The organism is Occultella gossypii (genome assembly GCF_019947135.1).
Taxonomy (GTDB): Bacteria; Actinomycetota; Actinomycetes; order Actinomycetales; family Beutenbergiaceae; genus Occultella; species Occultella gossypii.
Genome location: NZ_JAGSHT010000021.1, coordinates 1 through 57,094 on the forward strand (window position 1 = coordinate 1; position 57,094 = coordinate 57,094).

The window sequence follows — 57,094 nt, forward strand, 5'->3', positions numbered from 1 at the left end:
TGGAGGCCCCAGCAGCCAACGTCGCCGCCTCGCAGGTCATCTCACCAACATTTGACTGGGCCACGAGAGTCGTGATCGTGGTGTCACCACTGTTGGTCACCGGGATGGTCATCGTGATCTGCTCCCCAACACCTTCCGGGGTATCGGCAGCCGGGATGATCTCCGTGATGGCCTGGTCCACGGTGAAGGTCACCATGCCCGATCCGCCGTCGGTTCCATCGCTCCCGTCGGATCCATCGGTCGAGCCACCACCGAGCAGCGGCAGATCACCTAGCAGCGGCAGATCGCCGAGCAGCCCGTCGGTCGGCAGGCCACCGCCCAGCAGGTCGTCGGTCGGCAGGCCACCGCCCAGCAGGTCGTCGGTCGGCAGGCCACCGCTGGAGAGCGACTCAAGGGTGTTGATGTTGTCCGTCACCTGCAGGACGTCCAAGACATCCGTCGGGTTGCCGCTGGTCACGCTCTCCAGCGCTGTCTCCCACAGCAGTCGCCACGTGTCGAGGTGGTCGCCGGCGAAACTCACGTAATCATCCACGTTGGTCAGCGTCTCGGGAGAGAGCCGCTGCAGGATGTCAGAGGCGTCGGTCGTCTGCCAGATGTAGTTGGGATCCGTGAGCATTTCTGGACTCGGCAGGCCCGGAATGATCAGGTCTGAGAGGTTTGTCAGTTCCTCAACTGACGGGACATTCAGGGTTGTCAGATCGTTGCTGTCCAGAGGGATGCCGATCCCGCCACACGAGGTGAGCAGGGTGACGTAATCGGTGCCGTGTCCCCTCACGTGTGAGGGGTTGAAGACCGGAATCCAACCAAGCGGGCCGCCGTAGATGTCGATGACCGGCATATCGGAATTGCCGATGGCGCCGCTGGCCAACGAGAGGACCAGGTTTGCGTACTCGTCATCGGTATGGAACTCGTTGAAGTGGGAAAAGGTCCCGATCAGGGGAATCCCGTCTTCGTTGGCCCACATGTGATCCAAGAAGAACGTGCAGGCGTCGCCGCCGGCCTCGTGTCCTCCTCCGTGGTCTTCAGACTGCGTGCCGTCCTGAGCCGTCCCGGTGGTACTCACCAGCTGCGCATCAGCGGGAGCGCCATCCTGCGCGGCACCCTCGTCCGAACCAAGTGGCGCTGCCATCGCCGACGACATCAGACCGACACTCGCGGTCGCGGCAATCACTACCGATGCCACGGTGCGACCCGTGCGGCGTGCGAAAGCCGGAGCCAAGTTCCTCTCGGGCTTCACGTGTTCGGAGTCACCTTGGCGGCGACCCCACATAGTGAACGACATGATACTTCTCCATTCTCATCAATCGCGGTTTCATGGGTCCATGAGACAGATGGATCGCATCGGTCTCAAGATCAAGTGGCCCTCAATGGTGAAAGCAGTATTGAGGGGTTCTCATCTGTTTTGATCGACACACCAGGTAAGGAACAGCGCATCGGCCGTCCGATAGGACCTGGTGTTCTGCCGAGCCCGCCTGCTGCCCGTCGGGCGGAAAGGCGAGCTCTAGAATCCGTGGATCAGTTCGCCACGGTTCGACGACGACGCATCATCACCAGGCCGGCAAGGACCAACAGGACCGAGATCCCGGCAAGCTGAGAATTGTCGACGCCGGTCGCTGGGAGCTCACCAGCCGGCCCCATCCCAAGCAGGCTGAGGGTAGAGCCGGTGTTACGCGGGGAGATCACCGCAGCGAAGCCAGCACTCACGGACGAACCGCGATCAATGGAAGTCACACCCCTACCGGTCACGAACGAACCACCACCGATGGAAGTAACACCCCCACCAGTCACGTCCGAGACGCCTATGACACCTACGGTCCCGTTGGTTCCACTGGTCCCGTCAGTTCCGTTGGCGCCGTTGGTTCCACTGGTGCCGTTGGTGCCATCGGTGCCGTTGGTTCCACTGGTCCCGTCAGTTCCATTGGTGCCGTCAGTCCCATCGGTCCCGTCAGCGTCAGTTCCGCCGTTCCCATCAGTGCCGTCAGTCCCATCAGTCCCGTCCGGGCCTTCGGTGCCGCCCAGCAGACCGTCGGTCGGCAGCCCGGCAAGCAGGCTGTTGGTCGGCACCATGGCAAGCAGGGTGTTGGTCGGCAGCATGGCGAGCAGGCTGTCGGTCGGCAGTCCGGCGAGGAGGCCGCCGGTTGCGTCAGCGTCGGTTCCGTCGGTTCCATCGGTTCCGTCGGGGCCCTCGGTGCCGCCGAGCAGACCATCGGTCGGCAGCGTGGCGAGCAGGCTGTCGGTCGGCAGTCCGGCGAGGAGGCCGTCGGTTGCGTCCGGGTCGGTTCCGTCGGTCCCATCGGTTCCGTCGGTTCCGTCGGTGCCGCCGAGCAGACCATCGGTCGGCAGCGTGGCGAGCAGGCTGTCGGTCGGCAGTCCGGCGAGGAGGCCGTCGGTTGCGTCCGGGTCGGTTCCGTCAGTTCCATCGGTTCCGTCGGGGCCCTCGGTGCCGCCCAGGAGACCATCGGTCGGCAGCGTGGCGAGCAGGCTGTCGGTCGGCAGTCCGGCGAGCAGGCCATCGAGCAACCCGCTGCCGTCGGTCCCGTCGGCGCCGTCAGGTTCGTCACCGGTCACGTCCTCGATGGTGCAGCACCCGTTGGGGCCGTCGGCGCCGTCAGGTTCGTCACCGGTCACGTCCTCGATGGTGCAGCACCCGTTGGGGCCGTCGGCGCCATCAGGTTCGTCACCGGTCACGTCCTCGATGGTGCAGCACCCGCTGGGGCCGTCGGCGCCGTCGGGTTCGTCACCGGTCACGTCCTCGACGGTGCAGCACCCGTTGGTGCTCTCAGTGCTGGTCGAGGTAGCGACCGACTGGTCATTGTCGCCGTGCGCCTCTGCTGTGGTTCCGGAGTCTCCGGCGGTGTTCACCACGGCAATCTCGCCCTGGACCTGCTCCGCGTTCTCTCCGGGGTCCGTCGCCCCGTTGAGATCGTGGCCGTCGCTGGTGTTGTCACTGTCGATCACGACGGCGGTTGATGCGTCGCTGGTCGACTCAGCGGAGGTGTCACCGACCTGCGTGGCGGAACCGCCCGATGCGTCGATCTGAGCCGCGTTGCCTCGGTCGTTGTCACTGTCTTGGGTGATGGTGTGCTCACCTTGAACGGACATCTCTGCGTCGAGGCTGCTGCCATCCGCTGTCTCGGGTTCCGACTGTGCGGCACTGGTCTCTGACGACACAGCAGGTTCGACCGTGGCCGTGACCACCGGCTGGTCACTATTGCCCTCTGGTTGGTCACCGCCCGCGCACTCGTCCTCTGGGGTAGCGAGCGGTGTCCCGTCGAGGATGTTGAGGAGGTCGTTCGTGGATTCGCAGGTGGCGTCATCACTCGCGTCCGCATTGCCGTTCTCGGCAGTCCCCTCAACGGTTTCTACCACCAACGGCGTCGCGGTGCTTTCAAGGATGTCGTCAACCACGGCGCCACCTGTGTCGGCTTGAGCTACTACCGGGCCGATGGCTATGAGCCCCCCGGCGAGCAGCGACGTATACAGCGCGCGCTTCACATAGGTATGCATGGAAGTACTCCTGACTGACTGGGTGGAATGCGCCCATCGGCGCATGTGAACGTGCCGGGAGGATTCCCCGGCCGTCTACCCGTCAGTCAGGAGCGATGGCGACCTCGAGGAGAACCTCGAGAACGGTCGACGGCGACGCCGCGACCGCGAGAGCACTTGAAGAGTTCGCGGGCACCCAAAGCCCACTAACGATGTCTGCGTATCCAGTGCCGAACGTCGGACCGGCCGCACGCGCGGTACCGGTCGGCGCCGAAGCAGGGGCCGTGGCGGGCACCGGTGCGCTACCGGACCCCGGCCCGCCCTGGCCGATCTCTCCAGGGGCAACAGCGCCGCTGGCTACGGCCGCCATGCTGCTTTCTTCCTGCCCGAACCCGTCCACATCAAGAACGGAGCCCTGAACGAATGAAGAAGGATCGGCCGCTTGTGTAGCCGCCTCGACGCTCACCTGGTCCGGCGCGGGCGTCCGAGCACCGACCGGCTCCACCGGGACGTCCTGTGCTGCAGAAGCGGAGAGGTGGACGAAGCGCAACGCTGGATAGTCGTCGAGACCTTCCCCGACTGCCGCCATGAGAGCCAGCCCTGCGACCGAACCGACCATCGGGCCCACGACGCCGGCGACAACCGGCTGGGCAAGCCCTTCAACAGCGATGGCTACGACATCGGCGACGACCGGATCAACGGCTTCCACGATCGGCGTGACGACCTCACGAAGCACCGGAGCGATCACATCGCCCACCAACGGGTCGAAGATGCGCTCGACGGGCAGGTCGATCTCTTCGCTGACCGGTCCGGCAACGTCGGCAACCAGCGCAGTCACCGAAGGGATGCGCCCGGCGAGGTCACGGACCGCAGTGCTGATCCCCGGCTCGTCCTCAACCGCCCGTCGGGCGAATACCTCCGCCGTCTGGTCGGTGAGCTCGGTGGCGGCTTCCGGCTGGGACAGGGTCTGGGGTCCCGCCGCGCTGGCGTCAGTGCCACCTTCGGCAGCGACAGTCGTCGTAGGCGCCGTACTCGGCGCGGGCACTACCTCGCGCTCGTTCTCATCGGCGCGGGGTTCACCGCTTGCCGCCTGCGCGTCTGCGGCGACGTCCGCCACGGGCTCAGTGACGGCGACGGCTGCTCCGTTGACGGCGTCCACGATCGCAGGCACGTCGTCGACCGTCAGCTCAACGGTCTCCGCCACTGGCTCAGCCAATCGTTCGACGACGTCGACGGCACCGTCGGTCACCTCCGTCACGGCATCGGTCGCCGCGAATGTCGACCGGTCGGACGACTCTTCGCCCTCGACCGGATCGGCCATCTCGAACGGGACCGCTTCCTCGCCGGCCGCACTCGCCTCAGCCTCGCCGTCACCGGTCTCGACGGAGTCCGGGGCGCTCTCTCCTTCTTCGGAGCCACCCACAACCTCGTCGACCATGACGGTCGCTTCATCCGCGACGACGGTCGCGTCCTCGAGCAGTCCACCGACGAGTGAGTCGTCGGCTGATGCGGCAGCGGTGAACGTCGCGCCCAGGAACAAGGAGCCGAGGAGGGTCAGGAGGCCACGCAGGGCCCACCGCAGCGAACGGCGCCGGCCGTCCGGCTGCTGGCCGTCCGCATGGTCAACCATGCCCCCGCTACCCATTGGGATCGTCCCCCGCTTCCCCCGTTTGGCCGCAATGTTACCCACATCACACAGATGCGCAAGGCATCGCGTTGACCATGCGCCGCCTTGGTCGCCGTCCGGAACGGACCACAGCGCGGGAACACAACGCCATCGGCGACGCTGAACAGGGCCCCGACCATGAACGGGTCCGCGTCCACCGCTACCGGGTGGTGATGTCACCCTCGACGTAGACCCATCGGCCGGCCCGTCGTGTGAATGCGCTCCGCTCGTGCAGCTCGCCCGGGCCCGCGGCGGTCCGGTACCTCGCCCGGAACTCGACCACGCCGTCGGTGTCGTCAGGCCCGCCGGCCTCGGTGCTCAGGATCGTCAGGCCGAGCCAGGTCAGCCCGGGCGTGGGTTCGATCTCGTCGGGCCTGGTGCGCGGGTGCCAGGTCCGGAACACGTGGTCCAAGGCCCCGACGGCGTAGCCGCAGTACCTGGACCGCATCAGTTCCGCCGCGGTACTCGCGTACCGCTCCTGCCGGTGCAGTGGTCCGCAACAGGCGTCGTAGGCAGCGCCACTGTCGCAGGGGCAGGCACGTTCGAGGCTCACCCGTACACGCCCTTGCCGCGTGGGGCGGGGTCGCCAGTCCTGGCGCCGTCGGGACCACCCGCGCCGTCGCCCCGCTCGCCGTCGAACCCCCTGAGCAGGAACGCGACGACGGCATCCGGTAGCCCGGCCAGGGCCTTCGCCGCGGAGTCGACATGCACGGAGGTGGCGCCGTTCCAGTCGCTCATCTCGACCCGTCGGTCCACCACCCAGTGCGTGCCGATCTGCTCGCGATCGACCACCACGCCATAACGCCTCGCCTCGAACGGGGTGCCGCCGGGTGGGGTGACGGTCTCGGTGCCCTGCCGCTCGAGCGTCGCCCGATCGGCGCCGCCGACCGGGTCGGAGTCATCCAGGCGGATGTACCGCACGGCCGGCTCGCCGGAGGAGATGAGGTCCGCGAGCAGCACGAACTCCCCGTAGCTCGGCATCGTGTCCGCGTCGAGGCCCGAACTCACCCGGTCCACGTGGGAGCGCTGCCCGTCCGGCTCGGACCGGTACGTCGCGGACTGCCACGTGCGCGCGCCATGGGTGAACCGGATCACGGACTCGGCGCGGTAGTAGGCGCCGCCGGCGAGCGGGAACGCGACCCGGGTTCGCAGGACCAGGTCGTCGAATCGCCGGTGCAGGGCGCCGTCGTGCGCGTCCCGTGAACTCGAGTTCGCCGAGTGGAAGGTCTCCCAACGGTCCATGCACCCAACTTGCCAGACCCCTACGCCTCCAGCCACCCGCCGTCGTGCACGAGCAGTGCGATCTGGGTGCGGTTGCCCACCTCGAGCTTGGTCAGCACCGTCGAGACGTACGCCTTCACGGTGGCCACGGACAGGAACAGCGCGCTCGCGATCTGCGCATTCGTGGCGCCGCGGGCGATCTCGCGGGCCACCTCCGCCTCCCGCTCGCTGAGCCGGTCCAGTCGCTTGCGGGCGGTCTCGCGGGGGCCGGCCTCGCCGACGGTGCGGGAGATGAGGTGGCGGGTGACCTCCGGGGAGAGCACCGCGTCGCCGTCGGCCACCCGGGCGAGCGCGGCCACGATGTCGGCGGGCGGCGTGTCCTTGAGCAGGTACCCGCTCGCACCGGCCCGCAGCGCGCCGACGATCTCGGCATCGGTGTGGAACGTCGTCAGCACCACGACCTCCGGCGCGCCGGCGACCGTGCGCAGCCGCTCGGTCGCCGTGATCCCGTCCACCCGGGGCATCCGCAGGTCCATCAGCACCACGTCGCAGGGATGCGCCGCGAGGGCATCGGGGACCTCGTCGCCGTCGCCGGCCTCGCCGACCACCCGCACCGTGGTCCCGGCCGCGGTCGTGCCGTCGAGCATCATGGTCAGTCCGGCTCGCACAAGCGCGTCGTCGTCGACCAGCAGGACCCGGAGCGTGCGCTCCGGCCCCGATCCCGGTGTTTGTGCCTGCGAGCTCTGGGTCACCGTGGCCATGGTAGCCAGGCGACGACCCGGAAGCCTTGGGCGTGCGGTCCGTGGGTGAGCCGGCCGTGCGCGAGGTCGACCCGCTCGGCCAGGCCGATCAGGCCGGCCGAGGATCCCACGAGCGTCGCGTCGGCGGGGCGGGTCGGGGCGTCGTTGCTGACCTCGATGTTCAGGCCCTCGCCCGGCTCGCCGTCGACGCGCACCCGCACCGGTGCGCCCGGCGCGTGCTTGCGGGCGTTCGTCAGGGCCTCCTGCACGATCCGGTAGCCGGTCCGGGCGCTCGCACCGGGCAGGGTCGTCGGGTCCGCGTAGCCGGCGGAGTAGGCGATCTCCATGCCCGAGGCGCGGGCCGTGGCGATCAGTCGCCCGATCTCGGGCACGTCGGGCTGCGGGCGCGGCCGGTCGGGTCCGTCACCGTCGGGCAGGCGGAGCACACCGATCACCTCACGGAGGTCCTCGAGGGCCTCGTGGGTGCCGGTGCGCAGCACCCCGGCGGCCCGGGCCACCTGCTCGGGCGGTGCGTCCGGCCGGTACTCCAGCGCACCGGCGTAGGTGGCCAGCAGCGACAGGCGGTGGGCCAGCACGTCGTGCATCTCCCGGGCGATCCGGGCCCGCTCGGCGAGCCGGGCCTCGTCCGCGTGCCGGTCCCGGTCCGCCTCGGCGCGTGCCGCCCGCTCGTGCAGCGATCTGATCACCTCGGCGCGGGAGCGGAACAGGGCGCCGACGCCGAGCAGGGCAGCGTGCGCGGCGGCGTCCAGCAGTACGAACCAGAGTGTGTCGATGCCCGGCATCGGCCGCCACAGGAACTGCACCAGGTGGGCGCCGAACCCGATCACGGCGATCCCGACGGCGTCCGGCAGTGGGGCGTTCCGGGCCACGTAGTACGTGCCCATCGTGGACCCGGTGGTCGCGACCGGGGACAGCGTCGCCAACAGGGCGAGCGCGGCGGCGCCCGGCACCGGTCGGCACGCCAGCAGCGGCACGCACAGCACCGACGCGACGGCGACGCCGACGTCCAGGACCACGAACGCCGTCGACGGTGCGTTCGAGATCATGCTCACCAGGGTCAAACCGGCCAGCGCCGCCAGCCCGAGCATCGTCACGGCCGTGACCTGCGGTGGCGGACGCCGCGGATCGGTGGCGCAGACATCCTGGAGGGTCCTCATGGCCTTCAGCGTAGGAACCGGTGGGCCGCACCGGATACGGCCGAAGGTCGGTACCGGTCCCGCCCGACGGCCGGGCCTGGCTGGCCCCACGGCCGGTACCAGCGGCGCCGCGATCCGGCGACGGTGGAACCGGTGGCCGCACCGTGCGGCACCGACCTCACCGAAGGAGTGATTCGAGATGACCACCACGACCCCGACCCCAGCCACCACCGCCTCGACCAGGTCAACGATGTCGGCATCGGCCCGCCGCCTGCGCCGGAGCCTCGCGGTTGGCGTGGGCACCGCCGTCGGCGTGGGCATCTGGCTGATCGCGGTGCCCGGCGTCGGCGCGGATCTGGCGGTGACCATGGCCGAAGGCACCGCGCGGATCGGGCTCGGCTCCGTCATCGTCGCGTGCGTGGTCGCCGGCCTGGCCGGGTGGGGCTCCCTTGCCCTGCTCGAGCGGCTGACGACCGGCGCCGCGAAGATCTGGGCCTTCCTCGCCATCGCGGTCACGGTGATCTCCCTGCTCGGCCCGGTCGGGCAGGCGCAGTCGCTGGAGGCGGCACTCACCCTCGGCGCCATGCACCTGGGTGTCGGCGCCGCGCTGATCGGGCTGCTGCCGATGCGCGGAGCGGGCCGCACGAACGCCCCGGCAGGTGACCGGTGATGACCGCGAGCACGGACGTTGATCTGTGCGGTACCGCGCGTCAGGGCGCGGTTCTGCGGCCCCCGACAGCCACAAGCCGCGGAAGGACGCCCCGGCCGGACGCTGCCGTGTAGACGCACATTGAATGCGCGTGTAGCATCCTGAACATGCGTTCAATCTCGACCGGTTCAGACCGGTCCGCAGACGACCTGACCGCCCGCGCTCGCATCCGCGATGCGGCGGTCAGGCGTTTCGCGACCGACGGACTCGCCGCACCACTGCGGACCATCGCGGCCGACGCCGGGGTCAGCCCGGGCCTGATCCTGCACCACTTCGGCTCCCGGGACGGGCTGCGCGAGGAGTGCGACCAGTACGTGCTGGACGAGATGTTCCGCGCCGATGACGAGCTGCTGCGCGACGGCGGCGCGAGCACGGCAGCGGCTTGGCTGTCCGGTCTCGGCCAACACAGTGCGATGGTCGGTTACATGCTGCGCCTCCTGCAGCACGGCGGACCGGTGCTGACCGCGTTCGTGGACCGCATGGTCGCTGCCACCGAGGACTACCTCGAGGCCGGGGTCGCGGACGGTTCGATCCGACCGAGCCTGGCGCCGAAGGCCCGGGCGCGGTACATCGTCGAATCCAGTCTCGGCGCCCTGCTGTTACGGATGCCGGCGGCCCGGGACCGGCTCGACCTGGACGCGCTCGCGGGCCTCCTGCAGGCCTACACCGAGGAGGTCGCGGTGCCCAGCCTCGAGCTCTACACCGAGGGCCTGCTCGTCGACCGCAGCCTGCTCGAGGCGTTCGCCGCCAACCTGCCGGGCGAGCCCCCGGCCACCGAACCAAAAGAAGAAGGGTGAGACAGATGACCGCGATCCGCACCGAGAACCTCGTCAAGACGTTCGGCACCACCCGCGCGCTCGACGGGTTCGATCTGACGGTCGAGACCGGGCAGGTGGCCGGCTTCCTCGGCCCGAACGGCGCCGGGAAGTCGACCACGATCCGTGTCCTGCTCGGCATGCTGCGCGCGGACTCGGGGACCGCGACCGTGTTGGGCATGGACCCCTTCCGCGACGCCGTCGCCGTGCACCGCCGCCTCGCCTACGTGGCCGGCGACGTGAGCCTGTGGCCGAACCTGACCGGAGGCGAGATCGTCGACCTGCTCACCCGCGTCCACTCCGGGCAGGCGAGGCGGGATGCCCGCCGGGCCGACCTCCTCGAGCGGTTCGAGCTGGACCCCACGAAGAAGGCGCGCACGTACTCCAAGGGGAACCGGCAGAAGGTCGCGCTCGTGGCCGCCCTGTGCACGGACGCCGAGCTGTACCTGTTCGACGAGCCCACCTCCGGGCTGGACCCGCTGATGGAGGCCGTGTTCACCGACGAGGTCCGCGCCCTGCGCGAGGCGGGGCGCACCGTGCTGCTGTCCAGCCACATCCTGGCGGAGGTCGAGAAGCTCTGTGACACCGTCACGATCATCCGGTCCGGCCGGGCGGTCGAGACCGGCACACTCGCCGACCTGCGTCACCTGACCCGTTCATCGGTGACCGCGTCGACGGTAGCCGATCCGGCCCGCCTCGCTGCCATGCCCGGGGTGCACGACCTCGTCGCCGAGGACTCACGGCTGCGGTTCGACGTCGACGACGCCCGGATCGGCGCCGTGCTGGCCGCGTTGACCGAGGCGGGCGTGTCCCACCTGACCGTGACACCGCCGTCGCTCGAGGAACTGTTCATGCGCCACTACGGCGACGAGACCGTCGAAGCGGGGGTCTGAGCCATGACCGCGACCACCGTCACCGACCACCGCCACGCCGCGCCCCGCGGGGGCCGGTTGCGCGACGGCACCTCGGTTCGGGAACCGTGGGCCGGGACCGGGCACCTGCTGCGGCTGGCGCTGCGGCGCGACCGGATCCGGATCCTCATCTGGTTCGTCGCGATCGTCGGGACCGTCGCGGCCACCGTGCCCGCGCTCGAGGTCGCGTATCCGGACGCGGCGGCCCGGCAGGCGCGCGCCGCGCTGATGACGAACCCGTCCGCGGTCATGATGACCGGGCCCGCGTTCGGCCTCGACGACTACACGCTCGGCGCGATGGTCGCCAACGAGCTGAGCCTGAGCCTGTTCGTGACCGTCGCGGTGATGAGTGTCCTGCTCACCGTCCGGCACACCCGGTCCGAGGAGGAGTCGGGCCGCACCGAGCTTCTGCGTGGGCTGCCCGTGGGTCACTACGCGCCGGCGACGGCGGCGCTCGTCCATGTCGCAGCGGTGAACGCCGCGATCGGGGCCGGGACGGCGCTCGCGCTGCTCGGCAGCGGCCTGGCGGCCGCGAGCAGCCTCGCCATGGGACTGGCGACGGCGGTCACCGGACTCGTGTTCGGCGCCGTCGCCTCGGTCATGACTCAGGTGACCGCGCACGCCCGGGCCGCCACCGGGATGGCGATGGTGGTCCTCGCGGCCGCCTTCCTGGCCCGCGGCGTCGGCGACGTCATCGACGCGCAGGGGTCCTGGCTGTCCTGGCTCTCGCCGCTCGCGTGGGCGCAGCAGACGCGACTCTTCGTGGACCTGCGCTGGTGGCCGCTGGGCTTGTCCCTCGCGCTGACAGTCGTCCTGCTCGCGGTGTCGGTGCGGCTGGCGCGGCACCGCGACCTCGGCGCCGGGTTGCGCCCGGAGCGTGGCGGGCACGCGATCGCGACTCGAGGGCTCCTGAGCGGACCCGGCCTGGCCGTGCGGCTGCTGCGCGGGACGATCATCGGCTGGGCGATCGGCCTGGTGCTGATGGGGATCACGTTCGGCAGCCTCGCGAACTCTCTGGAGGACATGCTCGCGGAGGTCCCGGACCTCGGTGCCTGGATCGGGATGGGCAGCGGCGACCTGATCGACGCGTTCGCGGCCGCGATGCTGTCCTACCTCGTCTTCGGGGTCGGGGCGTTCGCCGTCGGGGCGGTGCTGCGGCTGAAGACGGAGGAGGAGGCCGGGCGCGGCGAGGCCGTGCTGGCCACCGGCGCCTCCCGGCTCGGCTGGGTCGCGAGCTGGTTCGGTGTCGTCGTGGCGGCGGCCGTCGTGATGCTGGTGCTGTCCGGGCTCGGCCTGGGCCTGGGTGTGCAGGCCGCGACCGGATCCGCCGATGCGACGGCGCGTCTCGTCGGGGCGGCGCTGGTGTACCTGCCAGCGGTGCTGGTGATGGCCGGCCTGGCGCTCGCGCTGTTCGGTCTGGTGCCGGCGTTCGCGGGGCTGGCCTGGGTGCTGGTGGCGTGGGTCGTCTTCGTGGGCTGGGTGGGGGCCCTGCTGGACCTGCCCGAGGTGCTCGTCGGCCTCTCGCCGGTGGACCGCACACCCACCGTGCCGGTCGAGGCCGCCGACGGCGGCCCGCTCCTCGTACTCACGGCGATCGCCGCGGTACTGGCCGTCGCCGGTCTGCTCGGGATCCGCCGTCGGGACATCCGCTCGAACTAGTGCCCGACGGCGGTCGCGGTGCTCGGCGGTCTGGCTGCGGTTCGGACGTGCCCGGCCAGTGACAGCAGCACGCCGACGCCGGCCCACAGGCCGAGCGCGAGCCAGGCCGCCGTGGCGTCCGCCGCCGGGAAGTACGACACATCCCGTAGCAGGGTGCCGCTCGCGCCCGGCGGAAACCACTGGCCGATCGCGCCCCAGTGCCACGGGAGGAACTCCGGCGGGACGGCCACGCCGGAGATCGGGTTCGCGACGAGCATCATGAGCACGGCTCCGAGGGCGACACCCGCCCGACCGAGGACCGCGACGAGCCCGGTGATCGGGGCCGCGATCGCGCCGAGCGCGAGGGCGATCACGCCGGCGTTGACCCACCAGTCGCCCTGGAGTGAACCGAACCAGCTCTGCAGGATGCCGGCGAGCAGGAGGCCGCCAGCGCCGGCGTAGGCGACGACCGCGACGACACGGCGCAGCGCGCCGACGACGCCGAGCGAGATCGCGATGCCCCCGGCCAGGCCGCCGAGCACGAGCGGGAACATTGCTGCGGCGAGCCCGGAGCCACGCGGGTCCTCGGCAGAGAGGGGGACGACGTCGGTCACGGTGACGGTGGGCAGCGTCGCGTCCGCGGCCGGCGCGCCCGCGGCCGCGGCCTCCTGGAGCGCGGCGACGGCTCCGGCGGTGAGTTGGTCCTGGATCTGCCCCGCGATCCCGGTGAGCAGTTGGTGGGTGGCTTGGCTGGCGGCCGAGGACGTGAGGACCTCGGGCTGCTCGCCGAGCACCACGGCGCCGTAGACCTCGCGGGCCTCGATGGCCGCCACGGCGGCGTCCCGGTCGGTCGCGGCGATCAGCTCGACGGCGCCGGGCTGGGCCTCGTCGGCGGTGGCACGAAGCGCGACGACCGCGGGAGCGGGTCCCACCGCAGCGATCGGGACGTCGCGCGGCGCAGCGGTCACCGCCGGCCAGGAGAAGGCGAGGACGAGAACGCCGACGACAGCCGCGACGGCGAAGGCAAGGGCGAGGACGCGGCGCAGCGGGGTGGGCGGGGCGGGCAGCCGGGGTGCGTCGACGTCCGGCGCGGGGGCCAGGGTGGTCATGGAGAGCTCCAGGGTAGGTTCCGAATCTGAGCCATAAAAAACGGAGGTTCGTTTTGTATGGCCTAGAGTGAACCTCGCATCTAGACTTGTCAACCGGGCGCCGGAGGCGCCCGAGGAGACCACAGCCGCGACCAGGAATGAGGCCCGATGCCGCGCATCACCGAGGCGCGCCGGGAGGCTCGCCGGGACCAGATCCGTGCTGCGGCACTGCGGTCGTTCGCGGCGAAGGGATACCAGCGCACCTCGATCGCGGACGTCGTCACCGAGTCCGGGCTCTCCGCGGGGGCCATCTACGGGCACTACGCCGACAAGGGCGAGTTGTTCGCCGCCGTCGCCCAGCACGTGCTGTCCCGCCGGGACGACGAGATCGCCGCCGCCTCCCACGAGGGCGTGCCGCCGTCCCCGTACGAGATCCTCGTCCTCCTGACGGGCGGCATGGCCCGCGACCTCGCCGACGGTCGCGTGCTGGTCCAGCTCTGGTCCGAGTCGACGGTCGATCCGGCGCTCCGCGCGGTGGTACAGAGGGTCGTGGGCTCCGTGCGCGGGGTGCTCGGGGACGCGCTGCGGAACTGGTTCGCCACCCGTCCCGACCTGGCGCCCGACGGCCCGGACGCCGCCGCACAGCTGCTGCTGCCGGTCGTGATGGGCCTCGGACAGGCGTTCATCATGCAGCGTGCGCTGCTGGAGGACTTCGACCCGGACGCCTACCTCGCCGCGGCGGAGGCGGTCCTGCCCCGCTGATCCGCGGCACCGGCCGTTGCTTGCCTGCACGGGTTCGGCCGTCGGGAGATTCGCTCCAGCCGGCGCTCGTGAGTGCTCGCGCCCGGGCGCGCCCGCCCTCTACGGTGGGATCGGGCGCCGCCGACTCCGGTGCTGCGAGACCGGCACCGAGGCCGGTCCCGATGTTCGAGAGCGAGGGCGCGCCGGCCATGAGGCAGGAGGAGCAGGCCTTCCGACCGCGGCTGCGCGGGGCGGCGGTGACGGCGTTCGTCTGCGCCGTGGTCCTGACCCTCGCCTGCGTGGTGGAGGCCGGCCTCTCGAACTGGCTGACCGGGCAACCGATCCCGCGGCCCCGCTCGGACGACGCGCTGGAGTTCCTGCGTGCCCACGACGAGCTCCTGCTGGCCATCGGCGGCCTGTACCTGATCGCGGCCGGCGCCCTGCTGGTGTTCGGTCTCGTGGTGCCGCGCGCGGTGCCCTCCGAGAGGCGGCTCGGACTGGCCCACGTCGCCGCCGTGGCGGCCCTGACGATCGCGGCCGGCGCGGGCCTCGCCCTGGCGTTCTCCGGCGCGATGGGCAGCGAGCGTGCGGTGCACCTGCTGCACTCGACGCTCACCGTGGTCGGGGGCCCGGTTCACGTGGCGACGCTCGGCCTCTTCGTGCTGGCGCTGTCCCGGTCCCAGGCCTACGCCCCGCCCGAGCGGGTCTTCGGTGTGGTCGCGGCGGTGGTAGCGGTGATGGGGCTGCTCTCGCTCCCGATCGTGCCGTGGGGTCCGGTGGCCACCGCAGGGCGCATCCTGTGCCTGGTGTGGCTGTTGGTCACCACGAACCGGCTGGCCTTGCGAAGCCCCTATTGAGCGGGACGGTCGAGCTCACTGGCTTCGGCTCGCGAACTACAGCGCCTTCGCGAAGCAGCGCGAGTCCTCGGAGTCCTCGTACGGCTCGTAGTTGTCGATGATCCGGTAGCCCTCGGAGGAGTAGAGCCCGATAGCCTCCTCGAGCAGGACGCCGGTCTCCAGGACCAGCTGGGTGACCTTGCGCTGGACGGCGATCGCCTCGAGCTCACGCAGGATCACCTTGGCCAGGCCCTTGCGGCGTTGCTCGGGTACCACGTACATCCGGTTCAGTTCCGCGGTGCCCGCCTGGAACGCGGGCGCCGGATCGCGCAGGACGCCGCAGCCCACGGCCACGCCGGCGTCGTCCCGGACCAGCAGGCCGACGGACACCGTTCCCGGTTCGAGGGGCTGCGCGGCCATCTCGTCGCCGTACCGCTCGATCACCTCGGCCTCCTGCGCGGCCACGAGCCGCTGCAGGTCGGGATCGGTCCATTCGACGCGTACCAACGTGGTGGTCATGTCCTACCTCCGCGGGGAATCGGGGTCACCGAGCGACCGGATGCCTTGAACGTTACCCCGAGCCCGTGCCCGAGGGCACGGATCCTCCTGTCGTCGACCACCTAGCGGAAGGCTGCAGCCGAACTCGGTCCCGGGCCTGGAGTCAGCCGCCGGCCAGCGTGAGCACGATCAGACCCAGGTTGAGGGCCACGACGGCGACGACGATGCCGGTCAGCACCCACCGGATGACCGGGCCGTTCGCCGACTCGCCCATGAGGGTGCGGTCCGACGTCAGGCGCAGGAGCGGCACCAGCGCGAACGGGATCCCGAAGCTCAGCACCACCTGGGAGACCACCAGTGCCCAGGTCGGGTCCACCCCGGCGGCGAGCAGGATCAGGGCCGGCACCAGCGTCACGGCCCGGCGGGCCAGTACCGGGATCCGGCGGTGCAGCAGGCCGGCCATGATGGTGGCTCCCGCGTAGCTGCCGACCGACGTGGACGCGAGCCCGGATGCCAGCAGCCCGATCGCGAACACCATGCCGATCGCCGGCCCGAGCGCGTCGGTGACGGCGACGTGGGCGCCCTCGATCGTGTCCGTGCCGGGTACCCCCTGCAGGCTGGACGCGGCCAGGAGCAGCATCGCGATGTTCACGCACCCGGCCACGCCGAGCGCGGCCACGACGTCCCAGCGGGTCGCCCGGAGCAGCGTCGGGAGCCTGCCCTCGGCCTTGCCGTGCCGGTCCCGGGCCAGTGCCGAGTGCACGTAGATCGCGTGCGGCATCACGGTCGCGCCCAGCATCGACGTCGCCAGCAGCACGCTGTCCGCGCCGGCGAAGCGGGGCACCAGGCCGCTCGCCATCTCGCCGGCGTCGGGCGGGTTGACGAACAGGCCGGCCACGAACCCGACCGTGATGACGGCGAGCAGCGCGACGATGACCGACTCGAACCGGCGCTGGCCGTGCCGGTCGGCGACCAGGAGCATCAGCATCGAGATCACGCCGACGATGAGCCCACCCAATGGCAGCGGCAGCCCGAACAGCAGGTTCAGCGCGATCGCCCCACCGATGACCTCGGCCAGATCCGTGGCCGCGGCGACGAGTTCGGCCTGGGCCCAGTACGCGAGGCGCGGCGTGCGGCGCAGCCGGCGGCCGAGCAACTCGGGCATCGTGGCGCCGGTGACCAGGCCGAGCTTCGCGGACTGGTACTGGACCAGAACGGCCATCAGGTTCGCCGCGACCAGCACCCAGAGCAGCAGGTACCCGTACCGGGCGCCGGCGGTGAGGTTCGCGGCCACGTTCCCCGGGTCGACGTACGCGACCGCGGCTACGAAGGCGGGGCCGAGCAGCGGAAGCAAGCGCCGCCGTCGGGCATTGACCTGCTTGTCTGTGGTCGCGGTCGCCACCAGCACCTCCAGTGAAAAGTTCGGGTGTCCGAACTTTAGCCCACAACAGGGTCGCTGGGTGTGACCAACGGCTCACTCCAGCTGCGCCGTGTCCGGCTAGGGTTGGGAGGGTGACTGGACACTATGACGTTGTTGTTCTCGGCGCCGGACCCGGCGGATACGTGGCTGCGATTCGCGCGGCCCAGCTCGGGCAGAGCGTGGCGATCGTGGAGAAGCAGTACTGGGGCGGTGTCTGCCTGAACGTGGGCTGCATCCCGTCCAAGGCCCTGCTGCGGAACGCGGAACTGGCCCACATCTTCAACCACCAGGCTTCCACGTTCGGCATCACCGGTGAGGTGAGCTTCGACTTCGGGGCGGCGTTCGACAGGAGCCGCGACGTCGCCGACGGCCGCGTCAAGGGCGTCCACTTCCTGATGAAGAAGAACAAGATCACCGAGTACGACGGGCTCGGCTCCTTCGCGGACAGCAAGACCCTGAACGTCGAGCTCAGCTCCGGCGGGACCGAGCAGATCACGTTCGACAACGTCATCATCGCCACCGGCTCGACCGTGCGGCTGCTTCCCGGTGTCGAGCTGAGCAAGAACGTGGTCACCTACGAGGAGCAGATCCTCACCCGTGACCTGCCGTCCTCGATCGTGATCGTCGGTGCCGGCGCCATCGGCATGGAGTTCGCCTACGTGCTGAAGAACTACGGCGTGGACGTCACCATCGTCGAGTTCCTCGACCGGGCGCTGCCGAACGAGGACGTCGAGGTCTCCAAGGAGATCGCGAAGAGCTACAAGAAGCTCGGCGTGAACATCCTCACCTCCACCAAGGTCGAGACCGTCACCGACGACGGCTCCTCGGTGAAGGTCACCTACACCGACGCCAAGGGCAACGCCGGCGAGATCGTCGCGGACAAGGTCCTCATGTCGATCGGGTTCGCCCCGCGCGTGGACGGCTACGGGCTGGAGCAGGCCGGCGTGCAGCTCACCGAGCGCGGCGCCATCGCGATCGACGAGCGGATGCGCACCAACGTGCCCGGCATCTACGCGATCGGTGACGTCACCGCGAAGCTGCAGCTCGCGCACGTCGCCGAGGCGCAGGGCGTGGTGGCCGCCGAGACCATCGCCGGCGCCGAGACCCTCGAGCTGGGCGACTACCGGATGATGCCGCGCGCCACGTTCTGCCAGCCGCAGGTGGCCAGCTTCGGCCTCACCGAGGCCCAGGCCCGCGACGAAGGCTACGACGTCAAGGTCGTGAAGTTCCCCTTCACCGCCAACGGCAAGGCGCACGGCCTCGGCGACCCGACCGGGTTCGTCAAGCTCGTCGCCGACGCGAAGTACAACGAGCTGCTCGGCGGGCACCTCATCGGCCCGGACGTGTCCGAACTGCTGCCCGAGCTGACGCTCGCGCAGAAGTGGGACCTCACCGCGAACGAGCTGGCCCGGAACGTGCACACGCACCCGACGCTGAGCGAGGCGCTGCAGGAGGGCTTCCACGGGCTGACCGGGCACATGATCAACTTCTGATCGGTTCGCAGGCACTGCCCGACGGCGTCGCTCCCCTTTGCGGGGAGCGGCGCCGTTTGGATTCAGGTCGCTCCGAGCGTGGGGTGTGGTCTGCCGGATCCTGGGGGCTGGGCCAGACGTCGGACGAGCTGCGAGCGCGGGGGCTAGCGGGTCGATCCGAGACTCTGGCGTGGATGGTCCCGTTGGGGGCATCATTGACCCACGGCTCCGGCAGCCGGCCGCCTGCCTCGCACCGACCGGTGCGGGATGGTGAATGCCGATCACGCACGGCCACCGTCAACGCACCCGACGAGAACCCGCGCGGAGGACGTCGGCAACGCAGGCACCGAGTGACCGGCTCCGCCGTGAGGAATCGTCATGAACACCGTGCCCACCGCCGATGAGGCCAAGGCGCAGGCCAAGCGCTTGCGTATCGCGCTCGCTGCCGCAGGGATCGACGTCGGCCACTCGGCCGCGCTCGAGTTGCTCGCGAAGTCACACGGGCTCGCGGACTGGAACACCCTGACCGGCACCGCCGGACCTGCCGGTGCAGCCGGCTCCCGCTCGGGGGACCTGAGCGGAACGGGAGGCGACGAAGCGACCACGACCTCCGCCGTCGTCCCAATCCTGCGGATGTTCGACTGGGACAAGGCGCAGGAGTTCTACGTGGGCTACCTCGGCTGGACGGTGGACTGGGGGCACCGGTTCTCCGACCACTCGCCGCTGTACGTGCAGGTGTCGTCCCCGGACGGCGCCCGGCTGCACCTGTCGGAACACCACGGCGACGGCACGCCTGGGACGGCGGTACTCATCGAGGTCGCGGATGCCGCCGGGCTCCACGCCGCACTCTCGGCGAAGGACTACTCCTTCGCCGCGCCGGGCCTGGAGGATGTGCCCTGGGGGCGGACCGTCACGGTCCACGACCCGTCCGGCAACCGGCTCACCTTCCTGCAGGCCGACGGCGACCGGGCCCGCGCCGACCGGGAACTCCCGCCGATCGTCGCCGAGGTCACGGTCCCGCTCGAGCCCGGGGCCGCATACGACCTGTTCACGTCGTTCACGTGGTGGGTCGAGTACGGCCGGGAGGTCGACGCCCCGGTCACGGTCTCGGATGAGGTGGTGTTCGAGAACGGCCAGGGCCGGCTGTCGATCGGGCGCGTGCTGCACCGGCACCGGCCCACGCACTGCGCGATGACGTTCACGCTCGCCCAGGACCCCGCGACGCCGACCCGGCTGGATGTGCACTTCCGGCCCGTCGACGGCGGCACCCGGGTTCGGCTGGAACACGGCGGATGGGACGCGCGCAACGGCGAGCGGCGCGGAAAGTTCACCGACTGGCCGGTGATCCTGGGGTACTTCGAGGCCGCGGCGCGGGCCGTCTGAGCGCGACGAGATCGCACCCGGCGCCTCGGCGGGAGCGCGCCAACACGCGGGTCATCGCTGGAGCTCGAGAACCGTGGGCAGCAACTCTGCCTCACCGCTCTCAGGATACGGCCGGGGCGGGGGCTTGCCGCAAGCCCCCCGCTCCGTCCTACGCTGCTTGGCCGTGCCCATCAGCGGGTGCGGCGAGGGGGTTGTGATGGCAGACGTGATCGTGGTGGGGAGCGGGCCGACCGGGATGATGCTGGCCGGTGAGCTCGCCCTGGCAGGGGTCGACGTGTCGATCGTGGAGCAGCGCCGAACGTCCGAGCTGGAGGGCTCGCGGGCGGGCGGGATCCACTCACGAACGATCGAGATCCTCGACCAGCGCGGGATCGCCGACCGGTTCCTGGCGGAGGGCCAGACCGTGCAGGCGGCGACGTTCGGCACGACGGTGCTGGATATCAGCGACCTTCCGACGCGACATCCCTACGGGCTGGCTCTGTGGCAGAACCGCATGGAGCCGATCCTGGCCGGCTGGATCGAGGAGCTCGGGGTGCCGGTCCACCGTGGACGGGAGGTGGTCGGCCTCGTCCAGGATGACGCCGGCGTCAGCGCCCAGTTCGCGGATGGTCCGCCGGCACGTGCGAAGTACCTTGTCGGCGCCGACGGTGGGCGCAGCGTGATCCGCAAGGCCGCCGGTATCGACTTCCCCGGGTCGGAAGCGACCCGCAGCAACCTGATCGCCGAGGTCGAGGTTGCCGAGGAGCCGCCGAGCGGCATGCGTCAGGACGAGTCGGGGGTCCACGGCCTCAGCCGGCTGGCGGACGGGCGCACCTACCGGGTGGTGACGACGGAGCAGCAACTCGGGTCGGGCGCAGAACCGAGCCTGGCCGACCTCGGCCACGCCCTCACGGCGGTCTACGGAACCGACTTCGGCGTGCACAGCCCGACCTGGATCTCCCGGTTCACCGACGCCACCAGGCAGGCCGCGGACTACCGTGCCGGGCGGGTGCTGCTCGCCGGGGACGCCGCGCACATCCACTATCCCGCCGGCGGGCAGGGGATCGGTCTCGGGATCCAGGACGCGGTGAACCTGGGCTGGAAGCTCGCACAGGCGGTCAAGGGTGTTTCGCCGGAGTCGCTCCTGGACACCTACCGCGCCGAGCGGCACCCGGCCACGGCCCGGGCGCTCAAGTACTCGATGGCGCAGTCGGTCCTGCAGCGCTCCGACCCGCGAACGGCGGCACTCACCGAGACCGTCGACGAGCTGATGGCGATGGACCAGCCCCGAACGCAACTGGCAGCCCTCATCCATGGTCTTGATATCGCCTATGACCTCGGCGAGGGGCATCCGCTGCTCGGGCGTCGCATGCCGGACCTCGACCTCGATACGACAGACGGTCCGACCCGCGTCTACTCGTTGCTCCACGAGGCCAAGCCACTCCTGCTCAACCTCGGTGCACCGACCCGGATCGAAATCACACCCTGGGCCGACCGGGTTCGGCTCGTCGAGGCCCGGTTCGCCGGCACCTGGGAACTGCCCGTGCTCGGCGAGGTGCGCGCACCCTCGGCGGCACTGGTTCGCCCGGACGGGCACGTCGCCTGGGTTGGACAGGGCACCGAGCTCGGCCTGACCGACGCACTCGCGCTCTGGTTCGGCCCCGCATCACCCACCGGCTGACGATTGCGCTGAGCTCGTACTGACGCCGTGACTTCGTACGCCGGCGGCCATGAGGTCGATGATGCGGGTGCTGCCTCAGCGCGCTTGCGCGGAAGCGCGATCACCCCGTCGCGCCCGTAAGGTCGAGCCATGAGGCAGACGTGAAGCGGGCCATCGCCCGGCTGTACTGGTCGTTGAGCCGGTGGACCCAGCGCTCGGAGCCGGTGGACCCGCGCGGCGCGGGGATCCTCCTCGGCGCGCCGCACACGTCCAACTGGGACTTCGTGTTCATGCTCGCGATCGCCTGGCAGGGCGGCTACCGGCTGAGGTTCCTCGGCAAGCACCAACTGTTCAAGAAGCCGTTCGGCACGATCATGCGTGCGCTCGGCGGGATCCCGGTGGACCGCCGCGACCCATCGACCGTCGTCGACGAAGTGGTCGGACGGGTCCGCGCCGGCGAGCGGTTCCACCTCGTGATCACGCCGGAGGGCACCCGCAACGGTGCGCAGTACTGGCGGTCCGGGTTCTATCGGATCGCCCAGGAGACCGGGCTGCCGGTCACGCTCGGCTATGTGGACCGGAGCACGATGACCAACGGTCTCGGTCCCACGATCGAGCTCACCGGGGACGTGGTCGCGGACATGGACGTCATCCGCGCCTTCTACAAGGGCAAGACCGGGGTGCGCCGGACGGAGACGATCGAGCCCCGCCTGCGTGACGAGGAGGGCTGAGCGGGCCCGGCCGGGTCTGCAGCCCCGGCCGGTACCTCGGCCGCCCAGCGGCTACTCGCCGCTGAACGTCGCGCCCTCGGCATACGCGCGCATCGCGTCCCGCACGAACGTGGCGCCCTCGGTCCCGCCGTAGTTCGCCGCGAACCGGTCGTCCGCGACGTACATGTCGGCCAGCCCGAGGAAGTAGCCGCGGGACACCTCGCTCGAGGCCACACCGAGCCATTCGTGGTGCCGGGCGCTGATCGCCCGCACCCGCTCGTCGCCGGGGTCGAGGCCCTCGGCCGCGGCCCGGGCGTAGTCGGCCACGATGTCGGTCTGGCGCTCCTTGAACGCCTTCCTCTCGGAGTCGGTGAGCGAGCGCCACCAGGCGTCGCCCTTCGCGTATGCGTCACGACCCCAACGCTGCTCGACCTCATCCTTGTACTGGGTGTGGTCGAATCCGTCGAACATCTCCTCTGCCATGAGTTCTTCACCTCCTTCTCTCTTCATCACCGTGGTCCGAACGGACTCGATCTGTCGATCGAGCCGGTCGCGCTCCTGGTGGAGCAGTTCCAGGTGGGTCCGCAGCGCCGTGGCTTCGTCCTGCGAGCGGTCGAGCACCTCGGCAATGGTGCCGAGGCCGAGCCCGACGTCGCGCAGCAAGAGGATGCGTTGCAGCCGGACGAGGGCCTCGCCGTCGTAGTAGCGGTAGCCGTTCGAGCCGATCCGGGACGGCTCCAGCAGCCCGATCTGGTCGTAGTGACGCAGAGTGCGACTGGTCGTCCCGGTGAGCCGGGTGATCTCGTGCATGGACCACTGCGCGTCGGTCGACGCGGGCTGGTCGAGCACTGCTTCGCTCCGGTTCATCGGTCCCTCCTGGGATGTCGGTGAGACCAGTCTGAACCTTGACGTCGCGTCAAAGTCAAGATCTGTTTCTGAACCCGTTCGGGGGCGTCGGAATGCCCGCACGGACCAGAGGGTTGCCAGGACATGAGACTCGAGCTCGGCAGGTACGGCGTGTGGCTACGAGCGCGGGCGGTCGACGCCGATCTCGCTCGAGCGGTGGAACGTCTCGGCTACGGCACCTTGTGGCTCGGTGGCGTGAACGGCGCGGACCTTGAGGACCCGGAGTCGGCCCTCGCGGCGACCGACTCCCTTGTGGTCGCCACCGGGATCGTGAACATCTGGTCGGCGGACGCGGCGCGGACGGCGCGTTCCTACCAGCGGCTGGCGGAGCGGTTCCCGAACCGGTTCCAGCTCGGTGTGGGTATCGGACACCCCGAACGGACCGACGTCTATGCGTCCCCGTACGACACCACCGTCGCCTACTTGGACGCGCTCGCCGAGCACGGCGTGCCGACGAACAGGACCGTACTGGCCGCGCTCGGACCGCGGGTGCTGCGCCTGGCCGGCACCCGCACCGCCGGCGCGCACCCCTACCTGACCACCCCGGCGCACACGGCCGGCGCCCGGGAGGTCCTCGGTGCAGCCCCGCTGCTCGCCCCCGAGCAGAAGGTCGTCGTCGACACCGACCCCGAGCGCGCCCGAGCGATCGGCCGGGACTACCTCGCCCCCTACCTGGCGCTCTCGAACTACACCCGGATGCTGCGCACGCTGGGCTTCACCGACGCCGACTTCGCCGACGGCGGCAGCGATGCTCTCGTGGACCAGCTCGTACTGCACGGGGACGCGGCCACCGTGGCCGCGGGCCTGGCTGCCCACCTGGAGGCCGGCGCCGATCACGTCGCGATCCAGCCGCTCACCGAGCCGGCGCGATCCCTCGCCGCGCTCGCGCCGCTGCTCGGGCTCTGATCACTCAGGCGGCGGCGACCGGCTCCCGCGCCCGCAGCAGGTGCCGCGCGACGTAGCCCGCGTCCCGGCCCGCGCCGCCGATCAGCATCGACGCGAACGCGTACTGGAACGGCACCCCCAGGAAGTACAGACCCGGGAACGAGGTGACGCCCCGGTCGCTGATCGGGAATCCCGCCTCGTCGGTGACCGGTAGGTCGATCCAGGAGTAGTTCTGGCGGTACCCGGTGCACCAGATGACGCTAGCGACGTCCAGCGGCGTCCCGTCCGCAACCGGCAGCCCGTCGGTGACGCCGGTGACGCGTCCGGTCCGCCGCACCCCGGCGGCGGCCAGATCCGCCGTGCGCACGCGCACCAGAGGCGCGCCGTGGGTGCGCACCTCCACGCGCAGGCGCCTGCCGACGGGCGTGCGCATGGTGAGCAGGTGCCGGGTGGCGAAGAACCAGATCGGCAGGATCACCCGCGCCTCGGGGCCCTCGATCCGGAACGGCATCTGCCCGTTCACGGCGCCGGCGAGGGTGGTGGCGTGGGTGGCGGCGGTCTCATACGCGATGTCCGCGCCGGAGTGGGAGGCACCCACCACCAGGACGTCCCCGGCCGGCAGGTCCGACGGGCCCCGGTAGCCGGTCGAGTGCCACTGCCGGATGCCCGGGTCCAGCTCGGCGGCGAAGTCCGGCACGTACGGCTCCTGGTGCGGCCCGGTCGCGACGACGACGTTCGGAGCTTCGAACCGCTGGTCGCCCGCCTCGGCGACGTATGTCTCCCCGACGCGGCGCAGCGAGTCCACCCGCACACCGGAGCGCACCGGCAGAGCGAAGTGCTCGGCGTAGGTCCGCAGGTACCCGGCGATCTCGTCGCGGTCGGGGAAGTGCCTGGGGTCGCCCGGGACGTCGAGCCCCGGCAGCGAACTGTACCGCGCGGGGGAGAACAGGCGCAGGGAGTCCCAATGCCCCTCCCAGTGCGCGCCGACGTGGTCCTCGGCGTCGAGGATCACGAAGTCCACGCCGGCCTGCGCCAGGTGGTATCCGGCGGACAGGCCGGACTGGCCGCCGCCGATGACGATGGTGTGGTGCGTGCTCATGGTCGTTCCTCTCGTTGAGTCGTGTCTCGACGCTAGGAAGGCGGCGCGGCGCGCACATCGACAGTTCTGAGCAATGCCCGACGGTGGGGCGTGGGTAGTTCTGCCGCCGCACCGCGTGGGGTGGGTGGGCCGGGCGAGCCCAGGGGGCACGCGAGGGACGTCGGCTCGCTACCTCGGCGTCGCGCCGTGGACCCGGATCACACCGTGCTCGTACGCCCACGCCGTCGCGGCGGACCGGGACGGAAGGTCCAGCTTGGTGAGGATGTTCCCGACGTGCCGGGCCACTGTCTTCTCGCTCAGGTGCAGCGCCGTCGCGATCGCCCGGTTCGTGTGCCCGGCACTGATCAGCCTGAGCACCTCGGTCTCGCGCACGGAGAGCGGATGGCTGGCGGGTTCGACGGGTTCGGGTCGCAACAGTGCCCCGATCCGCGCGGCGTCCGGGACGGCACCGAGCCGGACGTAGGTCTCCGCGGCGCTGCCGAGCTCCAGTGCGGCCCCGGCGTCGTCGGCGAGTTCGCGGCAGGCCAGTCCGATGAGCTCGCGGGTGCCGGCCTGCTCGTACGGGGCGTCCAGGCTCGCCCACACGCTCAATGCGGCCCGTAGCGGCGCGAGTGCCCCGGCGGCATCGTTCCCGGCGAGCGCGGCCGCACCGACCGCATGGCCGGCGAGCGCGGCGAGGTACTGGCACGGTCGCTCCGCGGACAGGAACACCAGCTCGTCGGCGGCCGCGCGCACCGCGTCGGTGTCCCGCAGTTGCAGGGCGATGGTGACCCGGGCGCCGAGCAGCATCGGTCGGGCGAACGGGTCGATGGTCTCGTCGAGGATCCGGGCGATGGTGGCGGCGGCTGCGGGTCCTTCCCCGCGGGCCAGGAGCAGCAGGGCGTGCCCAGGCTGAGGTTGGTGCCCGAACGCATTGGCCCGTTGGTAGGCCTCCTCGGCGCTCGCCCACTCGCCGCGCAACCGGTGCAGCTCACCCTCCTGGTACCAGGCCGCGCCCGCCGCGGCCTGGCCGGGCGGGTCGGAGAGGCGCTCCCGGGCGAGCCGGGCCTGCGCGGCGGCGTCGGCCCAGGCGCCGTGCAGCTGGAGCACCTGCGCGCGGTGCACCAGGCACTGGCCGCGGTACGGGACCAGTTCGGGCTGGTCCTCACACCACCGGGTCAGGGCGGCCGTCCACTCCTGTGCCCGGCGCACGTCGAGCAGGATCCGGCAGGCATCGATCACGGCGCAGTAAGCCAGGCCCGCGATCATCTCGGTGACCTCGCCGGCGGTGACGGCGAGCATCACCTCGTCCAGGTGCCCGACCGCCACGACGGCCTCACCGGTCGTGGCCATCCCGGGCATCAGCGCCGCTCGACCGGTGCCGAGTCTGGCGAGGGCCAGCAGGTCCGGGTCGCGGTGCTCACGGCCGAGGTCCAGGGCGCGGGCGAACAGGCGCGCGGAGCCCTCACCATCGCCGGCGAACGCGCGCTGCAGACCGAGCGGCACGAGCAACAGGCCACGCTCGGGGCCGTCCAGGCCGGCTCGGTCCAGGACGGCCGTCCCCCGTTCGAGCCACGCGCCCGCCTCCGACCACCGGCCCGCCTGGGTCAGGACGAACCCGAGCCAGAACGCGGTCCGGGCCGCTGCCCGCGGGTCGGTGTCGACGTCGAGCTGGAACGCGCTCGTGAACGCGGCGATGCTCTCCGGTTCGTGGCCGCTGAGGTAGGCGGACTTCGCGAGCAGGTCCAGGTCCGCGGACCCGAGCGGGGCGAGGTCATCGGCCGCCCGTAGGGACCGGAGCGCGCCCGCCCAGGCCCGGCGCTGGAACAGCGTCCGGCCGGTCTCGAGCGGTTCGGTGGTCGGCGCGGGCACCGGGACGTCACCGGCCCGGTCGTCGCGTCGAGCCGAACCCGACGGCGTCGCTCACCTCATCGATGCTACGCGCGGTCGGGCGTCGTGCGCGGGCGATCGCGGGACGTCCGCCCGTCCGCGGTCGGCGGTCTCCTCAGTGCCGAGCGGTGACCGAGTGCGCGCCGTCGGGCACCACGGACCGGGCCGCCCGGACCGACCGACGCAAGCGCCGCCGTCGGGCTTCGACGGCGGCGCCTGCGCGACGACTACGGACGCGCCACGGAAGACCCGTCGAACGCAGTCACTCCGGTCCGGCCGAGGTCACCTGGGGTCGGCCGCGGCCGCAGCTGCTGCACGCGGGCCGGGTGCGGAAGTAGTACCCGAGGGTGGCGGCGCCGAGCGCGACCGACCACAGCGGCCACAGGGTCATCGGATTGCTCATCCAGTCGTCCGGGTTGCTCCAGTCGATGATCCGCATCACGACCGCGCTCGCCGAGGCGAGACTGACGGCGACGACCGAGGCGAACACGATCGGGAACGCCGGTGGCACCCGCTTGCCGGCGAGGCCCAGCACCCAGCGCGGCCAGATGACGCCCCAGCGCTGCACCAGCCCCAGCGTCAGGAGGCCACCGAGGGCACCGAAGGTCGCCAGATAGACCCCGCCCCAGATCAGGCCGCTGGCATGGAGCTCGACGAGGAACTCCTCCGACACGCCCACCGGGATGTTGAACGCCCACGCCCACCGGACGACGGAGTACGCCAGCGGGACGACGGCCCCGGTGTAGGCGGCCCACCGCCCCCACCGGGCGGCCGAGGCGCGCGAGGTCCACCCGGTGTCCGCGCCGTCGCGCCGACCACACCGCCGGCAGGCCGACGCGGTGCGGCGCCCGAAGGCCACCGTCGCTGCGGCGAACAGCACACCACCGATGGCGCAGACGGCCAGGTTGACGGTCGTCCACGGGGCGACCTTGGCGAAGAACTCGCCGTAGGTCATGGGCGGGAACCCGAACGGGATGCCGACCAGGCCGACGGGCAGGTAGGCGATCGAGGTGAGCAGGCGCTGGTCGGGAACGAGGACGGCGAGGCCGAACGCCACCACCCAGCCGGCGCCGGCGGTGGCTACGCGCAGCCACCCGCGCAGGCGCCCCCGGGTGAGCAGTACCGCGAGCGCGGCGCAGATCAGGCCGATCCCGGCGATCCAGGGGGCGGTGTGCTCCGCCGTGGCCGCGCCCAGGATCGACTCCGCGCGGGCATCGGGGAGGTCGCCTGCGCCGAACGGGAAGCCGGGCACCCCGAGGGTCCAGAGCAGGCCGAGCAGGCCGTACCCGAGCGACCAGACCGCGGCGGCCCAGCCCACCCAGCTCGGCCATCGGCGCAGAGTGCGCCGGATCGGCCCGCGGGGCAGGGTCGCACCGCTCCCTTCGGTCGCAACGATGTCAGTGGTCATGGTGATCCTCGCTGGGTGTGATGCGGGCGGCTCTCGCCCGCACTTCGAGCCTGCGACGTCGCGCGCCAGTTGGGCAGATGCCGTTCGGGAGGTCTCCGGCGCGGATCCGGGCACACCCGTGCCGATCGGCACGGGCGGCGCGGGCCCCCGTGTTCCTAGACTCGTGGGCATGCCGGAGTCCCGTGGTCGTGGTGCTCGCGTCGGCGTGACGATCGCCGCGGCCGTGCTGGCGGTTGTCGCGGCTGCGTTCAGCCCGGCGGCGATCCCGCTCGTGGTGGCCGTCGGCGTCGTCGTGGTGACCCTGGTGTGGTGGCCGACCGGACGGCGCCGGCTGACCTGGGCGGCCGCGGTCCCGGCCGTGGTGTCCCTGGCCGCGACGGGTGGGCACCTGGCGTTCGGCTGGCCGGGGCTGCCGCCGTGGGGGATGGTCGAGACGGTCGCGTTGTGCCTGCTCGTCGGGATGATCGCCAGGTGGTCATCGGGGCGGGCGGCGGCGGTCGTCGCCGTGGCCGCGGGCATCGCGGCGGCGACCACGTTGCTCCGGGCCGTGCCGGCGACCGGCTCGACGGAGCTGGACGGGGTTCAGCTGCTGTACGCGGTCGCGTTCTGGGGGCTCGGCCCGATCGCGTCGGCGGCGGTCGGGCTGCACTTGCGCCACCAGCACGAGCGCCGCGAACGCGAGATCACCGGCGCCCGGCGCGAGCAGCGACTCGACCTGGCGCGCGACCTGCACGACTATGTGGCCCACGACGTCAGCGCGATGATCGCGCAGGCACAGGCCGCCCAGCTCGTCGCGGGGGAGGGCTCTCGGGTCGTCGACGCGCTGCGGTCGATCGAGCAGTCCGGGCTCGCGGCGATGGCATCGATGGACCGGACGATCGGCGTCCTGGGTGAGACGACATCCGCGGCGGGTCCGGTCACCGGCGCGGCGCCGGTCCGGCCCACCCCCGGCCTCGGTGACCTCCGCGAGCTCGTGGAGCGTTTCGCGTCGACGTCGGGTTCGAGGGCGGGCGACGTGAGGCTCGACGTCGATCCCGCGGTCGAGGCCGGCGGGCGGATCCCCCGCGAGGTGGGCGGCACCGTGCACCGCATCGTCGTGGAGGCGCTCACCAACGTCCGGCGCCACGCACCGGGTGCGTCGAGCGTCGAGGTGCGGGTCCGCCGGGTCGGGAGCGCGCTGGAGGTGTCGGTGGTCAACGGCGCGGGCGGCCCGCCTGCGGATCCGGGCCGGCGAGGCGGGCTGGGGCTGCCCGGGTTGACCGAGCGGGTGGTCGCGCTGTCCGGGACGCTCCGGGCGGGTCCACACGACGACGGATGGCGGGTGCTGGCGCGCATGCCCCTGACCGATGGCCTCGGAGCGGGCCGGTCATGACTCGGATCCTCGTCGCCGACGACCAGGAGGCGATCCGCAGCGCCTTCCGGATGGTGCTCGACGCCCAGCCCGACATGCAGGTCGTGGGCGAGGCGGCCGATGGCGTCACCGCCCTCGACCTGGCCCGGCGGCTGCGTCCCGATGTCGTCCTCGCCGACATCCGGATGCCGCGGATGGACGGTCTCGAACTGACCCGTGCGCTGGCCGGACCGTCCGTGGCCGACCCGATCCGGGTCGTCGTCGTCACCACCTTCGACCTCGACTCCTACGTCCACACCGCCCTGCGCAGCGGGGCCTGCGGGTTCCTCCTCAAGCGGTCGGGCCCGACCCTGCTGGTCGAGGCGGTCCGTGCCGCGATGGCGGGGGACACTCTGATCAGCCCGCAGATCACCGTCCGGCTGCTCCGGCACCTCCATGACGACGCGGCCGCGGACGGACAGTACGCGGCGCCGACGGAACCGCTGACCGGACGTGAGCTCGACGTCGTCGCGCTGACCGCACGCGGCGACAGCAACGCCGAGATCGGCGCGGAGCTGTTCATCTCCGCCGGGACGGTGAAGAACCACCTCGCGAACGTGCAGCGCAAGCTCGGCGCCCGCAACCGGGTGGAGATCGCCGGCTGGGCCTGGGCGAGCGGGCTCGTGGGCCGCCGGTGACGACCCCGGGCAGGCCCGGGCACCCCAGAACACTGCCGCCCGGACAGATGGACGCAAGCGCCGCCGTCGGGCTTCGACGGCGGCGCTTGCGCGCCGACTACGGACGCGCCACGAAGTACGCGTTGAACGGGTCGGCCGGCACGTCCACGATCTCGACGTCGGTGAACCCGGCCTCGCCGAGCATCCGCTCCGCGAGCTGAGTGCCCCAGACCGTGCCGAGGCCGTCCCCGTCGAGCGCCAGGGAGACGCTCATGCAGTGGAACATCGAGACCGTGTAGAGGTAGCTGCCCCAGGGCAGGGCGGCGTTGTCCTCCACGTTGCTCGACGCCTTGATGTCCACCATCAGGAACACCCCGTCCTCGCGCAGCGCGGACCGGACGTTGCCGAGCACCTGCGCGGGGTGGGCCTGGTCGTGGATGGCGTCGAACGCCGTCACCAGATCGAAGTGGCCGTGCTCGGTGATCCCGGCGACGTCGACCACCTCGAACCGGGTGTTCGCCAGGCCCCAGGTGGCCGCCTCGGCACGGGCTGCCGCGACGCCCTCGGCGGAGAAGTCGTACCCGACGAAGCTGCTGTTCGGGTAGGCCCTGGCCATCAGGTTGATCGCGTGGCCGGAGCCGCAGCCGACGTCGAGGACGTCGATGCCGGCCGTGAGCCGATCCGGCAGTCCGGGCACGAGCGGCAGGATTCCGTCCACCAGGACCGCGTCGTTCACCGTCGCGGACTCCTGTGCCATGGTGCGCTGGAAGCCCGGGTACTCGGAGTAGTCGAGCCCGCCGCCGTGCCGCAGGCTCTCCAGCACCCGGGTCTCCACGCCGCCGAGCATCGGGATGTACTGCATGAGCTGGGCGAGGTTCTCCGGGCCGGCCGCCCTGGTGAGCACGGCGGCGTGCGAGCGGGGGAAGTGGTAGGTCCGCCGGGCCGGGTCGTAGGTGACGATCCCGGCTGCCGACATGCCACCGAGCCACTCGCGCACGTAGCGCTCGTTCAGGTCGGCCGCGTCCGCGATCTGCTCGCTGCTCGCGGGTGGGAGCGTCGCCAGGGTCTCGAACAGCCCGGCCCGGTGGCCGATGCTGGTGAGGATGGCGATCGCGCTCGAGTTGAGGATGTCGAGGTAGCGGGCCGCGAGGGCGGCGGTCTCGTCAGCCTCGGTCGCGGATGGTTCCGACGAGCTCAGTTCCGTCGAGGAGGTCGGGTCCGTGGTCGGGTAGGTCGTACTCAAGGTGGTTCTCCTTGGTGGGGGAAGGCACCGGCTCCGGCACCGAACGCGCGTGGCGCAGGTACAGGACCAGCATCAGGCCGGTGGTGATGAGGTAGAAGCCGTGCAGTGCCCAGATCGGGCCCGCCGGCAGGCTGTACACATAGATGGAGTGCACGACGTTGCCCGTGTTCGCGAGCAACAGGTTGCCGAGGCTGTAGGACGCGAGGTCGTGCGTGCGGACGGCCTTGAGGACCATCGGCAGGACGCTCCCGGCGAAGATCACGCTGGAGATGCTGCCTGCCAACACTGCGAGGCTGATGTCCATCGTGATCCTCCTTCGGACTCGGTATGAACTGGTAGCTCAACGCTAGGAATCCGCGCCGGTTCGCGAATCGGGCGAATCACCCAATTGCGTCGGCCGCCCATGGGGTGTTCGGCGCAGGGCGTTTCCGCGGAAGCGCCCCCGCCCCGTCCCCGCCCCCGCGCCGAGTCAGTCGAGTAGGCGTCGAATCAGCCGTCTGAGACATCACACCCGGCTGACTCGAAGGCTTGGCGACTGACTCGGCAGGGCCCCGGGGAGGGCGCCGACCATGGGCGGTCCACCTGGGGTTCGTCGGGTACTGGGCGGCACCCCTAGCGAGGGCCGCGCAGCCGGTGCTCGTGAGCCCAGGCGGCCGCCGCGGTGCGGGAGGAGACGCCGATCTTGGCGAAGATGTTCGCCAGGTGTCGGTCCACCGTCTTGACGCTGATGAACAGGGCGGCGGCCGCGTCGCGGTTGCTGGCGCCGGCGGCGATCAGCCGTAGCACCTCCGCCTCCCGTGCGGTCAGCCCACCGGGCAGCGGGCCGGCGTCGAGGCGCGCCACGTCCGGCGCCGCACCGAGCTCGCCGTAGATCGCGACCGCCGTGGCCAGGTCGGACTCCGCGGCGGCCTCGTCCCCGAGGCCGGCGTGGGCGAGGGCGCACAACTCGTAGATCCTGGCCGTCTCGTACCGGGCACGCAGCGCACGGTAGCCCGCGGCAGCGCGGCGAAGCACGGGCAGCGCCTCCTCGTGGCGGCCCTGGGCCACCAGCACGGCGGCCCGCGCGTGCACCGCCCAGGTGCGGAACCCCTCGGTGGCGAAGTCGGCGGCGACCGCCTCAAGCTCGCCGCAGAGCCGGTCGGCCTCCTCGGTGTGGCCCAGCGTGAGGGCGATCTCCACGGCCGGGCCGAGCAGCCGGGCCGAGGACAGCCGGTCCCGGCCGGCCAGCGCGGCCCGCAGCGCCGCCGAGGCCTCGCGGGCACGGCCGCCGGCCAGCTCGAGCAGAGCCGCACCCGGCTGGGTCTCCGCGCCCAGGTCCCGGGCCCGGTCGAAGGCCGCACGGGCGCCGCCGGCATCTCCCCGCAGCCGCCGGATCTCGCCGAGCTGGTAGTAGGCCTCGCCCGCCACCCAGTTGTTCAGACCCGTCAGCTCCGCGCCGCTGCGCTCGATGCCGGCCTCCGCCGTCGACCAGTCCCCTTCGGTGCACAACAGCTGCAGGCGGTGCACGCGGCAGATCCCGGAGTACACCACCTCGCCGTGGAACTGCTCGCACCACTGCTCCGTGGCCGCGGTCCAGGCGCGCATCCGGCTCAGGTCGCCGAGACTGTGGCAGGTGTGGATCACGGTGCAGTAGACGTCGCCGGCCCACTCGGCCGGCATCTGCCCGGCGAGCACCGGCAGCATCGCCTCATCGAGTTGCGCGAAGCCGGCCGCCGGGTTGCCCGTGTGCGCATCGGCGAGCCCGGAGAGCACCAGGCCGAGGGAGGTCAGCTGGGGCGCGTGCAGGCGCTGTCCCATCTCCTTCAGGGTCACGGCCGTCTCGCGGGCCGGGCCGAGGCCGTAGAAGTCCAGCCCGACGATCGCGTCCAGGTAGCGCAGATAGCCGTGCTCGACGCCCTCCGGCAGGTCGGCCAGGATCCGGCGGGCGCGGCTCACCCATCCCGAGGCGATCACCAGATCCCCGCGGATGAACCAGAGCAGCCCAAGGTTGAGCGCCTTGTTCGCCGCACCGGCGAGATCGCCCTCCTGCTGGAACCGGTTGTAGACGTCCTCGGAGAGCTCCAAGGATTCCCGCGCCCGGCCGACCCACCAGCACACCCGGCTGAGCAGGTCCAGGTCCGCCGTCGGGAGCGTGCCGAGGTCCCGGGCCCTGGACAGGTCCCGGTGCGCGACCTGCCAGTCCCCATGGGCGAACGCCAGTCGCCCCGTGTCCAAGACCGCCGTGAGATCGTCCATGATCTGCTCCGCAACAAACGGTACGCGCGTCCGACGGCGGCGGGTCGGCTTTTGCGAAGCCGTCGCCCTGGTCGTAGAGGACAGGGCCTGACCGCTATCGCGCCTAGCCTGGAGTCAATACGACGGCGAAGGGAAGCCGATGGCGGCACGAGGCGACGACTGGGAGCGGGTCCTGGCGGGCCGGCTGGCGACGCACCGCCTGCTGGAGGCGGCGTCGACCGGAGCCGACCGCTCGACGGCGATCACCGCCGTCGTCGACGCGATCGTGGGGGCACACGCCCAGGTGATGGTGGCCGGCGAGACCTCCATCGGGCTACGGGTGGACGGCGCGACCCGAACCGACGTGCGCCACGCGCTGGCACAGGACCGCACCCTCGTGAAGGCCCACGGCCCGCGCGGGACGGTGCACCTGCTCTCCGCGGGCGGCCTGTCCCGGTGGGTCGGCGCGATGGGCTGGATCGGGACCGCCGGGCCGACCCCGCCTCCGGCCATGCGACTCACCCCCGAGCGGGCCGACGCGGTCCTGGCGGCGCTCGGGTCGGTCCTCGCCGGAGCCGAACTGACCGTCGACGAACTCGACGAGGCCGTCATCGGCGCAACGGGCCCATGGGCCGGTGACCTCGTGATGCCGGCGTTCGGGGGCTACTGGCCGCGCTGGCGGCAACTGATCGGGACGGCCGGGCACCTCGGTGTGCTCTGCTTCGGGCCACCGCGGGGCCGGAAGGTCACCTACACCAGCCCGCGCACCTGGCTGCCCGGGTTCGACCCGCAGCCGGGGCTGGACGCCGCCGTCGACCTCGTGCACACCTACCTGGCCGCCTTCGGGCCGGCCACCGCCGCCGAGTTCGCGAAGTGGCTCGCGATCCGCCCGGGCCGGGCCGCGGAACTGTTCGCGCAGGCGGAGGCGGACCCGCGCCTGGAACGGGTGGACCGGGACGGTGCCGGTTGCCTGCGCGTGGCCGGCCCCCCCGACGTCGAGCCGCGGCGCGGCCAGGTCCGCCTGCTCCCGCTGTTCGACGCCTACGGGGTGGGCAGCCAGCCGCGGGAGCGGATCTTTCCGGGCCGGGCGACCGAGCGCGCGCTGGCCGGCGGGCAGGCCGGGAACTTCCCGGTGGTCCTGCTCGACGGCGTGGTGGCCGGCGTCTGGCACCAGCGCCTCACCGGCAGCCGGGTGAAGATCACGGTGGAGATGTTCGACGAGCCCACCGCCACGCGGCGCCGTGCGATCGAGGAGCAGGTGGCTCGCGTGGCCGTGGTGCTCGAGGCGACGTCGGAGTTGACGTTCGGGCCGATCACGGTCGGCGCCCACGCCTGAAGCCTCCGGGTTCGGCCGTCGCCGTCATGCGTCCCGGAGGATGCGGTCCGCGGCCAGCCAGCCGACGGCCATGACGGGCGCGGCGGTGTTGCCCGAGACCTGGGTGGGAAGGACAGACGCGTCGGCGATGCGCAGACCCTCGATCCCGCGGACACGGAGGTCGGAGTCCACGACGTCGTCATCCTCCGGTCCCATCGCAGCCGATCCGACGGCGTGATAGATGCCGCCGCCGGTGTCGACGGAGTACCTGAGCACCTCCTCAGGGGTCGACACGTCCGAGCCCGGATACTCCTCGTCGAGGATGTAGTCCGCGATGGGCCCCTGGGCGAAGACCGTCCGCGCGGTATCCAGGATGGTCGACGTGACCCTGCGGTCCTCCTGGTCCTCCAGGAATCTGGCCTCGATGACCGGCACGTTCTCGGGGAGCCGGCCGGACAGGTGGACGGAACCGGCGGTGTTGGGGCTGATCTGGTAGCCCATGAACATGATCCCCGAGTGCTTGGCCAGCTTCATCGTGGCGCTGGTCGTATCGAGCGCCATCGGCACGAAGAGCCCCTGGATGTCGGGCTGATCGAGCTTCGGGTCGGACTTGAAGTGCGTCATCAGGTCGTAGCCGCCGGTCGAGATGGGGCCCTTGTGGTTGAGCAGGTACTTGAAGCCCTCCCAGCCCTGCTTCAGGACGCTGTTGAGTTCCTGGGTCGGACCGATCTGCCGCTTGAGGCGCACCTGGGTCGCCACTCCGCGCTGCTCGATGACGCGTTCGCCCACGTTGGGGCTCTCCACCACCATGTCGACGCCGGCGCCGTGCAGGATGTCGCCACGGCCGATCCCGGATCGTTCGAGCAGGAGCGGTGTCTCGACCGTACCCGCTGAGAGGATGACCTCCTTGCGTGCCCTGTAGTCGTGGGTCTGCTGGCCATTCTGTGCGCGGATACCGACCACGCGCTTGCCCTCGATCAGCAGGTAGCCCGCGCGGGTGCGGGTCTGGATCGTCAGGTTGCGACGGTGGCGGATGGGACGCACGAAGGCGCTGTAGGCGCTGGTGCGCCGGCCGTCCTTGATCGTCGAGGGGGTGAAGCCGACCCGCTCGGTCTCGACGGCGTTCATGTCCTCGACGCGGTCCCACCCGTGCGACTGTGCCGACGCGAGCATCGCGGTGACCACTTCGTCGGGGTTCTCGACCACGGACACGCCCAAGGGTCCGCCGGACCCGCGGCTGTCCGAGGCGCCGAGGTTGTGGTCCTCCATGCTCCGGTAGGCGGCCAGGACCTGGTCCCAGCCCCATCCGGGGTTCCCACGGTCGACGAGGCCGTCGAAGTCCGCCCTCGTCCCGCGCGACCACATCATGCCGTTCACCGAAGTCGAGCCGCCCAGCATCTTGCCGCGGGTCCATTCCTCGATCTGGCCGCTCGGCCCGATCGGCTGGGTCTTGTAGTGGTAGGTATAGCGATCACCCTTCAGGGTGAAGAAGAAGCCCTTGGGGATGTAGTGCATCGGGTTGCTGTCGCCACCGCCGTACTCCAGGAGCAGGACCTCGTTTCCGGGGTCCTCGGACAACCGGTTCGCCAGGACCGAACCCGCCGCGCCGGCGCCGACGATGATGTAGTCGTAATCCATTCTGCTCACCCTTTGCAAGATAGTTGAAGCTTGGTGTATCAGTGTAGCTCAAAACGGGGACAAATCCACGTTTCGTGGTCAGTTCGTCGCCACTGGCCTAGATTGGTCCCTATGACCGCAACGGAACGCAGGCCGCGGAGGGACCAGCAGCGCAACCGCGAGGCCCTCCTGTCCGCGGCACGAGAGTCGTTCGCGAGTCAGGGCATCGGCGCACCCCTGGACGTCATCGCCCGGCGCGCGGGCCTGGGCAACGCCACCCTCTACCGACACTTCCCCACTCGACGTGCCCTCGTCGTCGAGATCCTGCGAATGAACCTCCAGCGCAGTTCGGCTGTGCTCGCCGTGGCCCTGCGCCGGCCTGCAGGCTGGGACGGGCTGGTCGACTACCTGTCCTGGCTCTTCGCCGAGCAGATCGACAACGCCGCCTATATGAGCGCGCTCCGTGCCGTTCCCTCCGGGCAGGACGAGGAGGTCGACGCCGTCCGGGACCAGACTTTCGCCGACCTCAACCAGCTCATCGGTCGCGCCAAAGCCGAAGGCGCGATGCGAGCGGACCGCTGGATCGAGGACATCCTCCTCGCGCTCACCCTGAACGAGACCCTCGCCACCACCGGCCACCGCGACGCGCGCAGTGCCTCGCAACGGTTCCTCGAACTCACCCTCGCGGCACTCGCGACGGAGTCGGCAGCCGCCGAGTCGCCCGATGAACCCGCCGCCGTTCTCGCCCTCCGCGGCACCCTGGGAACCGAGCTCGCCGGCCTTCCGGCGCCCGAGTAACAGGGGAAGCGCCGCCGACGACGCCCAACGGTCAGCCTCCCTGCCGCGCTCGAACCGTGAGCGCGCACGCCTGATCCGGACCGGTTACCGCGACGAGGCGGTCGCACGCTAGCGTTCGACCAGCTTGCCCGCGTGGTCCGCCGGACCGTGCCGTCGGCGGCCGGACGTCCCGTGATCCCGAGGCGAGAGGTGAGCACCTTGCTCGACCTGGTCGGCGCGATCCTGCCCTTCGGGCTCGGCGTCTCGGTGAGCCCGGTACCGATCATCGTCAGCGTGCTGATCCTGCTCTCGCCGCGCTCGCGGGCGAACGGCATCGCCTTCCTGCTCGGTTGGGCGGTCGGGATCGCGGCGGTGGTCACGGTCCTCACCCTGCTCGCGGGCTACCTGCCCACCGACTCCTCCGACGGCCCGAATCCCGCGGCCGGCGTGCTCCAGCTCGCGCTCGGCGTGTGGTTGCTGGTCCTGGCCCGGCGCAAGTTCCGACCCACCGAGTCCGAACCCGGTCCGGATGCCGAGCTCGACCCGGACACGGGTCTGCCGGTCCCGCAGCTGCCCGGCTGGATGTCCTCGATCGCGAGCACCACGCCCGTGCGGTCGCTGCGCAGCGGACTGCTGTTCGCGGGAGCCAACCCGAAGAACGTGGCGTTCGCCGCCGGCGCCGCCATCACGATCGGCACGGCCGGTCTTGGGGCCGGAGACATCGCCCTGCTGCTCGTGATCTACACAGTGATCGCTTCGCTGACCGTGGCCGTTCCGGTCGGGCTGCACCTGCTGTTCCCGGTGCGCACGGAAAAGCCGCTGCGCGCGCTCGAGGTGTGGCTCATGCGCAACAACACCACGATCGCCGTGGTGCTGTTGCTCGTCTACGGCGTCCTGCTGATCGGGCAGGGGATCGCGAGTTTCTAAGCGCGACGCGGCAGGTGGGTGCGCACCGCCATCCGAGGACCGCGCCGCGGGGGCGCCACCCCGCTGAGCATCACGAGGCGTTGCACCCGGCCGCGATGCGGACGGAACGGTTCGAGCAGGACCGCCAGTTCGCCGTCGTCCACTATCGCTCCGGTGAGCGCCCACCCGACGTTCCGGGCCACGTGATAGTCGCCGAAGCTCACTGCGTCGGCGTCGCCGAACACGCGCGAGCGCACCTCGGCGCTGGTCCAGGTGCCTACGCCCGGCAACGACCGCAGGGCGCGGTCGGCGTCCGCGGAGGTGCCGCGCGTGAGCCGTTCCAGGGACGGTGCCACGCGGGCCGCCCCTACGATCGCGCGGGAGCGCGCCGGGTCGATGCCCAGGTGCAGCCACTCCCAGCTCGGGATCGCCGCCAGCACCTCCGGCGCCGGCGGCACCCGTAGGCCGTGCGCGCCGGCGGGACCGGGCGCCGGTTCGCCGAAGCGCTGCACGAGGCGGCGCCACGAACCGAAGGCCTCGGCCCCGGTGACCTTCTGCTCGATGACGGTCGGGACCAGCGCCTCCAGCACCTGGTGGGTGCGGGTCAGCGGCAGGTGCGGGTGCCGGCGTGCGAGCGGGCCGAGGGTCGGGTGGCCGCCGACGTCGAACCCGGCCGGGTCGTCGAACGCGCCGAGCATCGCGGGGACGGCGTCGAGGACCCAGGCGGCGCCGTCGCCCCAGGCCATCGCGAGCACCGGCCCGCCGCCGTCGGACTGGCGCACCCGAAGCGCGGCCGGGCCCTGTGGCGTGAGCAGCCCCCGCCAGTAGGTGCCGGGACCTTCCCGTTTGAAGCACGGGTCGTGGGCGCCGCGGCGCAGCACGGACAGGGTCGGCCCGAGCGGGGTCGGCCGGGTCGGCTGCCAGGTGCGCTCCAGCCCACTCATGACGCGAGTGTAGGCACGCCGAGGCCCGGCCGGAGCGGCGGCTGGGCGCGGCGCCGGCGGCACGGTCGGAGGTATCCCTCCGTGGATCTCCCTCGGGGGAGGGATCCGCGGCCGGGGCCGCCGGTGCCACGCTCGATGACATGAACCTCGCCGACCGCTTCATGCCGATTGCTGAGTTCTCCGAACGGCACGCACGCGTCATCGACGCGCCGCGCGACGCCGTGTGGGATGCCGTCACGGACTTCAGCTTTCGCGATCTGCGCCTCGCGGCCCCGCTGTTCGCGGCCCGGGCTGTGATCGGGATCGCGGCGAACGGGCGGCGGTACTCCACGCCCAAGGGCGAGATGTTCATCCCTCTCGCCGAGGATCGGGGCAGGCAGCGCGTGCTGGGGCTGCTCGGCCGGTGGTGGCGCTTCGGCGGCGCCGACGCCCGGGCCGACGTGCGCGACGCCGAGACGTTCGAGGCGTTCGACGAGCCCGGCTACGGCAAGGCGATCCTGGTCTTCGAACTGGAGGACGCCGGGCCGGGGCGCACACGCGTGGTGACCCGGACCCGGGTCGTGACGACCGACGCCGGCGCACACCGCGCGATGACCCGGTACTGGCGGCTGATCCGCCCGGGCAGCGGGTTCATCCGCCACCTCATGCTCCGGGCGGTCGAACGGCGGGCGCGGGCCGCGGGGTCGACGGCGACCGGACGCTGGTCCTCGGAACTCGTCTGAAGGGTGGTCGGGTCGGCCGCGCGGGGGCGCCGAGAGCTACGGTTCGTGGCATGGAGACCTCGGCTGCCACGGGCGCGCCCACCACCATCCGCTGGGGCATCATCGGCGTCGGGAACGTCACCGAGGTCAAGAGCGGCCCCGGGTTCCGCCAGGCCGACCGATCCGAGCTCGTCGCGGTGATGCGACGGGACGGCGCCAAGGCGGCGGACTACGCGCGCCGGCACGGCGTGCCGCGCTGGTACGACGACGCCGATGCCCTCATCCACGACGACGAGGTCGACGCCGTCTACATCGCCACCCCGCCGGACTCCCACCGGGACTACGCGGTCGCCGTCCTCGAGGCCGGCAAGCCGGTCTACGTCGAGAAGCCGATGGCCCGCACGACCGCCGAGTGCGAGCAGATGAACGCCGCCGCCGAGCGGGCCGGACTGCCGCTGTTCGTCGCGTACTACCGGCGCGCGATGCCGCGCTTCGCCAAGGTCAAAGAACTGCTCGACGGCGCAGCGATCGGTTCGGTGCAGGCCGTCGCCATCCGTAACCAGCAGCCCGCGCCGATCGACGAGGGCGGCGACATGCCCTGGCGGGTGAACCCCGAGATCTCCGGCGGCGGCCACTTCGTGGACCTCGCGTCCCACACCCTGGACCTGCTCGACCACCTGCTCGGCCCGATCGCCCGGGTCAGCGGCTACGCCGCGAACCGGTCCGGGCGCTACCCGGCCGAGGACCTGGTCAGCGCCGCGTTCGAGTTCGGCTCCGGCGTCGGTGGGACGGGGCTGTGGTGCTACGCGGCCGGGGAGTACCGCGACGAGGTGGAGATCGTCGGGGACGCCGGCTCGCTGACGTTCTCGACGTTCGCGCAGGAGCCGCTCCGGCTGGTGCGCGGTGGCAGCGAGGAGTCCATCGAGGCGCCGTACCCGGCGACCGTGCAGCAACCCTTGATCCAGGCGGTCGTCGACGAGCTCACCGGGGTCGGCGCGAGTCCGAGCACCGGGACGAGCGCCATCCGCACCGCCCGGATCATCGACACCCTGCTGGCCTCCTACCGCGCCGAGCACGGGCTGACGTTCTCCTGATGTCCGCCCTCACCGATTTCACCGCGCTCGCGTGGGCCCTGCTCGTGGTCGGCGCGCTCATCGTCGGGCTGTCCAAGGCGGCGCTGCCCGGCGCGAACACGATCACCATCGCCATCTTCGCGGCGCTGCTCCCGGCGCGGGAGTCGACGGCGGTGCTCCTGATCCTGCTCATCGTCGGGGACGTCTTCGCCGTCTGGGCCTACCGCAAACACGCCGACTGGCCCACGTTGCGGCGTCTCGTGCCCACGGTGCTGGTGGGCGTCGCGCTGGGCGTCGTGTTCCTCGCGCTCGCCGACGACGCCTGGGTGCGGCGCGTCATCGCGGTCATCCTGCTGCTCGTGATCGGTGTGACGCTGTTGCGCCGGGCCGTGGGGCGGCGCGCGGAGATCCGGGCCGCGGCGCTGTCCGCGACGTCGGATGCCGAGCTGGTCGCGGCGGGCGGCGAGGCGGCGTCGGGCGGCGAGGTCGACGGCGCCGGAGGGCAGGTGGCACCCCAGCCATCCGTAGCGGGCTCCAGACAGCTGGCCCGCCGCGTCCAGACGGGCATCTACGGCACGCTCGGCGGGTTCACCACGATGGTGGCCAACGCGGGCGGCCCGGTGATGAGCATGTACTTCATCGCGTCCCGGTTCTCGGTCAAGCGGTTCCTCGGCACATCCGCGTGGTTCTTCGCGATCGTGAACGTGACGAAGGTGCCGTTCCAGGCGGGGCTCGGGTTGATCACGGTCCCTGGCCTGCTGCTCAACCTGGTACTGATCCCCGCCGTGATCGCCGGCGCGTTCTTCGGCAGGTGGCTCGCACCCCGGATCGACCAGGCGTTGTTCGAGCGGCTCGTCATCGTCCTCACCGTGGTGGGCGCCCTCTACCTGCTCATCTGACCCGCTGTGCGCGATGATGGCGCCATGGACGATCGGGATGAGCAGGTTCGACGACGGATCCGGGCCTCGACGCTCTGGTTCGTCGCCGCGATCCTGACCGCGGCGGCGGCCCTGATCGTGTGGGCGCTCACCGTCGGGTTCCCGGTGGTCAACGACGCCCGGACCGACGCCGTGGCCGTCCAGGGGGACAGCGGCCGCGAGATCCTGGTCCGGTACACCGGTGGCAGTCCCGGCTGTGGGGACCCGCACTCCATTGAGGTCGAGGAGACCCAGACCATGGTGACCATCACGACCCACGTGGTGGCGCCGCACGGCACCCGGTTCAACTTCGACTGCGACGACGAGGCGTACCCGATGTTCCAGACGGTCCGGCTCGAGCGCCCGCTCGGGGGGCGTGCCGTCATCGACGGTCCGACCGGTGCACCGGTCGAGGTCGCGGCGGACGTGGCGACCCTGGTTGCCGCGGACTGAATACGGCGCGGGCAGCCGCCCGTGGGCGGGCGGGCGCGCTGAGCGGTGGGCGGCCCGGGGGGAGCGGGCCGGCCCACCGCGATCATGGGTGGCCGTCAGCGGCCACCGTCCTCACGTCGCCGGCGGGACAGCCCGAGGAGCGCGATCCCGAGCCCGCCCAGCAGGCTCGCAGCGAGTGCCGTGGTGCCGGCTGCAGCGCCGGTGCTGGGCAGCTGCGGAGTGGCCGGGTCGAGGGGCGCGTTCAGCCGTGCGGGTGGCACCGGCTGCCCGACGAGCAGCACCGGCACGGTCGCCGCGGGCACGATCGGGTCCGGCACGGTCGCCGCGGGCACGATCGGGTCCGGCACGGTCGCCGCGGGCACGATCGGGTCCGGCACGGTCGCCGCGGGCACGATCGGGTCCGGCACGGTCGGTTCCGGCAGGATCGGCTCGATCTCCAGCTCGCACGGGATGTCCGTGAGCTCGAACTCGAACGTCGCCACCTGGGCGGGCACATCGAGCGCAACGAACTGGGTCGTTGCGGCGAGGGTCGGTGCCGACGCGAACTCGTTCAGCGTCCAGCCCGCCGGCAGCTCCGCCGGGAGCAGGTAGCCGGGCTGCGCGACCGCGTTCAGGAACCGGCCGTCCTGCAGCCAGACATCCAGGCCCACACCCGCGGTCCACTCCACCGCATCGTTCGCGGTGGCGCAGTGATCAACCACGCCGGGCTCCGGGAAGGTGACCGGCATCGACTCCAGCGGAGTCGCGCAGTCCTCAAACTCGACCTCGGCGATCGTGACGGTCGTCTCGGCCTTTCCGGAGGTACTCAGCTGCCAGCCGTCCGGGACCTCGGTGATGCTGTAGTGCCCGGCCGCGGTCGCGATCACGCTGTACGTGCCGGGAGCCAGGTCGGAGAGGTTCTCCGGCTTTCCGGCAAGGGCACCGTCGACCAGGTGGTGCACCACGTACTCGACGTGATCCGCACCGGGCAGGGAGATTGCGCCGGTGGTCGCGCAGGTCGCCTGGGTCACCACGAGCGGCGCGACGGCCACGCCGCACTCCTCCGCCGTCACCTCGTGCCGCGTCTTGCCCACCCAGGTCCACGAGCCGGGCTGGCCGAGGACCCACGAGTCGCCGGAGAGGACGTAGTCGGTGGGGCGCTCGTACTCGTCGATCCAGATCCAGCCGAGGTCGCAGCGCACGGTGGTCTTGAACCGGGTCTCCACCAACGGTTCCGGCTGGCACTCGACGTTGTTCTGGGTGCGCGTGTGCGTGGTGCGGAAGCCATCGGGGAACGTGTAACCCTCGGCCGGCACCACGTTGATCGAGACCTTGCCGTTCAGCGTCGTGTGGTCGAACACGTAGTAGGTGTACTCGACGGTGCTGGTGTAGACCCAGTACCCGTTGTCCACGCCGCACTCGTCGACCCACTGCGGCAGGGCCGGGGTGATGACGGTGAGCTCGGGCACCTCGGGCACCTCGGGCACCTCGGGTACCTCGGGGCCTTCGGGCTGCGGGCAGGCACTCACGTCCGGCTCGCCCTGCTGCCCACCCCCGGTACGCGTGTCCCAGCCGATCACGATGGACCGGTTGTGCGCGTCAGCGAATCGCAGTCCCACCACGTCATCGGGGTAGGCCAGGCCGGACGGCCAGTCGGAGATCGAGCTGATACTGACGCTGAGCGGGTTGTTGCCCGTCTGGAGTCGCTCGTCCACGCCGGGCGTGCCCACGTACTTGCACACGAACACCTTGCGGACCGCGTCCTGGGTCATCGCCGTTGCGGTCGCGGCCGGTGTTGCCGGTGCGACTTGCTCCGGTGCTGCCGGCCGGGGCGCACTCTCGATTGCGGGCTCAGTGGCAGGGTCGGGCACGGACTCGCTCGCGGACCCGGCGGCCGGCGCCGGGGCAACGTCGGCGACCGGGTCGGCCGCGGACTGCGCGATCGGGTCGGCCTCGGGCGCCACGGCTGCGGGCTCGACCACGGTCGCTTCGACGTCGGGAATCGCCGTCGGCTCAGCGGCCTGCTCGGGTGCGGTGGGCTCGGCGGCCGCGGCGTCGACGACCTGCGCCTCGATGACGGCGGCGCCGCCGTCGTCGAGGGCGTCGGCGAAAGCTGGTGCGGAGGCCGCGGTCAGCACTCCCAGGCCGAGTGCCAGAGCGGCGAGGGTCGCGACGGACCCTCTGATTATGGTTCTCATGATCGATCCCCCGTGTTGCGGTTGGATGTGCGGTTCTGAGCTGCCACCGGCGCATGGTGTGAACGAGTGCTGCGCGGCGGGGCGAGCCCAGATCAACACGACCCCGACGCGCCGGGGAGCGTCCGGCGTGGTGATCGTCTGGTGATTCAGAACGGCGGAATTCCGCGGCTGAGGGCGGGGGTGAGGGGGTGAAGGGTGAGTCTCGTCCTCACTTCACCCGGTCGCGTCGGCAGCGTCAGGGCCGGGAACCTGCCGAGTCCGAGGGGCGCGCCGGCCGGCAGAGGGTGAGGCGCAAACCCCGTGAGCGCGGGCGGCCCCGGAAGGGGTGAGATGTCGCGGCACAGGGTGAGAAGGCGTCGCGCAGGGGTGAGCAGGCACCGCGCAGGGCCGGAGATGCCCGCTGGGATGAGTGCGCCGCCCAGATGCTCGAGCAGGCCGACGTCGCCGGTCACGCCCTGCACGTCCTCGGCATCACGCCCGGGTCGGCCGCGTTCATCGGCTTGCCGTTCAGAGCGCGCGAGTGAGCGGTCCCGCGGGCCGGGGCCGAACGGCGCCCAACCCCCCGCGTTAGGGTGGCCCGGTGACCGATCCCCGCCGTGGCCCGCTGCGCCTGCTGCGCGCGGCCGTGGTGTCGGTGAGCGTGCTCGGCCTCGCCCTCGGCGCGCACCTGTCCGCCGGCGGGACGCTCGGCGACCCGCTCGTGGTGGCCGCCGCCGGGGCCTTCACGATGCTGATCGCGATACTCGTCTGCGGCAGCCGCCTGAACGCCGTCACGGTGCTGGCGTTGCTCGGCGCCGGCCAGCTCGGCCTGCACCACGTGTTCACCGCCACGGCCGGCCTCGGCGCGACCGCGGGCTGCTCGACTGGTACCGCGGCCGCCGGCCACGCCCACGGCGCGGCCCTCTCCGAGTCCGTGCAGCACTGCGTCACCCCCGCGGGCGACGGGCATGCACTCACCGCCGCCATGCTCGGCGCGCACGTGTTCGCGACCGTCCTCAATGCCGCCCTGCTCTGGCGTGGCGACCGTGCCCTGTTCGCCCTCTGGACCTGGTGGGCGCCGCTGCTGGCCGTGCTCTTCGAGCGCACGCTCCCGGCCGTCGAGGCGAACCGGCGGCCGCACCGCATCGCTGCCCTGCCCCGCCGTGCCCGTCCCCGGATCGCGTGGCTGGACCTGGCTCCGCGGCGGGGACCACCGCTGCTCGGCGCCACCGCCTGAGCCCGGCACGCAGTTGCGCAAGGGACCTCGGGCCGGTGACGCGACCCCAGCGATCCTGCCCGGCGCGCCAGCGCCCGGGCACCGCCACCCAGCCCTGTGAGGTTCTCGCATGTCCCCATCCCCACGCGCACTGAACCTGCGCACCCTGGCGATCTCCGCCGTCGCCCTGTTCCTCGGCCTGACCATCCACGCGAGTGCCGCCCAGGCGCACGACGTGCTGCTCTCCTCCGCCCCCGCGGAGGGCGAGACCCTGTCCGCCGCACCCACCGAGATCCGCCTGACCTTCAACAACGAGATCCTCGATCTCAGCGCCGCGATCGTCCTGACCGACGCCGAGGGCACCGTGCTCACCGAGGAGCCGCCGGTGGTGGACGGCGCCGAGGTGGCACTGCCACTACCCGACGGCGTACCGGCCGGGGTCTGGACGGTCACCTGGCGGGTCGTGTCCTCGGACGGTCATCCGATCTCCGGAACGTACGAGTTCACGGTGGACGCGCCCGTGGTGACCACCGTCGATCCGACCGAGCCCGCGGAGCCGACGGAGCCCACCGAGGCCGACACCACCGACGCCGGGACCAGTGAGCCCGAGCCGTCGGACAGCGCCTCCGCCGTGGACGCAGGCGATGACGGGTCCGGGCCCGGCGCGGGCAGCATCGTCGCGTTCGTGGTGGTCGCGATCGCGGTCGTGGGTGCGGTTGTCGCGGTGATCGTGCGCCGCAGCCGTTCCTGATCCCGTCCTGGGGCGCCGCCGGCCCGGTCCGCGCGGGCGGGGCGGCGTAGCCTGGGTGGATGTCACCCTGGCTCGTCGCCCTGCTCGGCCTGGTGGCGCTCGCCGTCGGGATCGAGGCGGTGCTGCGAGCCGAGCGACGCCCGCGTGAGTCCCGCGGCCACGGCAGCGGTGGCGGTACCTTCGGCATCATCGACGAGGTCTTCGCCCCCACTCGGCACGAGGCGCTGCAGGAACTGGAGCGGCAGCGCGAGATGCTGGCCCCGGCGCCGACGCCCGGTGACCCGCCGTGGGGCACGTTCGTGTACGGCGAGGACGGTGCCATCGTGGCCGTGGAGCTCACCGACGCCGCCGCGCCCGCGGGCGCTGCGCCCGCAGCCGACGCCGGCACGGCCGGCCGGAGCGATATCCACGACGGCTGAGCAGGTGTCCGACGCCGCGGATAGGGTCACGGCGTGACCTTGTTCCTGCACCGCGCGGCGGCTACGGGCGCCCTGGCCGACGGGCTCGCCGAGCTCCTGGCGACCCCACTGGCCGACCCGTTCGCGCAGGAGGTCGTCGCCGTGCCCGCCAGGGGCGTCGAGCGGTGGCTCGCGCAGCGACTGTCCCACCGCCTGGGCGCCGGTGCCCGCGGTGGTGACGGCGTCTGCGCGGGCGTGCGGTTCCTCAACCCGCACTCGCTGGTCTCGCTGGTGCTCGGTATCGAACGCGACGACCCGTGGCATCCGGACCAGCTCGCCTGGACCGTCCTGCAGGCCATCGACGAGTCCCTGTACGAGCCCTGGGCCGGCGCCCTCGCCACCCACCTCGGTGCCGACGACGCGCTGGACGAGACGGAGCAGGGCCTACGCCGGGGCCGCCGGTATGCCGTGGCCCGCCGGCTCGCCGGCCTCTTCTCCGGATACGCCCTGCAGCGCCCCGCGATCGTGACCGACTGGCGCACGGGCGGCGGCGGTGACGGTCTCGGCGGCACCCTCGCCGAGGACCTGGCCTGGCAGCCCTTCCTGTGGCGGGCCGTTCTCGAGCTCGTCGATGCGCCGCCACCGGACGTGCGCCACGCCGAGGTCGTTGCCGCGGTGCGCTCCGGCGGCGCGGACCTGGAGCTGCCCGGACGGCTGTCCTTGTTCGGACACACCCGGATCGCCGCCAGCGAGGTCGAGGTCCTGGGCGCGCTCGCCGAGCACCGGGACGTGCACCTCTGGCTGCCCCAGGCGTCGCCGGCCGCCTGGGACGCACTCCGGGACATCGTCTCGGCGGGTCTCACGCCCCGGATCGAGGACGCCTCGGTCGATCACATCCAGCACCCGCTGCTCGCCTCGCTGGGCCGGGACGCGCGCGAGCTGCAACGCACGTTGGCGACCGCGCCCACGGTCGACGCACTGCTTCCCGACGGCGGCGACGCGCCTTCCGAGTCCGCCTCGCTGCTGCGGTGGCTGCAGCAGGACCTCCAGGCGGATCACGTCCCCACGGCCGCGGAGCGCGCCGCGCGGGTGATCCCAGCCGACGACGCCTCCGTCCAGATCCATGCCTGCCACGGCCGCGGCCGCCAGATCCAGGTGCTCCGGGACGTCCTCGCCGGACTGCTCCAGGACCACCCCGACCTCGAGCCCCGCGACATCCTGGTGATGTGCCCGGACATCGACGCCTACGCGCCCCTCGTGCACGCCGGGTTCGGACTCGGCGAGGTGGTCCGTACGGCGGGGGAGGACGAGGCGGGGCACCCGGCCCACCGGTTGCGCGTCATGCTCGCGGACCGGGCGCCCGGGACCACGAACCCATTGCTGGCCCTTGCCGCGCGCCTGGTGGAACTGGCCGGCGGGCGACTGACCGCCGGTGAGGTCCTCGACCTGGCCCGGTCGGAGCCGGTGCGGCGCCGGTTCTCCTTCGACGACGACGACATCGACCGCATCGCGGGGTGGGTCGAGGAGGTCGCGATCCGGTGGGGTCTCGATGCCGACCACCGCGCCGCCTACCAGTTGGGCAACTTCGAACAGAACACCTGGCGAACCGGCCTCGATCGGATCCTCACCGGCGCCGTCCTCGACGGGCAGGACACCACCTACCTCGGCCGGACGGTTGCGCTGGACGACCTCGACAGCGGGGACATCGACCTGGCCGGCCGGCTTGCCGAACTGCTCGACCGGATCGGCGCCACCCTCGGCGCGCTGCACGAGAGCCGCGCCGCCGAGGACTGGACCCGCACTCTGCGTGAGGGTGTGCTCGCGCTGGCAGATCCGGCACCTGCGGACGCCTGGCAGACGACCCAGCTCGAGCGCGAGCTCGCCCGGATCGAGGCGGCGGCCCGGCGCGGGACCGCCTCGACCGACCTCGCCCTCGCCGACGTGCACACGATGCTCGCCGAGCACCTGGCCGGCCGGGCCACCCGGTCGAGCTTCCGCACGGGCACGCTGACCGTCTGCACGATGGTGCCGATGCGGTCCGTGCCGCACCGCGTGGTCGCCCTGGTCGGCCTCGACGACGGCGTGTTTCCCCGGACCATCACGCCCGACGGCGACGACGCCCTCTCGCGGACCCCCGTCACCGGGGAGCGGGACACCCGGGCTGAGGACCGACAGCTCCTGCTCGACGCGGTCATGGCCGCCGAGCGTGCCCTCGTCATCACCTACACCGGCGCCGACGAGCACAGCGGCGCCGAACGACCGCCGGCGGTGCCACTCGGCGAACTGATCGACGCTCTCGACGAGACCGCCACACGAGGCGACGGGGTACCACTGGTGCGGCGCCATCCGTTGCAGTCCTACGACGCGCGCAACCTCGGCGCACCTGCGGACGGGGAGGGCGCGCTGCTCCCGGACCGCAGTCCGTTCAGTTTCGACCCCAGCGCGCTCGCCGGTGCCCGGGCCCACCTGTCCCGCCCGCTGGTGACCGGCACCGAGGCCGTGCTCGAGACTCTGGTCCCGGAGCCGCTGCCGCCGATCATGGGGCAGGACGTCGACCTTGCGAACCTGCAGCGGTTCCTCGCGCAGCCGGCTCAGGCGTTCCTACGCCAGCGACTCGGCCTGATCCTGCCCGACGAACCTGAGGAGGCGGCCGAGGGCATCCCGATCGACCTCGACGGGCTCGAGAAGTGGAAGATCGGCGACCGCATGCTCGAGGCCGTCCTCGGTGGCACCGACCTGACCCAGGCACGCCGGGAGGAACACTGGCGCGGAAGCGCACCACCGGGAGAACTCGGCAATGCCGTCCTCGCCGATGTCGCCGGCACCGTGGATGGCATCGCACGAGCCACCCTCGAGCGACGCCGAGGGCCCGCCACGGCGGTGGACATCGACCTCGAGCTCCCCGACGGACGCCGGCTCACCGGCACGATCGCAGACCTGTACGGCGCACCGGTCAGCGCGATCACGTCGACGTACTCGTCGATCAGGGCGAAGCAGCGGCTGCGCTCCTGGGTCACGGCGCTCGTGCTCGCGGCCGCCGGACACGACGGTGCCACCAGCCAGGTGCTCGGTCAGCTCAAGCTGGGGCGGCGCACCTACGTCGGCCACTACACGCATGGGCCGGTGGACCCCGCCACCGCGCTCGCGATCCTGGTCCAGCTGGTCGACCTCTACGACCGCGGGCTGGCGCAGCCGCTACCCCTCGGGGTCCAGACCGCCAACGCGTTCGCCGAGACGTTCCGCGCCCAGGCGGGCGACGAGCGGGCCGCCATGGAGGCGGCCGAGAAGAAGTGGACGACGGTGACGGGCTGGTACACGAGCACCGGTGAGCAGGACGACCCCGCGTTCGTCCGTGTCTTCGGCCCACGGGCAGGCCTGTCCGACGTGGCGGGCGAACCCGGCGAGGACGAGCGCTGGCGCGCAGGGGTGGGCACCAGGTTCGGACAGTTGGCGCTCCAGCTCTGGGAGCCCATGTTCGTCCTCGAGGCCGAGACGATGGAGCGGCTATGACCTCCCTCGACTTCTCGATCACCGACCCGCTGCCGTCCGGCACCGTCATGCTCGAAGCCTCCGCCGGGACCGGAAAGACGTGGACCATCGCGGCGCTCGTCGCCCGCTACGTGGCCGAGGGCCACGTGCAACTGACCGAGATGCTCATCATCACGTTCGGCCGGGCCGCCAGCCAGGAGTTGCGGGCCCGGGTCCGGGAGCAGCTCGTCCAGGTCGAGCGGGCCCTGCACCACCCGGAGACCGCGGCCGGGGCTGGGCCCTTGATCGGCCTGCTGGTCCACGTCGACGACGCCGAGCGGATGCGCCGCCTCGGCCGGGTCCGCCGGGCGCTGACGTCCTTCGACGAGGCGACGATCGCGACCACGCACCAGTTCTGCCACCAGGTGCTGCGCTCGCTCGGGGTGGCCGGGACCTCCGACGCCTCCGCGCAGCTGGTCGAGGACCTCGACGACCTCCTCGTGGAGGTGGTCGACGACCTGTACCTGCGCGGGTTCGTCGGGGACAGGAACCAGCCGATCTTCAGCCGCAAGGTGGCCCTGAAGATCGCGCGTGCGGTCGTCGACGACGTCTACGCCGAGTTGCGTCCCGACCCGGCGACCGGTGACCGGCGCAGCGACCCGGTGCGCCGGGCCCGGTTCGGTCAGGCCGTCCGGGACGAGCTCGAGCGCCGCAAGCGACGGCTGCAGGTGATGCACTACAACGACCTGCTCACGCAGCTCGCCGACGCGCTCGCGACGCCCGACTCGCTCGCCGCCCAGCGCATGCGTGCCCGTTGGAAGGTGGTGCTCGTCGACGAGTTCCAGGACACCGACCCGATCCAGTGGCAGGTCCTCGAGCGAGCGTTCGCCGGCCACGCCACCATGGTGTTGATCGGTGACCCGAAGCAAGCGATCTACGCCTTCCGTGGCGGCGACGTGGTGACCTACCTCAAGGCGGCCTCCCACGCCCAGGACAAGCGCACCCTGCCGACGAACCACCGCAGCGACGCCCCTGTCGTGGACGCGCTGCAGGCGATGCTCCGCGGCGCCGCGCTCGGCGACGACCAGATCTCCGTGGTGCCGGTCCGGGCCCGCCACGAGGGCTCCCGGCTGCACGGCCTGCCGAACCCGGGCGCGGTCCGGCTGCGTCAGGTCCTCAGGACGGAGCACCTGGGCGGCAGCGCCGCGATCGCGACCTCCCGCGACCACATCCCGCGCGACCTGGCCCTCGACATCGCCGAACTGCTGGCCTCCGGAGCGACGTTCGACGACGCCCGCGACACGGTCGGCAACCCGCAGCCGCCGCGACCGATCCAGGCCCGGGACGTCGCCGTTCTGGCCCACACGAACCGTGACCTGCTCGCGGCTCAGGCGGAGTTGCGGCGGCTCGGGATCCATGCCGTCAGCGCGGGCGGCGGCAGCGTCCTGCGCAGTGCGGCCGCCCGCGACTGGCTCGCGCTCCTCGAGGCCATGGCCGCGCCGCACCGAGCGACGCTGAACCGCGCCGCGGCCCTGACCGATCTCGGTGGAATGACCGCCGCGGACCTCGACGCGGGCGGCGACGACCTCGACGACGACCTGTCCGCACGGCACCGACGGCTCGCCGACGTCTACGACCGGCAGGGCGCGGCAGCGGTCCTCGAGGCCCTGAACATCGAGGGGAACTCCGCCCGCGTGCTCGCGCAGGTGGGCGGGGAACGGACGCTCACCGATCTCCAGCACGTCGGTGAACTGCTGCACGAGACCAGCCAGCAGGCCGGCGCCGGCCGGCTGGGGCTGGCCGGCCTGATCGAGTGGCTCCGCGCGCAGATGGCCGACGACGCCGTGCAGACATCCGGGGCACGCAGCCGCCGCCTCGACTCCGACGCCGCGGCCGTCCAGCTCGTGACGATCCACTCCAGCAAGGGGCTCCAGTACCCGATCGTCTACTGCCCGGCCCTGTTCGACCGCCACGTCGCGAAGACACCCGAGATCCCGCAGTTCCACGAGGCCGACGACGCGCGGACCCGCTGTCGCGACGTGGGTGGCGAGACCGACAACCCGGGCTGGTCGGAGTCGGTCGCCCGGCACAAGGCGGAGGAGGCCGGCGAGGCGCTGCGGCTGCTCTACGTGGCCGTCACCCGGGCCCAGTCCCAGGTGGTGCTGTGGTGGTCGCCCACCAACAACACGCCGAACTCCGCACTGCACCGCCTGCTGTTCGGGCGTGACCCCGACGGCGCCGCGATGGTTCCGGATACCGTCCCGACGCCCCGCACCGACGAGATCGCCACCGCCCAACTACGCAGGTGGGCCGACCATGGGGCGTTCACGCTCGAGGTCGCCGATCACGCGGCCGCCGCACCCGTCCCACCGGAGGCACCGGTTCCGGAACTCTCGATCCGCCACCTCGACCGCGCGATCGACAGCAACTGGCGGCGGACCTCCTACACCGCCCTGAGCACACCGCGGGAGGCCGACGCCCACGAGCTCACCGGCGGTGTCGGCAGCGAGCCGGAACTCACACCGCGCGACGACGAACCCGAGACGCCCCAGTCCGTCGTGACGGCCGAGCCCACGCTGCCCGGCCTGGACGTCCTGATCCCCGGCGCGGACGTGCCCTCGCCGATGGCGACGCTCCCGGTCGGTGCCACGTTCGGATCCCTCGTCCACGGGGTGCTCGAACACGCCGACCCGCAGTCGCCCGACCTGCGTTCGGAACTGCTCCGGCACATCCACGAACAACTCCTCTGGTGGCCCGTCGACCTCGATCCCGAGGAACTCGCCGACGCGTTGGTCGCGGTCTGCGACAGCCCGCTCGGACCGCTCGCACCCGGGTCCACCCTGCGCGGGATCGGCCGCCGGGACCGCCTGTGTGAACTCGACTTCGAGCTGCCGCTCGGTGGCGGCGACGTCCGCAGGGCCGCCTCCCGAGCCCGGTTGGGTGACCTCGCCCCGCTGCTGCGCCGGCACCTGAAGGAGGGGGACCCGGTCCGAGCCTGGGCGGACGTCCTCGACGCCCAGCCGATGCTCGCCCAGCAGGAACTGCGCGGCTATCTGACCGGTTCCGTCGACGTCGTCCTGCGCACCGGCGGCTCCTATCTGGTGGTGGACTACAAGACCAACTGGCTCGGCCCGTTCAACGACCCGGAGCAGCCGCTCACCGCGGCCGCGTACCGCCCGGAGGCGCTCGCCGAGGCGATGGGGCACTCCTCCTATCCGCTGCAGGCACTGCTGTACGCCGTGGTGGCGCACCGGTTCCTGCGCTGGCGGCTGCCGGACTATCAACCCCGCAAGCACCTCGGTGGGGTTCTCTACCTCTACCTGCGCGGCATGTGCGGGCCGCAGACGCCCATCGTCGACGGAGAACCCTGCGGCGTGTTCTCCTGGCGCCCGCCGGTCGCGCTCGTGCAGGGCGTCTCCGACCTGCTCGACGGCATGGAGGAGAGTGCGGCATGACCGGGATCACGGCGGCACCGCCGCTCGAGCTGTTCGAGCCCGTCGACGAGCGCGACCGGAGGCTGGCCCGCGATGCGAGTGGGCTCCTCGGGGCGCTGAACGCGGCGCGCCTGCTCACCGCTGCGGACCTGCATGTGGCGCGGACGCTCGGACGTGCCGCTGGGGGCATCGAGGTGACGTCCGCGGACGCGGCGCTGCTCGCCGCAGCGGTCGCCACCCGGGCCGTCCGGACGGGTTCCGTGGCCGTCGACGTCGCTCAGCTCGACGCTGCCCTGCGCGTGCTCGACCCTGCCCCGGCACTGCCGTGGTCGGGCCCGGAGGAGTGGCTCGAGCAGCTGCGGGACAGCTCCCTCGTCCGCAAGGGCGCGCTGGTGCTCGAGCATGGACTGGTCTACCTGCAGCGCTACCACCACCAGGAGGTCCAGGTCATCGCCGACCTGGTGGCCAGGGCCGCCCAGCCGGCACCGGTGGTCGACGCCGACCTGCTCGAGTCGGGTCTGAGGCGCGTCTTCGGCGCCGGCTGGGAGGAGCAGCGGGACGCGGCCCGGGTGGTCATCGGCTCCTGGACCAGCGTGTTGACGGGTGGTCCGGGCACGGGCAAGACCAGCACCGTGGCCGGCGTCCTCGCGCTGCTCGCGGAGCAGGCCGGGCCGGGCCGACCCCTGCGGGTGGGACTGGCCGCGCCCACCGGCAAGGCCGCCGCCCGGATGCAGGAGGCGGTCACCGAAGCGCTCGAGGTGATCATGAGGGCCACCGGCGACGTCGCAAGCAGGGCGCTGATCGAGCCGCTGAGTGAGGTGCGTGCGGTGACCCTGCACCGGCTCCTCGGAAGGCGTCCGGATTCGGTGACCCGGTTCCGCCACGACCGCGACCACCGCCTGCCCCACGACGTGGTGCTCGTCGACGAGACGTCGATGGTCTCGCTGACGCACATGGCACGGCTCCTCGAGGCACTACGCCCGACGGCCCGGCTGATCCTGGTCGGGGACCCCGACCAGCTCGTGTCGGTCGACGCCGGTGCGGTCCTCGCCGACCTCGTCGCCGGCGCGGAGCAGATCGCCCTGGCCGAGCACCCCGCAACAGTCACCGGCACTGACCAGGGCCCCGTCGCCGTCGTCCGCCTGCTCACCCCGCACCGCTTCGGCCGGACCATCGGCAGGCTCGCCGATGCCGTGCGGCTGGGTAACGCCGATGCCGTCCTCGACGAGATGCGCGCCGACGGCACCGAGGTGGTCTGGGTCGAGGATCCCGACCCCACGCGCGCCCTGCGGCCGATCCTGACCGAGCACGCCCTCGCCGTCTACCGGGCCGCTCAGGGCGGCCACAGCCGCGAGGCGCTCGACCTGCTCGGCCGGCACCGACTGCTCTGCGGCCACCGCGAGGGACCGTGGGGTGTACGGACCTGGAACCGGCACGTCGAGAACTGGCTCACCGAGGAGACCGGCGACGGGCTCTACGACCCGATGTACGTGGGTCGCCCGCTCCTCGTCACGGCCAACGACTACGCGACGGGGGTGCTGAACGGCGACAGCGGCGTCGTCGTGGCGACCAGACGTGAGGACGGCACCCGTGGCCGAATCGCCGTCATCCGGGGCAGCGCCGGCGACCAGGCGTTCGGGCCGAGCCGCCTCGGCGACGTCGACACGATGCACGCCATGACGGTGCACAAGGCGCAAGGCAGCCAGGCGGAGGAGATCACCGTGCTGCTGCCGCCGGAGGACTCGCCGCTGCTCACCCGTGAGCTGTTCTACACCGCGATCACCCGGGCCAGCCGGCGCGTGCGGATCGTCGGCAGCGAGGCGGCCGTCCGGGTGGCGGTCGGGCGGCAGGTGCAGCGAGCAAGTGGCCTGCGGCAGCGGCTCGTCGCGGACTGACGGCGAGGCGAACAGCCGGCCGCCCGAGGTGAACGGCGACGGGCCGGCTGTGATCAGGCGCCAGGCCTGTTGTGATCAGGCGGCGGGCGGCCGCAGGGTGCGGCGGAGCGCCTGCAGCACCCGCTCCAGCCCGCTCCGGCGGGAGTTCACCTGGGTGGCGTAGAGGTGCCCGGCGGAGAGCGTCGTCCACAGGAACAGCTCCACCCAGGCGGGATCGAGGCCGGGGTCGATGGATCCGTCGGCCTGTCCGCGCCGGACCGTGTGCGGCACCGGTTCCGCAGGCTCGTCGCTGGCTCCTGCGGCGATCGCGACCGTCGGATCGGCCAGGGCCTCGTCGGTGATCAGGGGGTTGTCGGCGAACAACAGGGACAGCACCGGACCGAGCTCGAACAGGTGCTCACACAGTCGCTCCAACGCGCTCAGGCCGGTACCCGCGGTCAGGTCGGCGGCGACGTGGGCCGCGATGATGCGCCGCGCCCCCTCGGTCTCGACCCGGCCCAGCAATGAGGCACGGTCGGAGAAGTGCCGGTACAAGGACGTCCTGCCGACGCCGAGGCGGCGGGCCACCTCACTCAGCGAGGCGGACGGGTCGGCCGCGAGGATCTCGATCGCGCCGTCGATCATCGCTTGCCTGGACAGTGCACCGACCCCTTGGGCTGGGTGGTCGGCGCCGCCGGTCATGTTCACCCTGGAACTCTACCGTACCCGGCTGGTACAGTGCTGTTCCAGCATCGACAACCAGGGGAGAGGGGACCATGGCGCCCGACTTCAACGCAATGGACGATTACCGCCGACGCCTCGCGGAAGGCGCCGCCGAGGCGCCGGAGCCGAGCGCCGCCGTCGGGCACCAGCCGCCGACCGGCGACGAACCGGCCACCGTGCTCGCCATGGGCACCCAGGACAAGTGGCTGGTCGCGATGATCGGCGCCGTGCTCGGGGTCGGCGTGGGCTTCCTGTTGCCCTGGCTGGGCACGGTCGCCGCGCGCTACCCGATCCCGTTCGCCGGGCCGATCGAATTCCTCAGCTCCTTCGAGGCGCCGGTGCTGGTGGTGCTGCGCCCGGTCATCGGCGCCGTCGTCGGTCTGGTCGTGGCCGCGGTCGTGACCTCCGGCAGTCCTCGCATCACCGTCTCCGGCGCCGAGATCCTGATCGCCAAGGGTGACGACGAGCGTCGTATCGAGCGGGCCCAGGTGGCAGGCGTCTACCGCGAGGGCACCGCGCTCGTCATCGACTCGGTCGAGGGCCGGCAGCTGTACAAGGGCGAGGTGGAGGCGCCGCGGGCGGCGGTCCGGGACGCGTTCGTCGCCCACGG

General features: G+C 71.8%; 48 protein-coding genes (1 of these 48 cut by a window edge). 27 read left to right on the plus strand and 21 right to left on the minus strand.

Annotation, left to right across the window (positions count from 1 at the left end; all coding sequences use genetic code 11):
- The 7 genes from KCQ71_RS21020 to KCQ71_RS21050 form a co-directional block, all read right to left on the minus strand.
- A partial coding sequence (locus tag KCQ71_RS21020; protein WP_223409747.1) for a hypothetical protein occupies positions 1-1,237 on the minus strand: 1,237 nt, incomplete at its 3' end.
- Between the two features lie 278 nt (positions 1,238-1,515).
- Positions 1,516-3,552 (minus strand): LPXTG cell wall anchor domain-containing protein, encoded by a 2,037-nt coding sequence (locus KCQ71_RS21025; RefSeq protein ID WP_223409750.1) that lies wholly within the window; start codon positions 3,550-3,552, stop codon positions 1,516-1,518.
- Positions 3,553-3,589: 37 nt separating this feature from the next.
- On the minus strand, positions 3,590-5,026 hold the full coding sequence (locus KCQ71_RS21030) for a hypothetical protein (protein WP_223409753.1): 1,437 nt from the start codon (positions 5,024-5,026) through the stop codon (positions 3,590-3,592).
- 286 nt (positions 5,027-5,312) lie between these two features.
- Positions 5,313-5,705, minus strand: coding sequence for a YchJ family protein (locus tag KCQ71_RS21035; protein WP_223409756.1), 393 nt, complete (start codon positions 5,703-5,705; stop codon positions 5,313-5,315).
- Complete coding sequence (locus KCQ71_RS21040; RefSeq protein WP_223409759.1) at positions 5,702-6,394, minus strand: hypothetical protein; 693 nt, start codon at positions 6,392-6,394, stop codon at positions 5,702-5,704. The genes KCQ71_RS21035 and KCQ71_RS21040 overlap by 4 nt, the downstream gene beginning before the upstream one ends.
- Before the next feature lie 20 nt (positions 6,395-6,414).
- On the minus strand, positions 6,415-7,134 hold the full coding sequence (locus tag KCQ71_RS21045) for a response regulator transcription factor (RefSeq protein WP_372454078.1): 720 nt from the start codon (positions 7,132-7,134) through the stop codon (positions 6,415-6,417).
- Entirely contained in the window at positions 7,122-8,291 is a 1,170-nt protein-coding gene (locus tag KCQ71_RS21050; RefSeq protein WP_223409765.1) for a sensor histidine kinase, read from the minus strand. Before KCQ71_RS21050 ends, KCQ71_RS21045 begins: the two co-directional genes overlap by 13 nt.
- 178 nt (positions 8,292-8,469) lie before the next feature.
- Here KCQ71_RS21050 and KCQ71_RS21055 point away from each other — a divergent pair, with 178 nt between their 5' ends.
- The 4 genes from KCQ71_RS21055 to KCQ71_RS21070 all read left to right on the plus strand — a co-directional run bounded on the left by KCQ71_RS21055 (position 8,470) and on the right by KCQ71_RS21070 (position 12,364).
- Positions 8,470-8,940, plus strand: coding sequence for a DUF6069 family protein (locus KCQ71_RS21055; protein ID WP_223409768.1), 471 nt, complete (start codon positions 8,470-8,472; stop codon positions 8,938-8,940).
- Positions 8,941-9,086: 146 nt separating this feature from the next.
- On the plus strand, positions 9,087-9,776 hold the full coding sequence (locus tag KCQ71_RS21060; protein ID WP_223409772.1) for a TetR/AcrR family transcriptional regulator: 690 nt from the start codon (positions 9,087-9,089) through the stop codon (positions 9,774-9,776).
- Between the two features lie 5 nt (positions 9,777-9,781).
- Positions 9,782-10,687: an ABC transporter ATP-binding protein gene (locus tag KCQ71_RS21065; RefSeq protein ID WP_223409775.1), complete on the plus strand. Its 906-nt coding sequence runs from the start codon at positions 9,782-9,784 to the stop codon at positions 10,685-10,687.
- A gap of 3 nt (positions 10,688-10,690) precedes the next feature.
- Positions 10,691-12,364, plus strand: coding sequence for an ABC transporter permease (locus KCQ71_RS21070; RefSeq protein ID WP_223409778.1), 1,674 nt, complete (start codon positions 10,691-10,693; stop codon positions 12,362-12,364).
- On the opposite strand, the gene KCQ71_RS21075 is transcribed toward KCQ71_RS21070, so the two are convergent.
- Positions 12,361-13,452, minus strand: a complete 1,092-nt coding sequence (locus KCQ71_RS21075; protein WP_223409781.1) for a hypothetical protein — start codon at positions 13,450-13,452, stop codon at positions 12,361-12,363. The genes KCQ71_RS21070 and KCQ71_RS21075 overlap by 4 nt on opposite strands.
- Positions 13,453-13,599: 147 nt before the next feature.
- On the opposite strand from KCQ71_RS21075, the gene KCQ71_RS21080 reads away from it, so the two are divergent.
- Both KCQ71_RS21080 and KCQ71_RS21085 read left to right on the plus strand, forming a co-directional pair.
- Positions 13,600-14,193 carry a TetR/AcrR family transcriptional regulator gene (locus tag KCQ71_RS21080; RefSeq protein ID WP_223409784.1) on the plus strand — a complete coding sequence of 198 codons (594 nt, stop codon included), beginning with the start codon at positions 13,600-13,602 and terminating at the stop codon, positions 14,191-14,193.
- A gap of 188 nt (positions 14,194-14,381) precedes the next feature.
- On the plus strand, positions 14,382-15,029 hold the full coding sequence (locus KCQ71_RS21085; RefSeq protein WP_223409787.1) for a hypothetical protein: 648 nt from the start codon (positions 14,382-14,384) through the stop codon (positions 15,027-15,029).
- A gap of 36 nt (positions 15,030-15,065) precedes the next feature.
- Here KCQ71_RS21085 and KCQ71_RS21090 read toward each other — a convergent pair whose 3' ends face one another.
- Positions 15,066-15,527 carry a GNAT family N-acetyltransferase gene (locus tag KCQ71_RS21090; protein ID WP_223409789.1) on the minus strand — a complete coding sequence of 154 codons (462 nt, stop codon included), beginning with the start codon at positions 15,525-15,527 and terminating at the stop codon, positions 15,066-15,068.
- Between the two features lie 142 nt (positions 15,528-15,669).
- Entirely contained in the window at positions 15,670-16,908 is a 1,239-nt protein-coding gene (locus tag KCQ71_RS21095) for an Nramp family divalent metal transporter (RefSeq protein ID WP_223409792.1), read from the minus strand.
- A 110-nt stretch (positions 16,909-17,018) separates the two neighbouring features.
- Between KCQ71_RS21095 and lpdA the strand changes: the two genes are divergently transcribed.
- The 4 genes from lpdA to KCQ71_RS21115 all read left to right on the plus strand — a co-directional run bounded on the left by lpdA (position 17,019) and on the right by KCQ71_RS21115 (position 22,151).
- Complete coding sequence (lpdA, locus tag KCQ71_RS21100; protein WP_223409794.1) at positions 17,019-18,419, plus strand: dihydrolipoyl dehydrogenase; 1,401 nt, start codon at positions 17,019-17,021, stop codon at positions 18,417-18,419.
- Between the two features lie 357 nt (positions 18,420-18,776).
- Positions 18,777-19,781 carry a glyoxalase superfamily protein gene (locus tag KCQ71_RS21105; RefSeq protein ID WP_223409797.1) on the plus strand — a complete coding sequence of 335 codons (1,005 nt, stop codon included), beginning with the start codon at positions 18,777-18,779 and terminating at the stop codon, positions 19,779-19,781.
- Between the two features lie 196 nt (positions 19,782-19,977).
- The gene (locus KCQ71_RS21110; RefSeq protein ID WP_223409800.1) at positions 19,978-21,441 is read left to right on the plus strand and encodes an FAD-dependent monooxygenase; all 1,464 of its coding nucleotides are present in this window, start codon (positions 19,978-19,980) and stop codon (positions 21,439-21,441) included.
- A 140-nt stretch (positions 21,442-21,581) separates the two neighbouring features.
- On the plus strand, positions 21,582-22,151 hold the full coding sequence (locus KCQ71_RS21115; protein ID WP_223409803.1) for a 1-acyl-sn-glycerol-3-phosphate acyltransferase: 570 nt from the start codon (positions 21,582-21,584) through the stop codon (positions 22,149-22,151).
- Positions 22,152-22,202: 51 nt separating this feature from the next.
- Here the strand turns inward: KCQ71_RS21115 and KCQ71_RS21120 are convergent, their stop codons facing one another.
- Complete coding sequence (locus KCQ71_RS21120) at positions 22,203-22,997, minus strand: MerR family transcriptional regulator (protein WP_223409806.1); 795 nt, start codon at positions 22,995-22,997, stop codon at positions 22,203-22,205.
- A 123-nt stretch (positions 22,998-23,120) separates the two neighbouring features.
- Between KCQ71_RS21120 and KCQ71_RS21125 the strand changes: the two genes are divergently transcribed.
- Positions 23,121-23,942: a TIGR03620 family F420-dependent LLM class oxidoreductase gene (locus KCQ71_RS21125; protein WP_223409809.1), complete on the plus strand. Its 822-nt coding sequence runs from the start codon at positions 23,121-23,123 to the stop codon at positions 23,940-23,942.
- 4 nt (positions 23,943-23,946) lie between these two features.
- Here the strand turns inward: KCQ71_RS21125 and KCQ71_RS21130 are convergent, their stop codons facing one another.
- The 3 genes from KCQ71_RS21130 to KCQ71_RS21140 form a co-directional block, all read right to left on the minus strand.
- On the minus strand, positions 23,947-25,020 hold the full coding sequence (locus tag KCQ71_RS21130; protein ID WP_223409811.1) for a flavin-containing monooxygenase: 1,074 nt from the start codon (positions 25,018-25,020) through the stop codon (positions 23,947-23,949).
- A 168-nt stretch (positions 25,021-25,188) separates the two neighbouring features.
- On the minus strand, positions 25,189-26,871 hold the full coding sequence (locus tag KCQ71_RS27775; RefSeq protein ID WP_223409813.1) for a response regulator transcription factor: 1,683 nt from the start codon (positions 26,869-26,871) through the stop codon (positions 25,189-25,191).
- Between the two features lie 280 nt (positions 26,872-27,151).
- The gene (locus KCQ71_RS21140; protein WP_223409816.1) at positions 27,152-28,297 is read right to left on the minus strand and encodes a hypothetical protein; all 1,146 of its coding nucleotides are present in this window, start codon (positions 28,295-28,297) and stop codon (positions 27,152-27,154) included.
- A gap of 169 nt (positions 28,298-28,466) precedes the next feature.
- On the opposite strand from KCQ71_RS21140, the gene KCQ71_RS21145 reads away from it, so the two are divergent.
- Positions 28,467-29,669: a sensor histidine kinase gene (locus tag KCQ71_RS21145; RefSeq protein ID WP_223409819.1), complete on the plus strand. Its 1,203-nt coding sequence runs from the start codon at positions 28,467-28,469 to the stop codon at positions 29,667-29,669.
- Positions 29,666-30,325 carry a response regulator gene (locus KCQ71_RS21150; protein ID WP_223409822.1) on the plus strand — a complete coding sequence of 220 codons (660 nt, stop codon included), beginning with the start codon at positions 29,666-29,668 and terminating at the stop codon, positions 30,323-30,325. Before KCQ71_RS21145 ends, KCQ71_RS21150 begins: the two co-directional genes overlap by 4 nt.
- A 97-nt stretch (positions 30,326-30,422) precedes the next feature.
- Here KCQ71_RS21150 and KCQ71_RS21155 read toward each other — a convergent pair whose 3' ends face one another.
- The 3 genes from KCQ71_RS21155 to KCQ71_RS27430 form a co-directional block, all read right to left on the minus strand.
- Complete coding sequence (locus KCQ71_RS21155; RefSeq protein ID WP_223409825.1) at positions 30,423-31,547, minus strand: class I SAM-dependent methyltransferase; 1,125 nt, start codon at positions 31,545-31,547, stop codon at positions 30,423-30,425.
- Positions 31,468-31,851 carry a hypothetical protein gene (locus KCQ71_RS21160; protein WP_223409828.1) on the minus strand — a complete coding sequence of 128 codons (384 nt, stop codon included), beginning with the start codon at positions 31,849-31,851 and terminating at the stop codon, positions 31,468-31,470. Before KCQ71_RS21160 ends, KCQ71_RS21155 begins: the two co-directional genes overlap by 80 nt.
- Positions 31,852-32,159: 308 nt before the next feature.
- Entirely contained in the window at positions 32,160-33,782 is a 1,623-nt protein-coding gene (locus KCQ71_RS27430) for a LuxR C-terminal-related transcriptional regulator (RefSeq protein ID WP_283248770.1), read from the minus strand.
- 139 nt (positions 33,783-33,921) lie between these two features.
- Between KCQ71_RS27430 and KCQ71_RS21170 the strand changes: the two genes are divergently transcribed.
- Positions 33,922-35,097: a winged helix DNA-binding domain-containing protein gene (locus KCQ71_RS21170; protein WP_223409831.1), complete on the plus strand. Its 1,176-nt coding sequence runs from the start codon at positions 33,922-33,924 to the stop codon at positions 35,095-35,097.
- Between the two features lie 24 nt (positions 35,098-35,121).
- Here the strand turns inward: KCQ71_RS21170 and KCQ71_RS21175 are convergent, their stop codons facing one another.
- Entirely contained in the window at positions 35,122-36,714 is a 1,593-nt protein-coding gene (locus KCQ71_RS21175) for a GMC family oxidoreductase (RefSeq protein WP_223410370.1), read from the minus strand.
- Positions 36,715-36,825: 111 nt separating this feature from the next.
- Between KCQ71_RS21175 and KCQ71_RS21180 the strand changes: the two genes are divergently transcribed.
- Both KCQ71_RS21180 and KCQ71_RS21185 read left to right on the plus strand, forming a co-directional pair.
- Entirely contained in the window at positions 36,826-37,491 is a 666-nt protein-coding gene (locus tag KCQ71_RS21180) for a TetR/AcrR family transcriptional regulator (RefSeq protein ID WP_223409834.1), read from the plus strand.
- A 189-nt stretch (positions 37,492-37,680) separates the two neighbouring features.
- Positions 37,681-38,397 (plus strand): GAP family protein, encoded by a 717-nt coding sequence (locus KCQ71_RS21185; protein ID WP_223409837.1) that lies wholly within the window; start codon positions 37,681-37,683, stop codon positions 38,395-38,397.
- Here the strand turns inward: KCQ71_RS21185 and KCQ71_RS21190 are convergent.
- The gene (locus KCQ71_RS21190) at positions 38,394-39,320 is read right to left on the minus strand and encodes a DNA-3-methyladenine glycosylase family protein (RefSeq protein ID WP_223409839.1); all 927 of its coding nucleotides are present in this window, start codon (positions 39,318-39,320) and stop codon (positions 38,394-38,396) included. The genes KCQ71_RS21185 and KCQ71_RS21190 overlap by 4 nt on opposite strands.
- 140 nt (positions 39,321-39,460) lie before the next feature.
- Between KCQ71_RS21190 and KCQ71_RS21195 the strand changes: the two genes are divergently transcribed.
- From KCQ71_RS21195 to KCQ71_RS21210, 4 genes are read left to right on the plus strand one after another with little or no spacing between them, the layout of a single operon-like run.
- Complete coding sequence (locus KCQ71_RS21195) at positions 39,461-40,042, plus strand: hypothetical protein (protein ID WP_223409842.1); 582 nt, start codon at positions 39,461-39,463, stop codon at positions 40,040-40,042.
- Between the two features lie 50 nt (positions 40,043-40,092).
- Positions 40,093-41,115, plus strand: coding sequence for a Gfo/Idh/MocA family protein (locus KCQ71_RS21200; protein WP_223409845.1), 1,023 nt, complete (start codon positions 40,093-40,095; stop codon positions 41,113-41,115).
- On the plus strand, positions 41,115-41,993 hold the full coding sequence (locus tag KCQ71_RS21205) for a sulfite exporter TauE/SafE family protein (RefSeq protein WP_223409848.1): 879 nt from the start codon (positions 41,115-41,117) through the stop codon (positions 41,991-41,993). Before KCQ71_RS21200 ends, KCQ71_RS21205 begins: the two co-directional genes overlap by 1 nt.
- Before the next feature lie 24 nt (positions 41,994-42,017).
- On the plus strand, positions 42,018-42,464 hold the full coding sequence (locus KCQ71_RS21210) for a hypothetical protein (RefSeq protein WP_223409851.1): 447 nt from the start codon (positions 42,018-42,020) through the stop codon (positions 42,462-42,464).
- A gap of 95 nt (positions 42,465-42,559) precedes the next feature.
- On the opposite strand, the gene KCQ71_RS21215 is transcribed toward KCQ71_RS21210, so the two are convergent.
- On the minus strand, positions 42,560-44,641 hold the full coding sequence (locus tag KCQ71_RS21215; RefSeq protein ID WP_223409855.1) for an LPXTG cell wall anchor domain-containing protein: 2,082 nt from the start codon (positions 44,639-44,641) through the stop codon (positions 42,560-42,562).
- Between the two features lie 580 nt (positions 44,642-45,221).
- Between KCQ71_RS21215 and KCQ71_RS21220 the strand changes: the two genes are divergently transcribed.
- From KCQ71_RS21220 to recD, 6 genes are all read left to right on the plus strand, one after another.
- The gene (locus KCQ71_RS21220; RefSeq protein ID WP_223409858.1) at positions 45,222-45,857 is read left to right on the plus strand and encodes a hypothetical protein; all 636 of its coding nucleotides are present in this window, start codon (positions 45,222-45,224) and stop codon (positions 45,855-45,857) included.
- 109 nt (positions 45,858-45,966) lie between these two features.
- Complete coding sequence (locus tag KCQ71_RS21225; protein WP_223409861.1) at positions 45,967-46,587, plus strand: copper resistance CopC family protein; 621 nt, start codon at positions 45,967-45,969, stop codon at positions 46,585-46,587.
- A gap of 59 nt (positions 46,588-46,646) precedes the next feature.
- The gene (locus KCQ71_RS21230) at positions 46,647-47,006 is read left to right on the plus strand and encodes a hypothetical protein (RefSeq protein ID WP_223409864.1); all 360 of its coding nucleotides are present in this window, start codon (positions 46,647-46,649) and stop codon (positions 47,004-47,006) included.
- A gap of 33 nt (positions 47,007-47,039) precedes the next feature.
- Positions 47,040-50,495: an exodeoxyribonuclease V subunit gamma gene (recC, locus tag KCQ71_RS21235; protein WP_223409866.1), complete on the plus strand. Its 3,456-nt coding sequence runs from the start codon at positions 47,040-47,042 to the stop codon at positions 50,493-50,495.
- A complete protein-coding gene (locus KCQ71_RS21240; protein WP_223409869.1) occupies positions 50,492-53,908 on the plus strand; it encodes a UvrD-helicase domain-containing protein in 3,417 nt (1,138 codons plus the stop codon). Before recC ends, KCQ71_RS21240 begins: the two co-directional genes overlap by 4 nt.
- A complete protein-coding gene (gene recD, locus KCQ71_RS21245) occupies positions 53,905-55,782 on the plus strand; it encodes an exodeoxyribonuclease V subunit alpha (RefSeq protein ID WP_223409872.1) in 1,878 nt (625 codons plus the stop codon). The genes KCQ71_RS21240 and recD overlap by 4 nt, the downstream gene beginning before the upstream one ends.
- Before the next feature lie 75 nt (positions 55,783-55,857).
- Here recD and KCQ71_RS21250 read toward each other — a convergent pair whose 3' ends face one another.
- Positions 55,858-56,463, minus strand: coding sequence for a TetR/AcrR family transcriptional regulator (locus tag KCQ71_RS21250; protein WP_223410373.1), 606 nt, complete (start codon positions 56,461-56,463; stop codon positions 55,858-55,860).
- A gap of 74 nt (positions 56,464-56,537) precedes the next feature.
- Between KCQ71_RS21250 and KCQ71_RS21255 the strand changes: the two genes are divergently transcribed.
- A protein-coding gene (locus KCQ71_RS21255; RefSeq protein WP_223409875.1) for a YqeB family protein crosses the window boundary here: on the plus strand, positions 56,538-57,094 show its 5' portion. 34 nt of this gene lie beyond the right edge of the window; 557 of the gene's 591 nt are visible here — the first part of the coding sequence; its start codon is at positions 56,538-56,540; its stop codon lies beyond the right edge, outside the window.

What these genes read in the sequence shown, in the direction of transcription:
- KCQ71_RS21025 (WP_223409750.1), bottom strand. Translation starts at nt 3,552, where the DNA reads ATGCGCCGATGGGCGCATTCCACCCAGTCAGTCAGGAGTACTTCCATG.
- KCQ71_RS21040 (WP_223409759.1), bottom strand. Translation starts at nt 6,394, where the DNA reads ATGGACCGTTGGGAGACCTTCCACTCGGCGAACTCGAGTTCACGGGAC.
- KCQ71_RS21045 (WP_372454078.1), bottom strand. Translation starts at nt 7,134, where the DNA reads ATGGCCACGGTGACCCAGAGCTCGCAGGCACAAACACCGGGATCGGGG.
- KCQ71_RS21050 (WP_223409765.1), bottom strand. Translation starts at nt 8,291, where the DNA reads ATGAGGACCCTCCAGGATGTCTGCGCCACCGATCCGCGGCGTCCGCCA.
- KCQ71_RS21055 (WP_223409768.1), top strand. Translation starts at nt 8,470, where the DNA reads ATGACCACCACGACCCCGACCCCAGCCACCACCGCCTCGACCAGGTCA.
- KCQ71_RS21060 (WP_223409772.1), top strand. Translation starts at nt 9,087, where the DNA reads ATGCGTTCAATCTCGACCGGTTCAGACCGGTCCGCAGACGACCTGACC.
- KCQ71_RS21065 (WP_223409775.1), top strand. Translation starts at nt 9,782, where the DNA reads ATGACCGCGATCCGCACCGAGAACCTCGTCAAGACGTTCGGCACCACC.
- KCQ71_RS21070 (WP_223409778.1), top strand. Translation starts at nt 10,691, where the DNA reads ATGACCGCGACCACCGTCACCGACCACCGCCACGCCGCGCCCCGCGGG.
- KCQ71_RS21075 (WP_223409781.1), bottom strand. Translation starts at nt 13,452, where the DNA reads ATGACCACCCTGGCCCCCGCGCCGGACGTCGACGCACCCCGGCTGCCC.
- KCQ71_RS21080 (WP_223409784.1), top strand. Translation starts at nt 13,600, where the DNA reads ATGCCGCGCATCACCGAGGCGCGCCGGGAGGCTCGCCGGGACCAGATC.
- KCQ71_RS21085 (WP_223409787.1), top strand. Translation starts at nt 14,382, where the DNA reads ATGAGGCAGGAGGAGCAGGCCTTCCGACCGCGGCTGCGCGGGGCGGCG.
- KCQ71_RS21090 (WP_223409789.1), bottom strand. Translation starts at nt 15,527, where the DNA reads ATGACCACCACGTTGGTACGCGTCGAATGGACCGATCCCGACCTGCAG.
- KCQ71_RS21105 (WP_223409797.1), top strand. Translation starts at nt 18,777, where the DNA reads ATGAACACCGTGCCCACCGCCGATGAGGCCAAGGCGCAGGCCAAGCGC.
- KCQ71_RS21110 (WP_223409800.1), top strand. Translation starts at nt 19,978, where the DNA reads ATGGCAGACGTGATCGTGGTGGGGAGCGGGCCGACCGGGATGATGCTG.
- KCQ71_RS21120 (WP_223409806.1), bottom strand. Translation starts at nt 22,997, where the DNA reads ATGAACCGGAGCGAAGCAGTGCTCGACCAGCCCGCGTCGACCGACGCG.
- KCQ71_RS21125 (WP_223409809.1), top strand. Translation starts at nt 23,121, where the DNA reads ATGAGACTCGAGCTCGGCAGGTACGGCGTGTGGCTACGAGCGCGGGCG.
- KCQ71_RS21130 (WP_223409811.1), bottom strand. Translation starts at nt 25,020, where the DNA reads ATGAGCACGCACCACACCATCGTCATCGGCGGCGGCCAGTCCGGCCTG.
- KCQ71_RS21140 (WP_223409816.1), bottom strand. Translation starts at nt 28,297, where the DNA reads ATGACCACTGACATCGTTGCGACCGAAGGGAGCGGTGCGACCCTGCCC.
- KCQ71_RS21145 (WP_223409819.1), top strand. Translation starts at nt 28,467, where the DNA reads ATGCCGGAGTCCCGTGGTCGTGGTGCTCGCGTCGGCGTGACGATCGCC.
- KCQ71_RS21150 (WP_223409822.1), top strand. Translation starts at nt 29,666, where the DNA reads ATGACTCGGATCCTCGTCGCCGACGACCAGGAGGCGATCCGCAGCGCC.
- KCQ71_RS21160 (WP_223409828.1), bottom strand. Translation starts at nt 31,851, where the DNA reads ATGGACATCAGCCTCGCAGTGTTGGCAGGCAGCATCTCCAGCGTGATC.
- KCQ71_RS27430 (WP_283248770.1), bottom strand. Translation starts at nt 33,782, where the DNA reads ATGGACGATCTCACGGCGGTCTTGGACACGGGGCGACTGGCGTTCGCC.
- KCQ71_RS21170 (WP_223409831.1), top strand. Translation starts at nt 33,922, where the DNA reads ATGGCGGCACGAGGCGACGACTGGGAGCGGGTCCTGGCGGGCCGGCTG.
- KCQ71_RS21175 (WP_223410370.1), bottom strand. Translation starts at nt 36,714, where the DNA reads ATGGATTACGACTACATCATCGTCGGCGCCGGCGCGGCGGGTTCGGTC.
- KCQ71_RS21180 (WP_223409834.1), top strand. Translation starts at nt 36,826, where the DNA reads ATGACCGCAACGGAACGCAGGCCGCGGAGGGACCAGCAGCGCAACCGC.
- KCQ71_RS21190 (WP_223409839.1), bottom strand. Translation starts at nt 39,320, where the DNA reads ATGAGTGGGCTGGAGCGCACCTGGCAGCCGACCCGGCCGACCCCGCTC.
- KCQ71_RS21195 (WP_223409842.1), top strand. Translation starts at nt 39,461, where the DNA reads ATGAACCTCGCCGACCGCTTCATGCCGATTGCTGAGTTCTCCGAACGG.
- KCQ71_RS21200 (WP_223409845.1), top strand. Translation starts at nt 40,093, where the DNA reads ATGGAGACCTCGGCTGCCACGGGCGCGCCCACCACCATCCGCTGGGGC.
- KCQ71_RS21205 (WP_223409848.1), top strand. Translation starts at nt 41,115, where the DNA reads ATGTCCGCCCTCACCGATTTCACCGCGCTCGCGTGGGCCCTGCTCGTG.
- KCQ71_RS21210 (WP_223409851.1), top strand. Translation starts at nt 42,018, where the DNA reads ATGGACGATCGGGATGAGCAGGTTCGACGACGGATCCGGGCCTCGACG.
- KCQ71_RS21215 (WP_223409855.1), bottom strand. Translation starts at nt 44,641, where the DNA reads ATGAGAACCATAATCAGAGGGTCCGTCGCGACCCTCGCCGCTCTGGCA.
- KCQ71_RS21225 (WP_223409861.1), top strand. Translation starts at nt 45,967, where the DNA reads ATGTCCCCATCCCCACGCGCACTGAACCTGCGCACCCTGGCGATCTCC.
- KCQ71_RS21230 (WP_223409864.1), top strand. Translation starts at nt 46,647, where the DNA reads ATGTCACCCTGGCTCGTCGCCCTGCTCGGCCTGGTGGCGCTCGCCGTC.
- KCQ71_RS21240 (WP_223409869.1), top strand. Translation starts at nt 50,492, where the DNA reads ATGACCTCCCTCGACTTCTCGATCACCGACCCGCTGCCGTCCGGCACC.
- recD (WP_223409872.1), top strand. Translation starts at nt 53,905, where the DNA reads ATGACCGGGATCACGGCGGCACCGCCGCTCGAGCTGTTCGAGCCCGTC.
- KCQ71_RS21250 (WP_223410373.1), bottom strand. Translation starts at nt 56,463, where the DNA reads ATGACCGGCGGCGCCGACCACCCAGCCCAAGGGGTCGGTGCACTGTCC.